The sequence below is a fragment of the Candidatus Neomicrothrix sp. genome (assembly GCF_035329545.1).
Lineage (GTDB): Bacteria > Actinomycetota > Acidimicrobiia > Acidimicrobiales > Microtrichaceae > Microthrix > Microthrix subdominans.
Genome location: NZ_DAOLGP010000021.1, coordinates 1 through 57671, shown reverse-complemented (window position 1 = coordinate 57671; position 57671 = coordinate 1). Strand labels below are relative to the sequence as shown.

The following is a 57671-nucleotide window of genomic DNA, read 5'->3' as shown; positions in this document are numbered from 1 at the left end:
GATCGAGCGCTTGAGGGGGTCCTTGACCTTCATGTGCATCCCGATGGCGCCGACCATCAGCGTCGCCAGCCCGGCGGAGGCCGGCCGAGCGAGCTTCGGCTTGACGAGCCCGATCAACATCATGGTTGCGAGGCTCACCTTGGTCGCTCCGACGGCGTACATGACGGGTTCAGGAAGCCCGTACTCTTCAAACTCCTCGCGCATGTTGGTGGCGTTGCCGCCCCGGTAACCGGTGTCCTTGTTGAACCGGTTGAACCAGACGTTGAGAATCCAGAGCGCTGAGCCCGCCTGGCCGATCTTGCCGATGATTTTCATAGGGGTCCTTCGTTGAGGTCACAGCGGATCTGTGAGCACAGCCGCTCCCGGGTCGTCCCGGAGTCAACCAGCGTACGACCCGCCCTCCGCAATCCCCACCGAAGATGCCTACAGGTCTCCTGCATCAAGCGCCGCCAGCACGTCGACGGCGCGCTCGCGGACCGCTGGAAGGTCGGAGAGCCGTCGCATGCCGGCCACCTGTCGGGCCATGCGGTGGTTGCCGGCGAAGACCTCCTCATGGCGGGCAAGAAAGTCCCAATACAAGGTGGTGAACGGGCAGGCATCGTCACCGACCCGCTTTTTGGGGTCGTACCGGCAGCCCTTGCAGGAGTCGCTCATCTTGTTGATGTAGGCCCCACCTGAGGCGTACGGCTTGGTCGCCATCCGTCCACCGTCGGCGTGAAGCGCCATGCCGACGACGTTGGGCACCATGACCCACTCTGCGCCGTCGACGAAGCTCGCCCACATCCAGTCGGTCATCGCTTGAGGGCTGACACCGGCGGTGAGTGCCAGGTTGCCCAGCACCATCAGCCGTTCGATGTGGTGCGCGTAGCCGTGACGTTCGACGTGGCTGATCGTGTTGGCGACACAGGCCATTCCGGTCGACGACTCACCGGTGAACGCAGGCGGCACCGGCCGGTTGGCCTCAAGTCCGTTGGCTTCGCGAAACGATGGCATCCACAGCCAGAACAGGCCCCACACGTACTCGCGCCAGCCGATGACCTGACGGAGAAACCCCTCAACGGAGTTGAGCGGCGCCGTGCCCGCCCGATAGGCGTCGACAACCGCGTCGACGATCTCCGCCGGGTGCAACAGCCCCAGGTTCATCGACGACGACAGGGCCGAGTGGGCCATTTTCCACTCGTCGGCGAGCATGGCGTCCTCGTGCGCACCGAACTGCTCCAAGCCGGTCCCGATGAACTCATCGAGCCGCACCAAGGCCTGTTCACGACTGATCGGCCACGTACCGTCGGGCGGCGCACCCCAGACGTTGGCTCCGAGGTCGGCGACGACGGCCCGGTCGATGTCGTCGAGCTCGAACCGGGTGATGGGAGGCCAGGCTCTCCCGTCGGTGGGTGGGGGTTCCCGGTTGTCGTGGTCGAAGTTCCAGCGCCCGCCAACCGGTTCACCATCGGGCTCGATCAGCACGTCGAGCCTGGCTCGCTGCCATCGGTAGAAGTCCTCCATCTTGAAGGACCTTCTGTTGCCAACCCAGCGGGCGAAATCGTCGTAATGGCAGAGGAACTGGTCGTTAGGGACGATCTCGACGCCGGCGTCGGTCAGCATGGCCCGCCCATCCCAGCTCATGGGCTCCATGGCGATGACCTGGCTGACGTCGTTCTCGGCCAGATGGGCTTGGAGCCCGGCACCGAGGGTCGGTGCCCGTCGATGGTCGACCTCGAATCCCTCGGCCCGCAGCTCTGCTGCAAAGTGCGCCATCGCCGACAGCACCAGATGTAGCCGCTGGCGATGCCACCGCTTCCCGCTGGTTTTAGCTTCGCTCGTCACCAGCAGAACCCGGCAGTCACCCGGCTTGCGATCGGCGAGCGCACCGACGGCTCGGTTCAGCTGGTCTCCGAGCACCCAGATGGTGTCGAGCTGCGTCACGGCTTGACCGGGCCGGACGAGGGGAGCGGCTGGCGAAACAGGCCGACCGGGATCGTGGCGTCGCAGCGCACCAACGCCAGATGCCAGGACGGCGACGCCCCAAGGGCCCATCGAAGGGCACCGGTCGCGTTCCTCCCGATTCCGCCCGCCCGCTTTCCCGGCTCGACCCCCAGCTGCTGTCGCATGTCGGAGGGCACCGTCGTCAGGGCGGCGTTGAACAACAGCCGGTAGGCGATTTTGATCGGTGGACTCAGCGGGGGACTCCGAAGAAAGGAGATGGCGTTCCGTTGAGCGTTCGTCACGACGCGGTCGGGGTGGTTGGCGATCCAATCGGTGAGCTCGTCTGATGTTTCGGGAAGCGGATCGGCTCCGAGAAGCCGGCCGATCCGGGTCTGCTCGGCCACGAAACGATCGGCATCGACAGCGCTCAGCCGGGCGGGGCCGAACGCCTGGTAGGCAGCGAGAAACGAGTCGGTCAGGACATTGTGGACCCATGCCGCCATCTCGGGACGGCCGGCGCTGTAGGGCAGGTTGCGCTCGGACGTTCCGTGCACGGGACGATGTGCTCGGCGCACGACCTGGACGGCCGCTTCAACCTCCGGCATCGCCCCATAGGTCGTCTCGGTGACATATACCGAGGTGCGTGACAGCCGTCCGAGGGGATCGGAACGATAGGTGGAGTGGTCCTCCACCCCTGCCACCACCTCGGCGTGGGCGGATTGGATGACGAGCGCCCGGATTCCCCCGACGAACACCGAGGCGTCGCCGAGCACCCGCCACGACACCGAATCGGGGCCCAGAATGCCGGGATCGCCGGGGAAGTCCAGCGTGTTGGCCAGTGGCGTGGGACCGTGTGCAAAGAGTCCCGTCATCGCCGACACGACGGGATCCCTCAGGCTGCGGAGGCTGAGGTTCAACGCTTCTCGACGATCTTTGCCAGCCGGCGCATACCGAATGCGAAACCGAGTGCGCTCAGCTTGCTGACGATAGGTGCGAGAAGTTTGGGCAGGTACGGAACGGTGACCTGCTCGAACCAGTCGACGTTGGAGCCGTCGCCGTGAGGCCAAACGTCGAAGCCGGCCCGACCTCGGAGAACCGGTCCGAGTTTCTCGACTTCACACGAGCCGAGCGCCGTCGCTTCGTCCCACTCGATTGCAGAGATCCGCATGCGGTCGACCAGCGCCAGCTTCCACAAGCCGGTGTATCCGGTGAACGTTGCCCCCTCCACCTGGTAGTCGCTCGAGTCGACTTCCATCCGGGTGGCGGGAATCCATTTGGCGTGGTTGGGCCAGTCGATCATCTCGTCCCAGACCGCTCGAGACGGTGCGTGGAACTGGTGGGAGACGGTGAAGTCGATCAGGGCCATGCGCCAAGGTACCCACATCGGCAGCGGGAGCCATCCGCCGCGCAATACTGGGCCCGAAGGAGGACCAATGGTTGACGAACGTGCGCTGGAAGCCGGGGATCCCATGGCGGGTCGATCGGTGCTCGTGGCCGGGGCAACCGGAGGGTTGGGATCGGCGATCGCCCAAAACCTGGCCCGGCGCAGGGCGGTACTGACGCTGGTGTCCCGTCATCGCGATGCCCTGGCGGCGCTGGACGTGCCCGGTCATCGGCTGGCACTGGATCTCCGAGACCCGCAGGCGTGTGAAGCTGCGGTCCGGGCGGCCGTCGAGCACGCAGGGAAGCTCGACGTCGTGGTGAACGCAGTCGGCGTTGTGGCCTTCGGCCCGATCGAGGACCTCTCGGTCGACAGCATGGAGGAGCTCTTCATGACCAACACCTTCCTCCCGATCCTGCTCGCCAAAGCTGCCCTCGGTGCGCTCAGCAAGGGAGGGGTCATCGTGAACATCCCGGGTGTGATCGCGGAACAGAACCTGCCCGGCATGGCCGCCTACGGGGCCTCCAAGGCCGCAGCGCGGTCCTTCGACGAAGCGCTCGCTCGCGAGGCACGTCGCCGCAAGATCCGCGTGATCGACGCCCGACCGCCACACACCGAGACCGGCTTGGCGAATCGTCCCCTCGAGGGTCAGACACCAAAGATGCCGAAGGGTCTGGACCCGGTCGCGGTGGCTGCAACGATCTGCAACGCCCTCGCCGGCGACACCACCGACCTTCCCAGTACAGCGTTCACCTGACAGGCGTCACAGCTAAGTCGTCGTCGATATTGGATGAAAGTATTGACATCGCCCCTGTCCGGTACATACTTAAGAAATCAGGTTCACCAGACGTGAACACGTGAGACTGGCGAGAACCGGCCGCACGGAACATCAAGGATATCGGAAGGTGATTTCAATGGCTGACCCAATCATCACAATTGGCTCCAACGGCGATGCCGTCAAGAAGGCGCAAAAAGCGCTCAATGATCGTGGATGGTGGTTGACAGTAGATAAGATTTTCGGATCATTGACACGAAACGCTGTCGTCGGTTATCAGACGCAACGATCCGTCGGCTCGGGGTGGGAATTCTCGTATCCCTTGAAGGTCGATGGAATCGTTGGCCCAGCAACCTGGTCTCGACTGACGCCGCCCGTGATCAAAAGGAAAGGGACGGGAAATGCCGTAAGGCTCCTGCAAGAACTCCTCAACGGCAATGGGTACAGCCCTGGCCCGATGGACGGAAAATTCGGTCCTCTTACCGAAACCGCTGTCAAGGACTTTCAGCTAGGGTGGCTGACTGTTGATGGAATTGTCGGTGGGAAAACGTGGGCAGCCCTCGGGAGTTGACCGAGTCTTTCGGTGAATCGTGATCCTGGGCGGGAATGCAGGCGGCAATCTGACCGGATGAAACAGCGTCACTGATGCCGGGGGTACAAACCGTTCCTCCCAGCATCAGTGACGACGTCCGCGTCAAACATCGGGACGTGAGCGTCCTTGGGCTCCTTGCTTGCATGTCCAAGGACGTACCGGTGTAGCCATTTGTTCAGCGGCTGCTCCTCGTCGTTGAGCTGCAGAACGACGTCGTCGGAGCGGGTTGACATCGCTATAGAGATGGTCATAATTGACAGACGAGGTTCACGCGATGTGAACACGTGGGCGGGCGAGAACCAGCCGCACGGAATGACGAGAAAACGATTAGGAGATTCTCATGGCTGACCCCATCATCAAGATTGGCTCAAACGGCGCTGCAGTGAAGAAGGCGCAACAAGCGCTCATCGATCGCTACTACCTCTGGGACGGAACCGCTGACGGTATCTTTGGGCCGGTCACGAGGAAGAACGTCATCAGGTATCAGCTAGACCGCTCTGCTGGCGAGTGGAATGCCTACTCGTACCCCTTGAAGATCGATGGAATCGTCGGCCCAGCAACTTGGTCCAGGCTGACTCCGCCGGTGATCAAGAAGAAGTCTACGGGAAACGCAGTACGGCTCCTTCAGGAGATTCTCAAAAGCTGGGGATACCCGCCGTATGATCCTGGCCCAGTGGATGCCAAATTCGGTTCGCTCACCGAAACCGCCGTTAAAGCCGTTCAGACCGACTATGGCCTCAAGGTCGATGGAATTGTTGGCGCCAAGACATGGGCTGCGGTGGGTAGTTGATCGAGCATCAGTGACGGCGTCCGCGTCGAGCATCTGGATGTGAGGCTGCCTGAGCTACCTTGAACTTCGTGTCTGAGGAGACGGTCCCAAGCCACTTAGTCCAGCGCCTGCTCCTCAACGCCGAGCGGCAGGGACTGGAGTTGGGGGCACTGCTGAGGTCGGCAAGGATCCCCGACGACGTCGCCTACAACCCTCGGGCCCGGGTGACGCTGAACCAGCTGTCCGGCCTGACCCGCAGCATCTGGGCTGAGACCGACGACGAACTGTTCGGGGTTGGACCAAACTTGGCACTTGGCACTTGGCACTTGGCAGCTTCCGATTGGTCGCACCGAGGATCTTCAGCGCTCCCGATCTGCGCACGATGCTGATCCGGACGGATCAGGCAACCCGGGTGCTCACTGCGGCCCCGCGAATCGAGGCACTACTCGACGACGTCACGCCCCGGCTGACGGTCGACGTCCACCGGCTGGACGATCCCGAGCACATCGTGATCGACACGTTGCTCGCCTTCATCCACCGCACGATCGGGTGGGCGATCGGCCGTCGCGTGCCCCTCGTCTTCCTGGAAATGCCCTACGAGACGCCACCGTTTCTGCGCTACTACGAGGCCGCCTTCGGCCTGCTGCCCACCTTCGGCGCCGAAGTGGCGGTCCTGGGCTTCGACGCCGACCTGCTCGACGCCCCACTGCTGCGCACCCCAGTAGACCTCGAGGCGTACATCGGGGAGTCACCGACCAACTTCTTCTCAATTCGGGATCACGGCTCGACGACCGCCGACCAGGTGCGTCGCATCCTCGACGAGGGCCTGACCGGCGACTGGCCCACACCCGATGAAATCGCTTCCCGACTCTCGGTGAGCGTGCACCACCTCCGTCGTCTCCTGCGCGAGGAGGGCACCACGGTGAGCGACCTGCGAGGAGACCTCATGAGAGACACAGCGATCAACAGCCTGGTGATCGGCAAGGAGAGCATCGACGAGCTGTCTGCTCGGCTCGGATTCTCGGAGCCCAGCGCATTCCGGCGCGCATTTCGGCGATGGACGGGGATGCCTCCCGGCGCCTACCGACCCCGGTAGCACGGCAGTGCAACCGCTTGGCGCTCGTCTCGGCTACTTCCTGCGATCGTCGGTGCCATAGAGCTCGTCGATCAGGTCGCTGTACTTCTCGGCGATCGGCTTCCGCTTGAGCTTCATCGTCGGTGTGAGCTCGTCGCCTCCGGCCTCCCACGTGTTCGGCACGATCTTGAACTTCTTGATCTGCTCGACGCGCGACAGCCCAGCGTTGGCCCGCTCGACGGCCGCCTCCACCTGCGCCAGCGCCGCTGCGTCGTCAATGCCGGCCGAAGCCTCGGGGTCGAGGCAGACGAGCGCCGTCACGTAGGGCCGCTGGTCGCCGATGGCGATGACGCTTCCGATCAGGCCGCACTCCACCTGGATGGCGGCCTCGATGTTGGTCGGCGACATGTTTTTGCCCGCCGCATTGATGATCAGTTCCTTCTTGCGGTCGACGATGGCGACGTAGCCGTCCTGGTCGATCGTCGCGACGTCGCCGGTGTGCAGCCAGCCCTCCGGGTCGATCGCTTCGGCGGTCTGTGCCGGCGAGTTGCGGTAGCCCCGCATCACCCCGGCGCTCTTCACGAGCAGTTCGCCGTCGTCGGCGATTCTGACCTCGACGCCTGGCAACGGCTTGCCCACCGTGCCCGGACGGGGGTGCTCCAGGGGCGTGAGCGTGCCGACGAGACACGATTCCGACATTCCCCAGCCCTCGGCCATCGGCAGGCCGAGGCTGATGAAGAACTTGAGCGCATCGGGCGAGACCGGAGCGGCCCCGGAGACGGCGAGGAGCATCTGATCCAGCCCCACCCGCTCCCGCAGCTTGCTGAGCACCAGCTTGTCGGCGATCGCATGCTGCGCTTTGAGAAGAGGGGGCATCGAGCGTCCTACGATCAGGGCATCCGCCTGCTGGGATCCGACATCCAGCGCCCAGTTGATCAGCTTCGCCTTGGGCCCCTCCTCGGCCGCCACCGCCGCTTCGAGACCCGCCTTGAACTTGTACCAGACCATCGGAACGCCCAGCAGCATCGTCGGTTTCAGCGCAGCGATGGTTGGGGCCAGTTGCTTGGTGTCGGCGAGGGTGGTCACGGTCATCCCCATGGCCACCGGGACATAGTGGGCCAGCCACCGGTTGGCCAGGTGTGCGTCGGGAAGGTACGACAGCGCCCGGGTTCCTTCAGCCGCCCGGCTGATCTCGGGGACCTTCAAGGCAGATTCGATGCTGAACGCCACGTTGGCGTGGGTGAGCTCGACGCCCTTCGGGGGGCCCGTGGTGCCGGACGTATAGATGATGGTCATCAGGTCGTCGGGTTCGACCGCACGCCAGGATGCCTCGAAGTCGAAGTCGTCCCCGTCGCTCTGTTCGAGGTCGGCCAGCTCCTCGACCTTCAAGATGTGCTCGATCTTCCCTCTGACCTTGCCCGCCGCCTCGGCGATGGTGCCGAGGAACTGCTCCTCACACATCACCACGCTGTTCCCGGCGTTCTCGAACAGGTAGGCGATCTGCTCGACCGAGCTGGTGTTGTACACCGAGAACGGCACCGCGCCGAGATGCAGCAACGCTGTGTCGACCAGGTGGAACTCGGGCCGGTTGGTCAGCATGAGCGCCACCGTGTCGCCGCGGCGCACGCCCAACTCATGGAACCCGGCGGCGATCTGGTGCACCCGCTTGGCGTACTCGGCATAGGTGATGACGACGGTGCCCTCCGAGTTGCGAAGCGCGATGCGCGTCGGATGCTTGGCGACCGTGTCTTGGAAGGTCTGGCAGAAGCTCATGTGGAGTCCCATCTGGTGAGGAGGTCGGCGGCGTCTCGGGGGCCGGTTGGTGTTTCGGTGGGCGTTCGCTCAAAGCGTGGGGCAGGGGAGGGCTGAACACAACCCTCGAGATCAAAAAGGAGCGGCGCTGAACGTTGTGTGGATGCTTCGGCGCCTCCCATGGTGTCAGCACCGGCGAGACGCAGGCGTCGCTCCCCTCGAAGAGGTCGGTCCACTCGGAGCGGGTGCGCAGCTTGAACGTGGTCGTGAGCAGTTCCCGAATCGCCCAGTCCGTGGATGAACGACATCAGCAGGCTGGACCCGTCGACCATCGCCGCATCGACCACCTGGCCACGCCCCGAGCTGTTGCGCTCGAACAGCGCAGCGAGGATGCACATCGTCATCGTCAGACCGCCCCCGCCGAAGTCACCGACCAGGTTGAGCGGTGGCACCGGGCGCCCGCCGGCGTGACCGATCGGCTCGAGCGCACTCGAAATGGCCAGATAGTTGATGTCGTGGCCGGCGCGGTCGGCCAGCGGGCCGTTTTGCCCCCACCCGGTCATGCGGGCATACACCAGACGGGGGTTGACAGCCTGCAGGTCGTCGGGGCCGATGCCCAGCCGTTCGGCAACGCCGGGCCGGAACCCCTCGACGAAGACGTCCGCCTGTGTCACCAGGTTCTGGAGCCGGGGCCGGGGCCAGGCTGGCGATCTCGAGCACCTTCAGCCCGACGAGCGGCCCGTTTGGGGCTGCTCTGCGCTCACAGGAACCGCGAGATCAGTTCCTTCATGATCTCGTTGGTGCCGCCGTAGATCTTCTGCACCCGGGCATCGGTCCACTGCCGGGAGATGGGGTACTCCGTCATGTAGCCGTAGCCCCCGAACAGCTGGAGGCAACGGTCGGCGACGACGTTCTGCTGCTCGGTGCTCCACCACTTGATCTTGGAGGCGTCCTTGTAGTCGAGGGCGCCGTCGAGATGCTTCATGATGCACTCGTCGAGGTAGCACTGGGTGACGCTGACCAACGTGTCGCACTCGGCGAGCTCGAAGCGCGTGTTCTGAAACCCGAAGAGCTCCTTGCCGAACGCCTGGCGCTCCTTGGTGTAGCGCAGGGTCTCCTCCATGATGACGTGCATGTTGGCGACGCCGCTGACCGACAGGATCAGCCGTTCCTGGGGGAGCTGCTCCATCAACGAGGCGAACCCCTGGCCCTCGACGCCACTGAGCAGGTTGCCGGCCGGCACCCGGACGTCGTCGAAGAAGAGCTCGCAGGTGTCCAGACCATGCTGGCCCACCTTCTCCAGGTTGCGGCCCCGCTCAAAGCCGTCGCGGTCGGTCTCGACCAGCAGCAGGGAGATGCCCTTGGCGCCCTCCGACGGGTCGGTCTTGGCCACCACCACGACCAGGTCGCACAGGAAGCCGTTGGTGATGAACGTTTTCGACCCGTTGATGACGTACTCGTCGCCGTCCTTGATGGCGGTGGTGCGGATGGCCTGGAGATCGGACCCGGTGCCCGGTTCGGTCATGGCGATCGCGGTGACCACCTCGCCCGTCGCCATCTTGGGCAGCCACTCCTGCTTCTGGGCTTCCGTGCCACAGCCGTTGAGGTAGTGGGCGATGATCGCCGAGTGAACCTGGCCGCCGAAGCTGGACGCCTGGGCACGCATCTGCCCGTAGACAAGCGCCGCCTCGTGGGCGAAGGTGCCGCCGCCCCCGCCGTATTCCTCGGGGATGCTGGCGCACAGCAGGCCCAGCTCGCCCGCCTTGGTCCACAGGTCGCGGTCGACGTGGTGCTGGGCGCGGTAGCGCTCCTCGTTGGGCGTCGCCTCCTTGGAAAAAAAGTCGAAGGCGAGCTTCTCGAGGGCTTCGGTCTCGTCGTCCATCCAGCGGTAGCGCTCGGTCATGGTCGATCTCCATTCGTAGATTGGGGGCAGTGGCCTCCAGCCAACGGTATGCCGCCGGTCACTGCTCTGACGGGAGCGGGCGCAGTCGGCGACCTTCGTGTACGGCGACCGCCCATGTGGACAATCTGGTCACGTAACTCGACCTGTTCGGTCATATCGGCTGCGAGCCCCCGCTCGTACCGTCGGGCCATGACCTCCGCCATCACCGATGCCTTCATTTTCGAGGCCATCCGCACCCCCCGTGGCACGGGCAAGCGCAGCGGCGCATTGCACGGCGTGAAGCCGATCGATCTGGTCGTCGGCCTGATCGACGAGCTTCGGGGCCGGTTCCCCGATCTGGACGAGCAGCGGATCTCCGACGTGATCCTCGGCTGCGTGACGCCGGTGGGGGACCAGGGCATGGACATCGCCCGCACCGCCGCCACCGCTGCCGGGATGCCCGACACGGTCGCCGGCGTGCAGCTGAACCGCTTCTGCGGCTCCGGCCTCGAGTCGGTCAACCTGGCCGCCAAGTCGATCCGTTCGGGGTTCGACGAGCTGGTGATCGCCGGCGGCGTCGAATCGATGTCGCGGGTGGCGATGGGCTCCGACGGCGGCGCCATGGCGATGGACCCGGCCACCGCCTACGACAACTACTTCATCCCGCAGGGCATCGCGTGTGACCTGCTCGCCACGATCAACGGGATTTCCCGCCGCGACGTCGACGAGTGCGCGATGCGTTCCCAACAGCTGGCCGCCGCCGCCTGGTCCGGCGGGTATTTCGCCAGGTCGGTCGTGCCCGTCAAGGACATCAACGGGCTCACCATCCTCGCTGAGGACGAGCACATGCGACCCGAGGTGACCGCCGACGGGCTCGGCAAGCTTGGCTCCGCCTTCGCAGGCCTCGCCGAGCTGGGCGGCTTCGACGACGTGGCCAAGCAGCGCTACCCGCACGTCGAGCGGATCGATCACGTGCACACCGCCGGCAACAGCTCGGGCATCGTCGACGGCGCAGCGCTGGTGCTGGTGGGCAGCGAGGAGGCCGGTCGGGCCAGCGGGCTGACGCCCCGGGCGCGCATCATCGCCGCCGCTACCAGTGGCGCCGACCCGGTGCTGATGTTTGAGGGGCCTATCCCTGTGGTCAACAAGGCACTGGCCATTGCCGACCTGTCGGTCGCCGACATCGACGTGTTTGAGATGAACGAGGCCTTCGCGCCGTCGCCCTGCACGTCCAAAAGACGTTCGACGTCTCGGACGACCGCTACAACGTCAACGGCGGCGCCATCGCCTTGGGCCACCCCTTGGGAGCGACGGGGTCGGGGTTCTGCCCGGGGCCGGGGGAGTGGTGCGCACCGTGCGCCTGCTCGGCATCCAGAACGCGCTGATGTCGGTGCTGCTCAACGGCGACCGCATGAGGCCGTCGAAGGCCCTCAAGGTGGGCGTGGTCGACGAGTTGGTCGGCTCCATCGACGAGCTCGTGCCCGCAGCCAAGGCCTGGATCACGGCCAACCCGGACGGCCACGTGCAGCCCTGGGATGCCCCCGGCTTTCAGATTCCCGGCGGGACCCCGTCCACGCCGGCGTTCATGGAGTTTCTGCCTGCCTTCCCGGCGAACCTGCGCCGCCAGCTCAACGGTCAGCCGATGCCCGCTCCCCGGGCGATCATGGCCGCGGCCGTCGAGGGCGCCCAGGTGGACTTCGACACGGCGTCGACCATCGAGACCCGGTACTTCATCAGCCTGGTCACCGGCCAGGTGGCCAAAAACATGATCCAGGCGTTCTTCTTCGACCTGCAGGCCGTGCAGCGCGGCGACTCCCGGCCGAAAGGTGTTGCGAAGAGCCGGCCGACCAAGGTGGGGATCGTCGGTGCCGGGATGATGGGCGCCGGCATCGCCTACGTGACGGCCAAGGCCGGCATCGATGTGGTGCTCAAGGACGTCACCCACGACGCGGCGCTGAAAGGAAGAGCCTATGGCGAGGGCCGCGAGGCGGGCACACTCTCCAGGGGGCTGACCACCGAGGAGCGGTCCACGGCGCTGCTCAACCGGATCACCCCCATCGCGGACGCCGCCGACTTCGAGGGCGTCGACATTGTGGTCGAAGCGGTGTTCGAAAACACCGAGCTGAAGCACCAGGTGTTTGCCGAGATCGAGGGTCACATCGATCCCGACGCAGTGCTGGGCTCCAATACCTCGTCCCTCCCGATCACCGGATTGGCCACGGGCGTGACACGGCCGGAGAACTTCGTCGGCATCCACTTCTTCTCACCGGTGATCAAAATGGACCCCGTCGAGGTCATCCGAGGCGAGCAGACCTCGGACGAGGCCCTGGCGAAGGCCATCGACTTCGTGCTGGCGATTGGGAAGTATCCGATCGTCGTCAACGACGGTCGGGGCTTCTTCACCACGCGCGTCTTCGCAACGTTCCTCACCGAGGCGATCAAAATGCTGCACGAGGGGATCGACCCGGCGGTGATCGAGCAGGCCGCCCTTCAGGCCGGGTATCCCGCCGGGCCCCTGCAGCTGGCCGACGAGCTGAGCTTTGGGACGATGCGCAAGATCATGGACGAGACGCTTGCGGCCGCCGATCGCGACGGCACTCCAGCCTCCGAAGCGGCGCGAGTGTCGGCCGGCGTGATCGAGTCGATGATCGGGACGCAGCAGTGTTTCGACGAGGGAGTGATCGCCTCGGATCCCGACGCCAACATCGGCTCGATCATGGGTATCGGGTTTCCTCCGTGGACCGGCGGCGTCCGCCAGTTCATCGCCAGCTACCCGGGCGGCCGGGCGAAGTTCGTTGCCCGAGCGCAGGCGCTCGCCACGGCGTTTGGTCCCCGCTTCGAGCCGACGGGCGCCGTCTGACGCGCCGTGCACCGAACGTCCGGGGACGCCATGGCACCAGCCTGAGGGTCAGGACCGCTGATACACCCGCACGTAGTCAACCGACATCTTGGCGGGGAACCGGGTGGAGCCATCCGGGTAACCCGGCCAGGTACCCCCGATCTGCAAGTTGATGAGGAGGTTCATCGGGTTGTCTGCGGTGAACGGCTGCGGAAAGCGCGGCTGGGTTCCGCCGTCGGCAGGCCAGGCGTCCGCCTTCGGACCCTGGTCGCCCCACTTGTAGGAGCCACCTTCGCCCAGCTTGTGGACCTGCTTGCCGTCGATGAACCACGCGATGGAGCGGGGCTCCCATTCGACGGCGTAGGTGTGCCAGGCGGAGATATCTCCGCCGGTGAGCTTGGTGCTCTTGCCCATCTTGGAGCACCCCCACCCGCATCGATTGTGGCTCCAATGTGCCGTCGTCGTCGCCTCGTCGGCCCGGTCGCCGAACGTCTCCACGATGTCGATCTCTCCGGACTGCCCGTTATCGCCGTACGGGTAGTTCTCAGACAGCATCCACAGTCCGGTCCAGAGTCCCTTTCCCTTCGGCATTTTCGCCCGGACTTCGAAGCGACCATACGCCTGGGAGAACTTGCCCTTCGTGCGGACCAGGCCGGTCGAGTAATCCCGATCGATTCCGCCGTTGTTCGGGCAACGGACTTGCTCCTTGCGTCCCTCGATCACCAGCGCACCATCGGCCACGCTCACGTTGTCGGGTGTGTTGCAGTGGATGGAGCCACCGCCGTCGCCATAGGTGGAGTGCTCCGGGGTCCACTTCGACGTGTCCAGGCTGGAGCCTTGGAATTCGTCCGAGAAGGTGAGCTTCCAGCTTTGAGGGGGTGGGTTCGTCGGGGGCGGTGGGGACGGCTCGCAGGCGGCCAGCACGCTGGCGCCCGCGATCACAGCTACCAGACAGTTCCGTACTCGCATGGTGAAGGCTCGCTTCGTTGGGAGACGTGCGGAACCTTCATTTCTACCCGATCGCTCGGAGTCTCACGTAATTGCCGTGAGAATTCACATGGGACGGAGCGGGCCCGAAGAGGGCTTGTGGTCGCCAGCAGTACACGGACGTGCGATGCGCCCATGCCCTCTGCCCGACCGTTCACGACGGCAACCTTGTTCCCAAGCAACACCATGGCAAGTCCCCCTTCAATTGCTCCCGTCCGCTCGTGCTGGCGAAGCGTTGGTGTCCTGCGGGTCACCGGTTGGATCGATGAAGGGGTGACGTTGCACGGCGATGCGTCGGTTCATAAACAACCGCGCCACCACGAGCAGGGCGAGTCCGTAGAGCACGGTCTGAACGACCGGCCCGAGGATCGCCGCTTGTTGTTGACTGGCGCCCTCGATCAGGCGGCGGGGGCCGTAGAACGGCAGAAACTTGGCGATGGCGGCGTCGGGCCCCACCGCGAGCTGCATGCCCACCACGCCGATCAGCACCAGGGTGCCTTCGAGTTCACGAGACAAGGCCGATCCCACCGCCAACCCGAACGGCACCGACTGCAACGCAACGAGGGCCACGCCAAGCACGAGGACCCACGGACGCGCCGGGTGGGAGATCACGCTCATCAAAACGCTGAAACCGGCGGCGATGACGAGGCCAAGCGGCCCGAGAAACAGGAGCCGGCCGATCAGCAGATCGACCGGGCGGTAGCCGCCGAGGATGAGGCGCTGGTCGACGTTTTGTGAGGAGAGAACCGAGAACAGCGTTGCCCCCGAGACGGCGAAGGCCATGCCGATGCCACCGGCGGACAGGGCCTGGGTGTTGTCGCGGCTTGACGCAAGGTAGAAGGACAACGGCAGGGCGACGAGGAGGCCCAGGGCGACGTGGCGACGGGTCAGGTCGCGGCCGTGCATCTCCGCCATAATCAACACCCGCTGCAGTGCCTTCATGAGCCGTCTCCTTTCACCATCCAGGGTGATGTGCCCTCGACGGGTGAGCGGGCAGCTCGACCACCCGGTCGACGCGGTCCAGTTCGGCGAGCATGTGGGTGACGACCACGACCGATTTGCCGGCGCGACGCCACGTCTCGCAGTGGTCCCAGAAGTTGACGTAAGTGCCCCGGTCGAACCCTTGGTAGGGCTCGTCGAGCAGCAGCACGGACGGGTCGGTCAGCAGGGCCAGCGCCAGGTTCAGCTTCTGGCGGGTACCGCCCGATAGGTCGGCCACGACCGTCCGTTCGTGCATCGGATAGCCAAATTCCTCGAGAGCGGCATAGCCACGACGCAGCGATTCGGCCCGACCCAGCCCGCTGCCACGACCAAACATCACCAGGTGATCCTCCGCCGTGAGCAGGTCGAACAGCCCCGGAGTCTGCGGGCAGTACCCGATGGCCCCGCCAAGTTGAACGGTGCCGCTGTCGGCTCGGATCAGCCCGGCGCAGATCCCCATCAGCGTGGACTTGCCAGCCCCGTTTTCGCCGGTGAGCGCCACCACCTCCCCGCGTGCCACCGCCAGGTCGACGTCTTCCAGGATCGTGGTACGCCCGAAGCGTTTACACACCCCGGAGACAACGAGTTGATGCATCGTCATGAACGTACCCCCGGCATCGGCCTCGACGGTTGCAGCCCTGCCCTCGCCGGGCAACACGACGGCGGCGCGGTAGCTGGTGAAGATGTCGCCTGGCAGTGGGTGGTGCAGCTTCCAGGTGATCTGGATAGGCCGCTCGGACCGGTGCTCGACGTAGCTGGCGGTGCCGGCGCAGAAGTAGGGCAGTGTGCGGCCGGATTCGTCCTGCTTGGCGGTGCGGACGAACAGTGCGACCGTGCGATCTCGGGCCTGGTGGTGGATGTAGTTCTGGCGCCGGTGTCGAGCATCCAAAACCGCAAAAGAAGAGCGGCAGGTCAAGAAGGACAAGAAGGCCGGCAAGGGGACCGTCCCGAACTAGGCCGACGACAGCTCACCCAGGTCGGGGGATGCCGACGCGACGGAACGCGTGGTCCACTGAAGCTGAGGGTCTGGCCCGAGCACCAGCGGACCAGACCGAGAGAGGAGCCGACGTGACGGACGCGCCCCGGAAATGTGATGTCTTTGTGGTCTTCGGGATCACCGGCGACCTGGCGAAGGTGATGACGTTTCGGTCGTTGTACCGACTGGAACGCCGGGGGTTGATCGACTGCCCCATCGTCGGCGTTGCATTCGAGGACTGGACCAAGGACCAACTTGTTGAGCGGGCCAGGGACTCGATTGTGGGAACGGGCGAAGAACTCGATGACGAGGTGTTCGGCCGGCTGGCCAACCGGATGTCCTATGTGCAGGGCGACTTCGCGGACGACTCCACGTACGGACGGGTGGGCGCAGCGATCACAGGTGCTGAACAGCCTGTGTTCTACCTCGAGATCCCACCGTTCCTGTTCGCCACCGTCATCAAAGGACTGTCCGACGCCGGACTCACCGGCACAGCGCGGGTCGTGGTGGAGAAACCGTTCGGCAACGACCTCGCATCGGCGCGGGCGCTGGCCGATGAGCTCCACCAGTACCTCGATGAGTCGCAGCTGCTGCGGATCGACCACTACCTCGGCAAGATGGGTCTCGAGGAGATCCTCTACCTGCGATTCGCCAACACGCTGCTCGAGCCGGTGTGGAACCGCAACTACCTGGAGTCGGTGCAGATCACCCTGGCCGAGAACTTCGGAGTGGCCGATCGCGGCCACTTCTACGATCCGGTTGGAGCCCTCCGCGACGTCGTGGTCAACCACCTCATGCAGGTGGTTGCGGCCGCCGCCATGGAGCCACCGGCCGGTGGGCATCCGGACTACCTCAAAGATGCGGTGGTCGCGGCGTTCCGGGCGGTCGATGACGCCGACCCCGCTCACTACGTGCGGGGACAATACGACGGCTACCTCGATGTCGACGGCGTTGCCGCCGACTCGACGACCGAGACGTTCGCCGCGCTTCGCCTGGAGATCGACAACTGGCGCTGGTCGGGTGTCCCGTTCTTCATCCGCACCGGCAAGTGCCTGGCCACCACCCAGACCGAGCTCCGGCTCGTGTTGAAAAACCCACCGAGGCTCGGTTTTGGAGAGCTGCGCGGCCACCGGGCCGAAACGGACCAGATCGTGGTGAAGCTCGACCCCTCCACCGGCGTGCAGATCACGCTGGACGCCCTCCGTTCGGGCACGCCCCACCCCGAACCGATCACGCTCGACATGTTGTTCGCAGACGAGGGCGGCGAAGGCCCCACCCCCTACGAGGTGCTTCTGCACGCCGCCATGATCGGTGCCAAGACGCGCTTCACCCGCCAGGACGGGGTGGAAGAGGCATGGCGGGTCATGCAACCGCTCCTTGATTCCCCTCCGCCGGTGCACACCTATGCGCCCGGGACCATGGGCCCCGAAGCCGCTGATGCGCTTGTCAACGGCATCGGCAAGTGGCACGAGCCATGGACCTGATCGAGCTGCAGGGCCCGACGTACCCACCCCGAACAACCTGACCTACCCCCCCCCGAGAGACGAGCGCCGTCGTGACCAACACCGCTGGGTACCCACCGATCGCTGATCATGGCCTGATCGGCGACATGCAGTCGGCGGCACTTGTTTCCACCGACGGCGCCATCGACTTCTTCTGCTGCCCGCGCTTCGACTCTGCGAGCGTGTTCGCCGCGCTGCTCGATGCCGACAAGGGCGGGGCGTTCCGCGTGGACGCAAACGACCCGTCGACCGTGACCAAGCAGATGTACCTGCCGGACAGCGCCATCCTGGTCACCCGGTACCTGGCGAACACCGGCGTCGCAGAACTCATCGACTTCATGCCGATCGACGATCCGCACGTGGCCCACGGACGACGCCGCATCGTGCGGATGCTTCGGTGCGTGCGGGGTCACTTCGAGTTCCGGGTCCGGGTGGCACCGCGTTTCGACTTCGCCCGCCGCGCCCACACCACGAGCGTCGATGGCCACCGCGCTCGCTTCGACGCTGGGGAGGTCGTGCTGGGACTGTCGTCGTCAGAGGTGCTCGAACGGGATGGGGACGACGCCACCGCACACGTGGCGCTCTCGGAAGGTGACCAGGCCGGATTCGTGCTGGATGCGACGGCCGGTGCCACTCCACAGCGCGTGAAACGCGACGAGCTCCAGGCGCTTTTCGAGGCCACGAACGGTTATTGGCACGACTGGGTCGAGCGAGGACGCTACCGGGGTCGATGGCGCGAGACGGTCTACCGGTCCGCCATCACCTTGAAGCTCATGACGTATGCGCCCTCGGGCGCCATCGTGGCCGCACCCACGGGCGGGCTCCCCGAACAGATCGGAGGCGAACGCAACTGGGACTACCGCTACACCTGGGTACGCGACGGATCCTTCTCGGTGCGGGCGCTGCTCAAGCTGGGCTTCGAGGACGAGGCGGTGGGCTTCTCGCTCTGGATGCGCCGGCGTGCGGAGGAGCGGCGGTCCGACGGCTCGACACCGCTCAACATCATGTACCGAGTCGACGGCAGCTCCGACCTGACCGAGGAGATCGTGGAGGGTTTCGACGGCTACCGCGGTTCGAGCCCCGTGCGGATAGGGAACGGTGCGGCGGATCAGCTGCAGCTCGACATTTACGGCGAGTTCCTCGACGCGTTACTCCTCATCGACGAGGCGGGCTACTTCCTGGGAAACGCCGGCTGGGCCGACATCATCGAGATCATCGACTGGCTGTGCGATAACTGGGACCGACCGGAGGAAGGGATCTGGGAGACACGGGGCGGGCAACGTCGCTTCGTGTACGGGCGACTGATGACCTGGGTCGCATTCGACCGGGCCATCCGCATCGCAATCAACCGATCGCTGCCGGCGCCGCTTCAGCGATGGACCGAAGTGCGCAACGAGCTGCACCGAACCATCCACGACAAGGGGTGGAACGCGGAGATGGCTGCGTTCGTTCAGTACGAAGGTAGCGATGTCCTGGATGCATCGCTGCTGTTGATGCCGCTCGTGGGCTTCATCTCATCGACCGACCCCAAGTGGATCTCCACCCTGGCGGCCATGGACCGAACGTTGGTGTCCGACAGCCTGGTGTACCGCTACGACCCAAGTGCGTCCCCCGACGGGCTGGCGGGCTCGGAGGGCACGTTCTCACTGTGTACCTTCTGGTATGTCTCCGCTCTGGCGAAGTCCGGCCGGGTCGCCGAGGCCCGGCTCACGTTCGACAAAATGTTGACCTACGCCAACCACATCGGCCTGTTCTCAGAGGAAATCGGGGCCACCGGCGACCAGCTCGGCAACTTCCCCCAGGCGTTCACCCACCTCTCGCTCATCGTGGCAGCGATGGACTTGGATCAGGCTCTCGGCAATGGCTGAGCAACGGTCCACGGTGGTGGTGGTCGGGGGCGGATTCGCAGGTGTCGGATGCGCGACCCGGTTGGCCCGCCACGATGTTGCGGTCACGCTGTTGGACCGTAACAACTACCACCAGTTCCAACCGCTGCTCTACCAGGTGGCCACCGCCGAACTGGCGGTGGTTGATGTGGCCCGGCCGCTGCGGGGGATCTTCGCCAGGCATCCCAGCGTCAGGGTCAAACGGGTCGACGTCGTCTCGGTCGACGTCGACGGTCGAAGCGTCACCACCGCCGACGGTGACACGTTCGGCGGCGACTACCTCGTGCTCGCAGCGGGTTCGAAACCGAACTTTTTCAACACTCCCGGAGCGCAGCAACATGCGTTTCCGCTCTACTCGGTCGCAGATGCCAACCGGCTGCGCAACCGGCTGTTCGAGGTGTTCGAGGACGCCGACAACGACGCGACGCTGATCGATCGGGGTGCGCTCAACATCGTTGTGGTCGGCGCTGGACCCACCGGCGTCGAGACGGCCGGGGCGATGGCCGACCTGGTCAATGACGTGATGCCCAAACGCTACCGGGACCTCGACCTGGACAGGGTGGCCATCACCATCGTCGATCTGGGCCCGGCGGTGCTCGGACCCTTTTCCGACACGGCGAGCGCCTATGCGACGAAGCGACTCGGGACCCTCGGGGTGAACCTCCGCCTGAAAACAGGGGTTGAGGAGGTCACGGCCGAGGGCGTCCTACTCAGCGACGGCACCGAGATCGCCAGCCGGACCGTCGTGTGGGCAGGGGGAATCACCGCACCTGATCTGGCTGCCGCATCGGGCCTCGATGCCGGCAGGGGTGGCCGCCTCACGGCCCAACCCGATCTGACAGTGGACGGGCATCCGAGCGTCTATGCGATCGGCGACATGGCCAACATGACCGACGACACCGGCCAGGCACTCCCGCAGTTGGGGTCGGTCGCCTTGCAAGCAGGCCGCTGGGCCGCACGGAACATCCTCGCCGACGTCGATGGCCGTCAGCGGGAGCCGTTCCGCTACCGCGACAAGGGGATCATGGCCATGGTCGGCCGGGGCTCGGCAGTTGCCGAGGTCGGCAAACGGCACCACGAGCTTCACGGAACGGTCGCCTTTGCGGCCTGGTTGGGAGTGCACGCCTGGCTCATGAGCGGCGTACGTCAACGCGTCGACGCCTTCGTGTCATGGGCGTGGGACTTCCTCGGTGCCAGCCGAGGGGACGCAGTGATCGAGACGGACTCGGCCCGGATCGACTGGGGAGACCAGGACCCGACCGATGAATCGCCGTGATCGGTGCGTGGTCAGGGTGATCCGCTCCCTGCCGGACCCGATGCTGCTGGCCGATGGTGGATCGTCAGGACCGCTGACGTCGGCGCCCCAATCGCAGCGACCGTGGAGCAGCTCAGCTCCGCCGGTAGCATTCGTTCGGGTCTTCAGCGCCCCGACTCGATCATGGGTATCGGGTTTCCTCCGTGGACCGACGGCGTCCGCCGGGTCATCGCCCGGCCACCCGGGCGGCCGGGCGACGGTCGTTGCCCGAGCGCAGGCGCTCGCCACGGCGTTTGGTCCCCGCTTGGAGCCGACGGGGCCCGTCTGACGCGCCGTGCACCGAACGTCCGGGGACGCCATGGCACCAACCTGAAGTCCAGCTATTTGTCGATTCTGCACGATACTCTGACTCTGCTTCAACCTCGAGAGGTTCTTTGCTGAAAGGTCAGTGACCGGAGTCGCTCAACAGCTCAGCCCGGCACGCCTTGTGCTCGGGGAGGTCTGAGGGCTGATCGACCGGCTTGGCCCCTCGCCTCGTGACGCCGGACGATCGATACGCGCTCTCCGACAGGGCTCGGGCCGGATGGCGCATCGCTCGGGAGCGGCGGGTATCGCTTGCGACTCCAATCGAGATCGGTTGTACTTGATAGGCCCCCACTTCGACGATCTCGGGGGTGCACGCAATGACCGGACGGACGCCACCATCCGAGGGGCGACGGCGCCCGCGGATCGCCGGGTGGATCGTCCTCGTCACCGTCGCTGCCGGCTACGGGGTCATCGCCGGTCTCTGGACGCCGCGAGGGCCAAACGACGCCGTCCAGGCCTTGGCGGCGATGGCGCTGGGGGCGGTCGTCGGGTTGGTGGCTGGATGTGCCGCCAGGTCGCGCTGGGCGATCGTGTTCTCACCGCTGGTCTTTGTCGCCGTGTTCGAGTTGGTGCGCCTCGGCGCCGTCGGCGCCACGGTCGACCGGATCACGTGGTCGAGCGAGTACGGGATCCTGGCGTTCGTTGTCGGCCGTCTCGTCCACGGCGTGCTCGCTGTGGCCCCGATGATGGGAGGAGCGGCGTTCGGGGCTCAGCGCACGCGGAATCACCGGCCAAGGAATGGTTTCGCAAGCTTCGGCCGGGCGGTGTTTGGCGTGGCCGTCGCGGGTCTGCTGGTGCTGGCGGTCGGCCTCGTCCGGCCTGCGAGCACGGCAGCGATCGTCGGTGCCGACGGACAACCGCTGGCAGGAAGCATCAGCGAGTTCACCACCGTCAACATCGGCGGTGACGACCAGACGATGCTGATACGCGGCAACGACCTCGAGAGCCCGGTGATCCTCTTCCTCGCCGGCGGGCCCGGTGGCTCCGAGCTGGGGTCGATGAGCAGGTACGCCCGTCCGCTCGAGGAGCACTTCGTCGTGGTCACCTGGGACCAGCTGGGTACCGGACGATCCACCGGTCAGTTCGATCCGGCGTCGAAGCTGAGCTTCACGAGGGCGGTGTCGGACACCATCGAGGTGAGCGACTACCTGCGCCAGCGTTTCGGCAAGCAACGCATCTACGTTGTCGGCAACTCGTGGGGCACGTTTCTGGGGGTTCGGGCCGTCGAACAGCGACCGGACCTGTACGCGGCATTCGTCGGCGCAGGGCAAATGGTTGATGCGTTCGCCACCGACCGGATGTTCTACTCCGATGCGTTGGCATATGCCGACGAAACCGGCGACGACGCCATGGCTTCGACGTTGCGGGCCAACGGCCCTCCTCCGTACGACGACCTGGTCGACATGGCTCCGGTCGTCGCCTCGGAGCAGCGCTGGAACGACTACTCGGGAATCGAGGGTTTCCCAGGCCGACGCGAACCCACCGACAACCTGTTCGTCAGCGAGTACTCGCTGATGGATCAGGTGAGGTCGATGGCGAACCTTCTCGATACCTATGTGACGTTGTATCCGGAGCTTGAGGATGTAGATCTGCGCGACACGACCCACCTCGAGGTACCCGTCTTCCTGGTGCAGGGCAAGTACGAGGCGCGGGGACGCTCGGCATTGGCCGAGCGCTGGTTTGACCGCCTCGAGGCGCCCGACAAGGAGCTGTTCGTTTTCGATCGATCGGGGCACCGACCGTGGGTACAGGAACCGGAGCGTTTTGCACAGGTGATGGTGAACACCGTGCTCGTCCGCACCGACCCGGAGGCAAGCACCAGGGCCACCCCGGCCGCCGTTGCGGATCAGGCCGACGGGCTGCGCCGGCTGTTTTCGGGATACAACCCGACGGTATGGCCGGGCCATCTGTTGGCCTACGCCGCGATCGGGGTCGCGCTCGTGGGCATCCTGGGTCGCCCGGGCCGGTGGTCCGACCGGTTGACCAGCGGAGTCCTGGCCGCTGCTTGGCTGTGGCTGGGTGTGGTGTTCTTCGGTCGCCACGCAGCACAGACCGATCCGCTGCTCGGAGCGATCTACGGAGCGATGTTCGTGTACCAGGCATTCCTGTTCGTTGGCGACGGCGTCCTCGGCGATCGGCTCGCGTTCGAAGCCTGCACGAGGGCGACGAGCCAGGTTGGTTGGGCGGCGCTGGGCTATGCGCTCGTCGCCTACCCGCTGATCGGCCTCGCTCTCGGCCTCGGCTACCCCGAGTCGCCGCTGTTCGCCATGGCGCCCTGCCCGACGGCGATCGCCACGTTCGGACTGTTGTTGTTGGCGCGACCGCCCCTGCCCAAGCATCTCCTCGTCATCCCTTCGATCTGGGCGGTTCTGGCTCCGCTCGCTGCAGTCGGCCACGGCTACCTGCAGGACCTCGGCTTGTTCGTCGTCGGCGCACTCGCCGTTGCGCTCATCCTCAGGCGTGATCGAGTCCGTGGCGATGACCGCGCGCCACGCCAACCGAAGCAGGAGGCGCTGCGCTGAGCGACAACGACCAAGGACGAACCGAGACCCACGCCGATCATCAGGCCGACGGCAACCCAGCCACCGAACGGATCCGGTTACGCCCGTGAACGGTTGCCGGACGACCGCCCCTGTGGGCAGCGAGGTTCGTACCGCTCGACCCAATGTCGACAGCGCTCGTCAGTGTTCCATCACGTGCTCGCCGATGGCATCGGCGGTTTGGCCGTGCTGGCGGGGCTGGTCGACGGTGCGGAGGAGACTCCGGAACGCGAGTTTCCCCGGCCGGCACCCGCAACGTCCCGCCTGGCCCTCGACGCGCTGCGCAGTCGGGTCCGAGGCCTCTCGCGCCTTCCCCGGGCACCCGCCCGAGTGGGTGCGGCGGTCAAGGAACTGCGGGCCACGGGCGGAACGCAGGCGGCACGTTGTTCGCTCAACCGTCCGACCGGCCCAGATCGGCGATTGGCGGTGGCAACCGTCGAACTCGCCGCGGTCGTCGACGTGGCACATGACTACGGGGGATCGGTCAACGACGTGGTGCTGTCCGCCATCGACGGTGCGCTTCTCACCCTGCTCGCCGGGCGCGGGGAGCAGGTGCAACGCCTGGTCGTGTCCATCCCGGTGTCCCGCCGGCAGGCGACGACCGCCGCCGAACTGGGAAATCAGGTGGGGGTCGCCCCGATGGAACTGCCGGCGCTCACCAATCGTGTCGAACGGCTTCGGGTCATCGTCGCCAGGGGAGCCCTGATCCGCAGCGCACCGCGCGGGGCATCGGCGGATCTGCTGTTGCCGCTCTTCGACGGGCTCGCGCGGCTCGGCGCATTCCGATGGTTTGTCAACCGGCAACGGCTGGTGAACAGCTTCGTGACCAACCTCCGTGGCCCCGAGGATCTGCTCTGCTTCGTCGGATTACCCGTAACGGCGATCTTCCCCATCGGTGCCATCTCCGGCAACGTGAGCGTCGCCTTTGCCGTTCTGTCCTACGCCGGCACCCTGACGGTCACCGTCGTCGCCGATCCCGACGCGGTTCCCGAGGTGGGCGTGCTGTGCACTGCGCTGCAACAGGAACTCGACGCCTACGCCCGAACCTGAGACGGTTTCGTCGGTGGCCCACCGTGGGTATCAACCAAACATGACAACCCCTCCACCACACGCCGCCCGAGTCAGCCGATGGGTTCTCCGGCCCATCGACGAGGTGTTCGACGCCCTCTCCGATCCCGAGACCTACCCAACTTGGCTGGTCGGTTGCCGGGCGATCCGCTCGGTTGACGATGACTGGCCGAGTGAGGGCGCCCGCTTTCATCACCGGGTGGGCCTGGTCGGCCCTCTGACGGTCAACGACAGCTCCGAAATCCTCGAGATCGACCGACCCGGGCATCTGGCGCTGGAAGTGCGGTTCCGTCCGGCCGGCCGAGGTCGGGTGGACTTCTGGCTGGCGAGCGACCCCGCACCCGACGGCAGCGTCCGCACCCGCATCGACATGGACGAGGCCCCGATCGGTCTGATCGCTCCGACGGCGCCGTTGCTCGGCCCGCTGACCGTGGGCCGAAACCGAGCATCGCTGAACAGCTTTGTGGCCTATCTCAACGAGCACCCCAGCAGGCACGGGCCAACGTAGGTCAGCGCAACGAAACGATCCGGCCGATGTTCGGCGGCACTGCGCCTGCGTGAACCTCGGCCCACGTTGTCGCTGTGGCCTCGGGGCCGGACGAGCGATCGACGTCGAGCCAGTCCCGTGAGCCCTCGACGAAAGTCCGAAGCGCCGGCGCCGATCGTTCCTGAAGCTCAGCCTGGTCGGTGCCACCTTCGGCGAGCTGGCTCATCGCCGTCGGCGCAAAGAACACCTCCGGCTTCGGGCCCTTGTCGGGCCGGGCCGGGGGAGCGTCGTGGTGGCTGCGCCCGACCAGCATCGAATGGGCCAAGGCATCACCCAGGTTCCCATGAAGGGCTCGCGTGGCCGGGCCGTTGCCGGCCATGTCGATCGCAACCGCCGGACCGGGGGCGATCGAGGCGATCTCGTCGTAGGTGACCACATCGCTGTATCGATCCAGCCCACGCACGAAGTCGACGTTGCCCGGCGACGTGACCCCGATCAAGGCATCGAGCCCACGCTGCGACGCACAGTCCGCGAAGGCGATGGCGGTCTTGGACGAGGCCGACAACACGACCGCGCGGCGGGCACCGAACCAGTCGTTGTGCTCGAAGAACGCATCGGCGAGAAAGCCGGTGAGAAAGAGGCCTCGTAGGAGTGCCTGCCGGTCCTCCAGGTCGCCCAGTTCCTCCGCATCAACAAACCCGGTCGGAGCGAGGGGATCGCTGCGACTGTCCTCGAAGGTGCGATACACCGGGGCATGGGCGTGGCGGTGCTCACCGTCGTCGCGGAGCCCGTGCCGGGTGGGAGTAACGGAGAGGTCGACCGTCCCAACCACCGGGAACCAGCCGTAATAACGCCCGCCCGCCTCGACATCGGGGTGCGCCGAAGCGGTGACGTCGGCCCACCCCATCGCCGGTACCCGGCCCCAGGTGTCGTCACCGGTGGGGTAGAAGTCCCAGTAGCCCAACATGTCGCCCATCTCGGCGTACGTGACCGTGTTGGCTGTGATCGCCAGCCGGTCCACCCGCATGCGCACCTGTCCGTCGGGCAGGTCGTCGGCATCGGGCAGGGTGTCGGTGACCAGCCTGGTGACCGAGGTGTCGCGCCGATCGACCTCGAGTGCGTCGGTGGTCGTGGTCATCGCGTGCTCCTGATCATCGTGTGCCTTGTTCCTCGCTTCGAGGGGCCGCCCACTTCCCGAGAACCCACCCTGCCCCAAGGCCTACCAGCCGGAGGTGCCTGGCTCACCCTTGAACGGGCCGACTACGTCGTCGGTGATCCACCCGCCGTAGAAGCCGCCCGCCTGGGCGCGCACCGTTTCGCCATCGACGCTGCAGGCAACACGGCCGGGATAGAACGAGACCCACCCGGCCTGGTCGGCGAACTCCGGATAGGGGTTGGGGTAGCGCCAGGCGACGGGCTCGGTGGTGCCGGCCACCGCCAGGTACTCGGCGGCGCCTTTCCACTCGCAGTGTGACGAGCCGCTCGTCGGAACCAGGCGCCCGGGTAGCACCGACTCGGGCGGCAGATAGAAGGCCGGCGGGTGGGACGTTTCAAGCACCCGCACCGACGTGGCCGATCGGGCAACCAGGTCACCAAGGTGGGCGACCTCGATCGAGCGTCCGTCGGGCACGACCGCCGGCGGCCGCGGGTAGTCCCACACCGACTCCTGATCGGTGCCGGGTTCCTCGGCAAACGGCGGGCGGTCTCGGCCTCGGTGCTTCCACTGGTCGCGAGCTTGTTGAAGCCAGGTGGGCGGGTCGGAGGACATGGCGAAAGGCTAACGACGAGCGGGCGGATGAGCCGGGCGGGTCGGTCAACGATGCGGCGACACGACCGGGGTTCGCCCAACGACATCGTTCACTCGGGAACGGCCACCAGGCGACCGTTGACGTCGCCTCGGGCGAGGCGCTCGTACGCCGCCGGAACCTCGGCGATCGAGACGCGCTCGACCTCGGCGCGGATCAGGCCCCGTTCGGCCAGCTCGAGCACTTCGATCAGCTCGGAGATGCTGCCCCAATAGGTCGACGCCAGCGAGGCCTCGTAGGGGACGGTGAAGAAGCTGAACGGGTAGGAGCCACCGCCGATGCCGACGATGGTGATGTGGCCGAGCGATCGACCGCTGGCGACGGCCAGCTGCATGGTTGCCTCGTTGCCGACAAAGTCGAGCACCACGTCGGCACCCTTGCCCCCGGTGAGCTCGGCGATCTCGGCGGCGGCGGACTCGCCTGCGGTGACCGTGTGTTCGGCACCGGCCGAGGCGGCCATGTCGAGCGCCGATCGGCGTGTGTCCACCGCAATCACCGTGGCCCCGGTGAGCACCTCGAGCAGTTGGACGCCCATGTAGCCGAGGCCACCGACACCGATCACGACGACGGAGGACCCCGGCACCAACAGACCGAGCGACCGCTTGATCGCGTGGTAGGGCGTCAGAGCGGCGTCGGTGAGGGGCGCCGCCTGCACCGGGTCCAAGTCACCGAGGGGCAGGAGGTGGCGGGGGTCGTCGACCAGCATGTACCGCGCCATGCCGCCATCGGTGCCCAGGCCTGCCGCCATCGAGGTGAGCTCGCCCTGGCGCTCGCAATAGTTCTCCAGCCCCTGGATGCAGCGGCGGCACTGGCCGCAACCGGTAGGGCCATAGACGGCGACCGGCTGGCCGACTTCCAGCCTGGAGACGCCGGCGCCCAACGCCTCCACCCAACCCGCGTTCTCGTGACCGAGGGTGAAGGGTGGCTCGAAGGGCACCATGCCCGACTCAAAGTCGTGGATGAGGTGCAGGTCGGAGTGGCACAGGCCGGCGCCACCCACCCGCACCAGCACCTGGCCTGGACCGGGTTCGGGCTCGGGGACGTCACGCACCTCGGGGTCGTGCTTCCATTGGGTGAGCTGAACGGCATCCATGCGATCGGACTCCTCTGGCTGGTCGTGGAGTACCAGGCAACCACATCGATCTCGCCGCTGCTGGCGAGACGGCCAGACCCGTGCGGTTTCCTACAACTCTCCCTATCGGCTTGGGGCGGCCCGCCAATGGGTAAGGTGTCACAAAGAGGTACGTCTATGACCTTCATCGGGCTTGTGTGGCACAACGTGAGCGCCCGTCGAATGCGGGCCGCCCTCACCGCTGGGGCGGTGGCGATCGGCGTCATGGCCGTGGTCGCGCTCGGGACGCTGACGTCCAGCCTGGAGCAGTCGGCCACGGGATTCCTGAAAGCGGGCAACGCCGACTTCACCATCGCCCAGAAGCACACCGACAGCCTGCTGAACTCGCTGATCTCCAGCGACGACATCGCCTCCATCGCCAAGGTTGACGGCGTCGAGGATTCCATCGGTGCCCTCATCGAGCTCGATAAGTACGACGCCGGCCACCCCACCGTTGTCCAGGTCGGCCTCGCACCCGATGCCCAAAAGCGATTCGGGGTCGTCGTTCTCGAAGGACGCTCCTACGCCGCCCAAAGCGAAACCGAGGTCATGTTGGGCTACACACTGGCCGAATCGATCGACAAAAAGACCGGCGACACCCTGACGATGGACGGCCATCAGTACCGCGTGACCGGCCTGTACCGGACCAACGGCGTCTCGTACGGCAACTCCACGATGATGTTCCCGCTGGCGGCGCTGCAGGGCCGCTACCAGGCAGCCGGCCAGGTGACACTGGGGTTCGTCAAGCTGGCCCCGGGGGCCAGCTCTGCGCAGGTCCGCAAGTCGATCGACACGAAGTTCCCCCAGTTGGCCACGGTGAACAGCGAAACCGACTTCGGGCGGGTGGACAACACCTTGGTGTTGATTTCGGCGGGAAACACCGGCGGATCCATCCTCGCAGCGGTGATCGCCATCACCGGCGTGTTGAACACCTCCCTCCTGTCATTCTTCGAACGCATCAGAGAGTTCGGCGTGCTCCGATCCATCGGGTGGACCCGACGACGGATCGTGTCGCTCGTCCTCGGCGAGTCGCTGATCGTCAGCCTCGTCGGCGCCACCATCGGCGTTTTCCTTGGCTGGGTGGCGATCAACCTGCTGCAAAATCTCCCGGAGCTGAGGGGTGTTTTCCACCCGATCTACACGGCTTCGATCTTCACCAGGTCGCTGGTGTTCGCCATCGGCGTGGCTTTCCTCGGAGCGATCTACCCTGCGCTTCGAGCTGCGTTCCTCTCTCCGGTGGAGGCGATGCGTCGTGAATAAGGACTGGCACTCCGAGGTCGACGGCGATCACGGCGGAGAGCCGCTGGTAACCGTTCGCGATCTGGTCCGCACCTTCGGCAATGACCGCGTGATCGACGGCGTGTCCTTCGACATCAAGGCGGGGGAGTTCGTGGCGATCTCTGGACCGTCGGGCTCGGGTAAGACCACCCTGTTGCACCTGCTCGCTGCGTTGGATCGCCCGGACACCGGCACGATCCGGGTCGCCGGTCACGACCTGGTCCACCTGCACCGGCTCACCGAGTACCGCCGCAACCAGATCGGCCTCGTGTTCCAGCTGCACAACCTCATCCCCCGGCTGACCTCGCGCCAGAACGTTGCCATCGCTATGTTCGGAACCGGTCTCGGCCACCGCGAACGCGCCCGCAGGGCCGAGGAGCTGTTGGCGACCGTCGGTCTCGCACACCGCGCTGGTTCGAAACCTCCGACGATGTCCGGGGGCGAACGGCAGCGGGTTGCGGTGGCCCGAGCCTTGGCCAACGAGCCCGCTCTGCTGCTCGCCGACGAACCGACCGGCAGCCTCGATGACGATTCGGCGGCGTTGGTGCTCGACCTGTTCGACGACCTCCGCGCCCGGACGGGGCTGACCTTGCTGGCCGCCAGCCACGATCCACGGCTCAACGAGCGCTCCGACCGGCTGCTCCGGCTGGCCGACGGCCACATCGCCTCTGTCGAGACGCCGTGAGCGGCCCGGCTATGGCACCGGCACCGATTTTGCAAACTCGACAGGCTCAACCAAGGGCTGAGTCAATCGGCGCACCGGTCGAGTCATCACCACGAGTACAAACGGGATAATTGCGAGACTCACCGAGACCGACACCGCTGCGTTGGAATCGGTTCGCGGGATCAACCAGTAGATGATGAACTCGGTGACCGGCAGATGAAGCAAGTAGGCGTACAACGTGAACCGACCAAGGCCTGACAAAGACCCGACCCGCCGGGTAGGTACGAGCGAAACGACTGCCAAAGCAACCACGATTCCGGCTGCTGCGACGAGTAGACGAAGACCGGCGCCACTGACGAAGTCCCGACCAAGCTCGTCGTAACTTCGCGACTGATGCAGCCAGAGATAGTTGTACTGCTGGGCTCGCGGCCACACGACCACCACGGTGGCGACGAGGAGCACAGCGGAAGCGACGCGAACCCAAGGACGACGCAGGTGAGGTTCCAAGCGGGGCAGAACCAGCATGCCGAACAGGAACGCTGGGAAAAAGGCAAACGTGCGAACAAGCGACCACCAGTTGGGCAGCAGTCCGCTGAGGACCAGACCCAACAGCGCCAGTGGCCACACGAGTCGATCAAACGATCGCCAGCGACCAACGGGCACCACCATGAGACGCCAGAAGAAAAGGGAGACCAAGAACCACAGGCCGTATGGCAGGTGTCCGAATGCTACGAACGGAGGCCCGCTCACCTTGCTCAAAACAAACAGATCAACGAGAAAGAAGAACGCGAAGGGCACGAGGAGTTGACCCCAACCCTTTCGGAATGTAGCGTCAAAAGACGCTCGAGGTCGAACAAACCGCCCGGCCAGCATAATGAACAGTGGCATGTGAAAGATATAAATCACAAACGAAATGTTGGACGAAGTTCCCGGGAACGCTCCACGTCCGATTCCCCAGTGCCCGGCGACCACAATAAACATGGCGACCAGACGCATGTTATCGTGCCAAGCCGAACGTTCGGCCGTAGCTTTGGCAGGTTCGGGCATAGCGCACTGTAACAACGGCTGAAGTCGCCGGATCCTTCTGGCGGGTCGGCGCACGGCAGCAGCGGCACGCAGGCGACTGCCAAACCGGGCTCGCCGTGTACCTACGATGCTCGACATGGCGATGGATAGGAACCAGGCAGAGTGGCCTCGACGGCTTTGCGTCGCCCTCGGCGCTCCGATGGCGCTGATGTTGGTGTTGTTGTTGCCTGCCGCAGCCTCGGTCCAACACGGCCGCCCCGTGGAATCGCTCCAGACCGACGAGACTTCAACAACCCGGGGCCAGCCCATCAACGACGAGGGGCAGCCAGACGGCGCTGCCACGACGGTGGAATCCCGGCCGACGACAACAGACGTGCAGCCCGGGGCAAGCGCCCCACCGATGAGCACACCATCTGACGGGGCACCCTCAAGCGTCCCGGCGACCGATGCCCCGACGACCGCTGCACCATCGACCTCTCCTCCGTCGAGCATCGCACGCACCACCGAAGCACCCGCCACCGAGGAAGCTCCGACAACCGACGCTCCGACGACACAACCCGGCGAAGATCAAACCGACCGAGAGCTTCCGGCCCCCGACGACGGCCGCACACGACGGAGCCGGCCGGCCCAGGTTAAGAGGTCGACGATACCGATCAGCTCGATACTGTTGGCGGTGCTCGTCCTGGTCGTCATCGGCGTCGTGGCCCGGGTACTCAACCAGCGCCGGCCGGCTGATGGCAGAGCCGCCGGCGATGGAGCGGCCGATGATCTTCTGGTCGTCGCCGAGCCCCAGGACGACGATGAGGCAGCACCGCCGCCCGACGTTCAGACCCTCGCCCTCCTGCTCGAGCTGGGGCGGGTCCTCATCAGCACGGGGGTCGCCGTCTCGATGGTCGAGTCCACCTTGAGAAGGGTGGCCGTACTTCACGGCATCGACGACCTTGGCACCATCATCTTCCCAACCTCGCTCGTCCTCTCGATTCCCGGCGGGGGTGAGGTGCATACCGAGGCTGGGGCCGTCGACCCAGCGCCGCTGCGGCTCGACCAGATGGCCGACGTCACCAACCTGGTCCGGTGCCTGACACACACCTCGATCTCAGTCGAGCAGGCTCAGGCGGAACTGCGACGAATCCAGCGGTCCAACCCCCCGTTCTCGCCGTCGCTGAGGGTGGCTGGCTACTTCCTGACGACGGTCGGCCTCGTGCTCATCTTGAACGGCACCTGGAAGGAACTCCTCGTCGGCGGGGCGGTGGGCGCCGCCGTCGGGCTGGCCCTCGTGGCAACCCGCCACATCACCGCCTCGTGGTACGTCCCGTTCCAACCGCTGGTCGCGGCGCTGGCGTCTTCGATCGCTGCGTTCACCGCAGCTCACCTCATCGGCGATTTCCGGGTGGTACCCGCATTGGTGGCCCCGCTGGTGACGATGCTCCCCGGGTCAAAGCTGACGATGGGTGTAATCGAGCTCGTCACCGGCCACCTGGTCGCCGGTACGGCTCGCGTCGCCTCAGGACTGATGCAACTCGTGCTGCTCGCCCTGGGCATCGTCGCGGGCGCGCAATTGGTCGGCGTCCCCGGTGAAGGCCTGCGAACCGGCGAGGCTTCCAGCATGCTTGGCATGATCGCCCCATGGGTGGGCATTGCCGTGATGAGTGTCGGTGTCGTCTGGTTTAACGGCGTGCGGCGCTCGTCGCGCTGGTGGATGATGGCCGTGCTCTACGTCGCCTACGCGGGCCAGGTGCTCGGTGCCCTCTTCTTCGGCGGGGCGCTCTCGGCGTTCTTCGGAGCGGTAGCGATGACCCCCGTCGCTGTTCTCGCGTCCCGACAGGCATCGGGAGCAAGCCCGCTGGTGACCTTCTTCCCAGCGTTCTGGATGCTCGTCCCCGGTGCGCTCGGCCTGCAGGGGGTATCGATGCTGCTCGGTCCGCTCGGCTCGAACGCCGCAAGCACCCTCGTCACCACGCTGATATCGATGATCGGGGTCTCCCTCGGCATCCTGGTGGGGCTGGCGTTCATCGGCCGAGACCCGGATCAGGCGTGGTTTGGAGACATGCGCTCGGCCGATGACAGCCCCGCCGAGAGCTGGGCGCGTTCGCCTTGAGGGGCTGCAGCCGGGGTGTTCGCATCCTCATCGTTGCATCGCTGGCGCTGGCGTTCGTCCAAGTGCTCACCGCTGCCGGCTCCGGCCATCACGGCAGCCCGGTGGGGTCCAACGGTTCGACCGGGGAGTGGAGCTACCGGCAGCCCGACGAACAGGTGGACCAGCCCGACGGCAGCACCCCGACGACCTCGGAGCGCCAGGAGCCGACCAACGACGGCGCTTCCAGGGGAGAGGACACTCCGGCGGGCGCACCACAGGTGGACGGGACACCGGACACCGACCCACCGACACGCGAGACGTCGACGGGTGAAGTACCGACGACCATGCCGGGGGCGAGCCAACCGTCGACGACCGGACAACCGCCGAGCACGGCGCCCACCAGCGCACCCCCGACGATGACGGAGCCCGGCCCCGAGGAATCGAACCCAGAGGAGGAGCCAGGGCGGGACGGCGCAGGCGCAGACGGCGAACCGGACCGAGACGAGGTACCGGGCCGGGACGACGCGGGCGCAGACGCAGACAAGGAAGACGGCGAGGACGATGGGAGCAGCAGAACCAGCCGGCCGGCCCAGGTTCGGAGCTCCAACGTCCCCATCGGCTCGATCCTGTTGGCCGTGTTCGTCCTGCTCGTCATCGGCGTCGCCACTCGGGTGATCCTGCGGCGTCAGCCTGACGGACCCATCGTCGCCGAGGAAGCGCCGGATCATCTCCGACCCGCGACCACACCCCCAGACGCGGATGAGACCGTGGCGCAACTCAACGTCAGAACCCTCGACCTTTTGCTGGAGTTGGGCCGGGTTCTCATCAGGTCGGGAGTCGCGGTTTCGATGGTTGCATCCACCTTGGAGCGGGTGGCCAACCGTTACGGCATCGACAACCTCGGAACCATCGTGTTCCCTACCTCGTTGGTGCTGTCGATTCCCAACGAAAACAGTGTCCACACCGAGGCTGCCGCCGCCGAGACCACACCGTTGCGGCTTGACCAGATGGACGACGTCACCAACCTGATCCAACGCGTCACGCGCACTTCGATGACCGTCGATGAGGCTCGGGCGGAGTTGGAACGGATTCAGCAGTCCGACCCGCAGTTCACGCCCAAGGTGAGGGTGGGCGGCTACATCCTGGCGACGATCGGCCTCGTGCTTCTCTTGCATGGCACCTGGAAGGAACTCCTCGTCGGTGGCGCCCTGGGTGCCCTCATCGGCTCGGTGTTCGTGTTGACCCGGGGCATCACCGCTTCGTGGTACGTCTCGCTCCAGCCTCTGGTCGCGGCGCTGACCGCCTCGATAGGGGTGTTTACCGCAGTCCATTTCATCAGCGATTTTCGGGTCGTCCCTGCGTTGATAGCTCCGCTGGTGATGCTGATGCAGGGAACCAAGCTCACGATGGGAGTGATCGAACTCCTCACCGGCCACTTGGTTGCCGGCTCGTCGCGGGTGGCCTCCGGGATCATGCAACTCGTGCTACTTGGGTTCGGCATCGTCGCCGGCGCTCAGTTGGTCGGCGTCGAAGGAAGCGGTCTTTCAACCGGCGAGGCGTCGAGCATCATCGGCACGATCGCACCGTGGGTGGGCGTCGCCGTATTCGGCATCGGCATCATTTGGTACAACGGTGGGCTCCGCTCGTCGCGCTGGTGGTTGCTCGGCATGCTCTACCTGGCTTATGCGGCTCAGGTGCTCGGAGCCCTTTTCTTCGGCGGTGCCCTCTCGTCGTTCTTCGGAGCGGTCGCGTTGACCCCCTTCGCGGCGCTCGCCACCCGGCACTCGTCCGCACCAAGCCCGCTGGTGATCTTCCTGCCCGCGTTCAGGATTCTGGTCCCCGGGTCGCTCGGCCTGCAGGGGGTCACGATGCTGCTCGGCCCGCTCGGCTCGAACGGCCTGACCACCCTGGCCACCACGTTGACGTCGATGATCGGGATCTCCCTCGGCGTTCTGCTCGGGCTGAGCTTTGTCGACCGAGACCCGGATCGGGCGTGGTTTGGCGACACAGCATGGGCAGCTGGTTAGCATAACCTCTTATCTAGCTTTATTGACAGATAGAAAGAAACGCAGTTATGACGCCCATCGGGACCGAGCAGCAAGCCGGAGCGCCGGTATTCGAGGTGAAGGCGCAACTTTTCAAGGCCCTGGCACATCCGGTTCGCGTCCGAGTGCTCGAGGTGCTGGCGGCCGGCGCGGAGTACCCGGTGGGAGTACTGGCGGACGAGGTCGAGGTCGAGGCCCCGCACCTGTCCCAGCAGCTGGCGATTCTCCGCCGGGCCGGCCTGGTCAACGCCCGTCGGGAGGCGACGACGGTCTTCTACTCGCTGAAGGACCCGCTCATGGTGGAGCTGTTGGCGGTCGCCCGCCGGCTGTTGATCTCCAACCTGGAGGAGACCCGGGACCTTCTTCAAGGACTCACCCAGGATCAGGACGGCCGATGAGTCAGCCCGAGGAGCCCACGAGCCGGCCGATGGTGCGACCCAGCGACGGGATCCGCACCGGTCGATCGTTCTGGTCGTGGCTGGGGGAGCTGTTGCCCCAGCGGTCGGACTACGACGGCCTCTCAACGTCGTGGCGTGGCGACATCGTCGCCGGGTTCACCGTTGGCGTTGTGGCTCTGCCGCTGGCGTTGGCGTTCGGTATCGCCTCCGGGCTGAGCGCTCAGGCTGGGTTGGTGACGGCGATCATCGCGGGGCTGGTCGCCGCGGTGTTTGGTGGATCGAGCGTGCAGGTGTCGGGCCCGACCGGCGCCATGACGGTGGTGTTGGTGCCGATCGTGGCCCGCCACGGCGTCGAAGCGGTGTTCGTGGTGGGCTTGCTGGCGGGGACCGTGATCGTGGCGGCCGGCGCCGCCAAGTTCGGCCGCTACCTGGCGTTCATCCCCTGGCCGGTGATCGAAGGGTTCACCCTGGGGATCGCCGTCATCATCTTCCTGCAGCAAGTGCCCGCCGCCCTGGGGGTGCCCAAACCGGAGGGGGAGAACACGGCGGCGGTCGCGGTTCGGGCGCTGGGCGAGGCCATCGGCGGGGGAGGGATGTGGTGGGCCTTCGGCCTGGTCGCACTGGTGGTCGCCATCATGGTGGGGGTACCCCGCATCCATCGGGGGATACCCGCCTCGCTCCTCGCCGTCGTGGCGGCCACCATCGTCGCCCGGCTCGGCGGCGCCGATGTCGGCGTAATCGGGGCCTTGCCGTCGTCGCTGCCCACCCCCTCGTTGCCGGCATTCGACCCCGGAGTCGTCTCCGACCTGTTCGGTGCGGTGCTGGCGGTGGCGGCTCTGGCTGCGCTGGAGAGCCTGCTGTCGGCCAAGGTCGCCGACGGGATGGCCGGGGTGGGGCGACACGATCCCAACCGAGAGCTGATCGGCCAGGGCCTGGCCAACATGATCGTGCCGCTGTTCGGCGGGGTGCCGGCCACCGGGGCGATCGCCCGCACCGCGGTGAACGTCAAGGCGGGTGCCCACACCCGGGTGGCTTCGATCGTCCACTCGCTGGTGCTGATCGCGGTCGTGTTCGTCGGGTCTGGACTGGTGGCCGAGATCCCGCTGGCCGCCCTTGCGGGGGTGCTCATCGTGACGGCCGTGCGCATGGTCGACGTCGGAAACGTCGCCACGGTCGTACGTGCGACCAGGTCTGATGGGGTCATCCTGGCGGTGACGGCGGTGGTGACCGTCGGGTTCGATCTGATCCTGGCAGTGCAGGTGGGAATGGCGGCGGCCGCGGTGTTGGCGCTGCGTCAGCTGGCGCGCACGTCGGTGCCCGTCGCCGAGCCGTTGCCGCTGCTCGACGCCGACACCGCCTCTGCGCTCCGGGCCGAACACATCGTGTCGTATCGCCTGGATGGGGCGCTGTTCTTCGGTGCGGTGCAACGCTTCCTCGGCGAGCTGGCCTCGATCGACGAGGTGCGGGTGGTGATCCTGCGCCTCCCGGAGCTGCAGATGCTCGACGCCACCGGGGCGCAGGCCTTGGGCGAGATCATCGACGAGCTGGAGCGACGCAACGTCACGGTGCTGTTGAAGGGCCCTCGTCCGGAGCATCTTCGGATCCTGCAAGAGGTAGGGGCGATCGACCGCCTTGCCCACGAGAAGCACCTTTTCGACGACTTGGACGAGGCCATCGCCCACGCGCGGATCCATGCCGAACGCGGAGCCGGCGTCACTTCGCATGAGCGAACCTGACCCGGTCCATCCACGGTGGGCGGTGGAGTCGTACGGTGGCATCGTGACCAGCCCGATTGTCACTGCTCAGGATTACGATATCATCGAACGCATGTTCGTGAGAGGCGGATCCAATGCTGCAACCGCGACAACTTTCACTTCTTGGCGAGACCATGCCCGGCGCTGAGCTCACCCCAGATCCCGGCGTCGACCACGGCGAGGTATTCACCCGTCGATGGGTGGTTGAGTTCATCCTGGACCTTGTCGGCTTCACCGCCGACAAGGACCTCGGCGCACAGACGCTGGTCGAACCGTCATGTGGCACCGGCGCATTCCTCCTTCCGATCGTGGAGCGACTGGTCGCATCTAGCGCAGCGCATAGTCGAGATCTTCGAACGCTTGGATCTGCCATCAGTGCCTTCGATCTCCTCGATGCAAACGCCAGGCTGGCCCGCAAAGCCGTCGCCCAACTGCTGATCGAACACGGTCTCGACGACGAGGAAGCGGGCACGCTGGTCCGGGGATGGGTGACCACCGGCGACTTTTTGTTGTATCCCCACGATCGAGCCAGCGTCGACTACGTGATCGGCAACCCGCCCTATGTTCGATTGGAGAACGTCGAGCAACAAACGATGGACGATTATCGAAAGGTCTGCCCGACAATGCGAGGTCGGGCAGACATTTACGTGGGTTTCATCGAACGAGGTCTCGACCTACTCAAGCCCGGTGGCACCTTGTCGTTCATCTGTGCTGACCGGTGGATGCGTAACCAGTACGGCGCTGACCTTCGTTCGCTCATCACGTCCGACTATGCGGTCGACACCGTGGTTTCCATGCACGACGTCGACGCGTTTGAGCATGACGTTTCTGCCTATCCGGCCATCATCGTCCTCCGAAACGAACAGCAGCGCCAGACCGCTGTCGTTGAGGCCAACGCCAAGTTCAGTGAACCCCACGCACCCCGCCTCGCTTCGTGGGTGCGCGGCAACAATCGCACCACCTTGGCGGCCCCCTCCTACGAGGCGACCTGCGTCAACGGCTGGTTTGGGGGACGGGATCTCTGGCCGACAGGTTCTCCGAGCCAGCTCGCCCTCATTGCCGATTTGGAGTCTCGATTTCCTCCCCTACAGGACGAGGCAACCGGAACACGCGTCGGGATTGGCGTTGCAACCGGATGTGACGACGTATTCATCACCACGAACCCAGATTTGGTCGAACCGGACCGGCAACTACCGCTGCTTCGGTCCGCCGACACGACCAGCGGTTCGGTCACCTGGTCTGGTCGCTACCTGGTCGATCCGTGGGAAAGTTCGGGCTTGGTCGACCTCGGGCGCTACCCCCGCCTTGCGGCCTACCTGCACGAGAATGAGGACCGTCTCCGAGCGCGTCACATCGCCAAACTGCGCCCGGCCACGTGGTACCGGACGATCGATCGAATCGATCATCGACTCACCGGGCGACCAAAGCTTCTGATGCCTGACTTGAAGGCTGCAGCACACCCGGTCCTCGACGACGGCTCTTACTACCCGCACCACAACCTGTACTACGTGATCTCCGACCTCTGGGACCCTGAAGTTCTCGGAGGGCTGTTGCTGTCCGACATCACCAACCTTTTCGTTGGTGCCTACTGCGTTCGGATGCGGGGGGGAACGTACCGATTCCAGGCTCAGTACCTTCGCCGCATCCGTGTGCCGGATCCGGCATCGATCGACCCGTTGATCAAGCACGATCTTGCAGCAGCATTCGTCACACGGGATCGCACGAAAGCGACAGCTGCGGCCACCAAAGCCTACGGGCTTCGCGACGCTCCCGACCTGGGACGCTCGACCGTGATGTCATAGCGCCGTGACGACCATGAGTCAGCTGTTCCAGTTGTTCGAAGGTGTTCTCGCGGGTCGACCGGACACAAACCCATGGTCTGTCGACGGGATCTGCCGTTTCCAGCCGGATTACGACGCTCTCGCTCACCTCATCGCCATTCCGATTGCAGCTGGGAGTGCCTCTCAGTCCGGTCGATTGGCGAAAGCAATCGATGTTTGGGCGGCCGGCGAGTTGCGCCGTGCCGGTTTTGATGCCGACGAGGTCTGGCCGCGTTCCACTCCACCCCATGTGTTGCCGCGTGAACTTGCGCTCTACCTTCGAGAACTCCCGGCCTCCCAGCGATCGGAGGCGGAAGCAAGAATTCTTCGTGCGAAACAGATCGCACCCTCCGATGCGCGGGTGCTCGGGCGCGCCTACGTGAAGCAGGTCGATGTGCTTGTGGCCCAATGGTCGCGAGGGCCCGAGTTGCTCGTCTCGACCAAGAGCATGGTTTCGTCGTTCCGTAACAACCTTCCGAATCGCTTCGAGGAGTCATACGGGGATGCGAAGAACCTGCGCGGACGATACCCCCTCGTCAGCATGGGCTTTCTCTTTCTCCTGAGGTCCACCGTCAACGATGACGCAGGCACGCTTGATCGGGTCATCGACATGCTTCGCAAGCTTCAGCAGGAGGCTGACATCTATGACACCACCTGCCTGGTGCTCGCCGAGTGGGCTGACGGGGAGGCGTTTGATGAGGTGAACATCCGAAACGACCTGGTACCGGCCGATCTCCAGGCAGAGGCCTTCCTCAAGGTCCTGGTTGAGGGCGTCCTCGACCGCACGCCGATCGACATGCACGTCGCCGTGCGGGAGCGGCGAGAGCACAGACATCTTGGCCTTCCCGAGGTGGATGAGGCCTCGCAGTCCGAGGGTTGATCCGAAGCTCACTGCGTTGCCAAGTCACGCCGTTTGGGGGCTGATGGCCTCGACCAGGCAGCACCGCCGCACCGCGGCACCCTGGGACGATCGCCGAGCACGCCACCCCCGAGCCCGTCATTGCCGATCCTCCCCCCTGGACCGGCCGAACGATCATGCGTCAGCAGTGGGCCGAGCTGGCCTACTTCCATTGGGCCTACGAGCCCGAGGTGGTCCAACGGCTGCTCCCGGCCGGCATCACTGTCGATGCATTTGGCGGACGGGCCTGGGTGGGGCTGATCCCCTTCGAGATGCGCCGGGTGCGGCTGGGCCCCACGCCCCCCATCCCGTGGTTGGGGGACTTCACCGAGATCAACGTCCGCACCTACGTGACCGATGCCCTCGGCCGCCGAGGCGTGTGGTTCTTCTCGCTCGACGTGCCCCGTTCGCCGATCGTCGCAGTGGCGCGCGCAGCCTTTGCGTTGCCGTACTGCTGGGCGAAGACGCGCCACGAGCGCAACGCCGACCGCCAGCGCTACACGATGGTGAGGCGCTGGCCCCGAGGCTCCGAAGCCCAGGCCGACCTGGCCTTTCGTGTCGGCAGCCGCCTCGGTGACGACGAGGTCGGCGACCTGGAACACTTTCTGTCCGCTCGTTGGGCTCTGCTCACCCGTCGGCGACGCCAACTGCTCTACGGCCGGGTGGACCACCAGCGCTGGCCCCTCCACCGTGTCGACGAAGTCGACATCGACCAAACGGTCGTCGAGGCCGCCGGGTTGCCCAGGCCCGAGGGCAGCCCCCATGCCATGTACTCGCCCGCCGTTGACGTTCAGGTGGCCTGGTTCTCCAAGGTGCCCGGCCCCACAGGTTGACCCCGCTCAGGAGCCCGATGCGTCGACGGTCGCCAGCTCGTCGATGCGGCGCAGCGCCAGCGCGCAGATCGCCAGGTACGGCGCCACTGCGAGCGGGACCCCGAACCCCGCCTGGCACCGGTCGGCGCCGAGCGACTCCACCGAGTGTGCTGTCGCCGGCAGGCCGGCGACCTTCCAAGCCCAGGCGGTGTTGGCCTCGAACTCGGTGATCGTGAAGCTCAGGGCGACCCCGACTGCGGTGGTCACCGTGCCGGTCGCACCCAATGAGAGGGTGTGGCCGTCGAGGGAGGCGCTGCGCACCGATGGCCCCCAGTCCGGCCACCGCTCCAAGTCGCACAACAGCTGCCACACGACCGGCGCCGGGGCGTCGATGTCGCGATGGGTCCAGAGCCGCCTCATCGACCCAACGTACCGCTCGATCCGGTCGAACGAGGCGGCGATGCGCCGTCCACCGCTACCCGCCCAGCGCTCCCATGCCCTGCCCAAGCAGCTTGACGCCCAGCACGAGCAACAGGATCATCATGATCGCCGAGTTGTGCACCGACATGAAGTCCTTGATCGAGCCGAGCGGGCCGACGGCGCGTTTGCTCGCCACCAGGTAGAACACCACCGGTCCAGCGACCGTCAGCGAACCGATGACAACGAACACCGCCATCGTGACGACGGTGTCGGCACCGCTCAGCCCGGCCTGAGCGACGCTGGCGGCCGCTGCGGCGGTGAGGGCCAGGTTCTTCGGGTTCACCCCGGAGAGCAGCGCGCCGAGCCCGAGCGACTTGCCAGGCGTGAAGGTGTCGATCGTCGCCATCCATTTGGGCAGCTCCGCCTCCTCGCCGGGCTGAGGACGCGAGCGCCACTGCTTCAGTGCGAGGAGCAGGAAGAGCACCCCCATCACCACCTGGAACCAGTTCACGCCGGTTGATGTGGCGCTGTCCGGATCCGATGCTCCGGACGTCAGGACCAGGACGATGGCGGAGGCGATCACCAGGCCAGCGATCCAACCGATGGCGAACATCGAGCCGGTGGTGCGGGCCTTGGGTGTGCCCAGCATAAGGATGACGGCGATGATCGGGACTGGGCTGAGCGCTACGCCCAACGCCGATGGGAGCAGGTCACCAATAGCTTGGATCATGGTTGCAGTCGCCTCGGTTTCGGTCCCGGTCTGGCGTGGGATGCGAGGCTTGTCCCCGCCTGCCCGACCTTCGTGAAAAGTACTCGAAGCAGCCAGCGGCGCCTTGGCATTCTGCGCCCAGGAACGATTCGTTGCCACCGACGGACCTCGTTCGGGCAGCGACGGTGCGTCCGTGGCAGTCTGCACCCGGCGCAGGATCGGCCGGCGCGGAAGGAGCCCACGTGTCTGACCTCGCTCATGGCGCCGCTCATCAGCTGCCCGAACGGACCGAGGTCGCCATCGTCGGCGCAGGTCTCGCCGGGCTGGCAGCGGCGCGCCAGCTCACCCAGGCGGGCCGGAACGTGGTCGTGCTCGAGGCATCCGATGGCGTCGGGGGACGGGTGCGCACCGACCTGGTCGACGGGTTTCGGCTCGACCGCGGCTTCCAGGTGCTGCTGACCGCCTATCCGGAGCTGGAGAGGCAGTTCGATGTCGACACCCTCGAGTTGCGCCGCTTCGAGCCGGGCGCACTGGTGTGGAACGGCACCGCGATGCACCTGGTCGGTGATCCGATTCGTCGGCCCCGCACTCTGGTGAAAACCGGCCTCGCCCCGATCGGCACGATCGCCGACAAGGCCAGGCTGCTGCGCCAGCGGGTCCGCCTGGGACGAACCTCGGGGTCGGACCTGTTGCGCCAGAACGATGTGTCCACACTCGAAGCGCTGCATGGCGAGGGCTTCAGTCAACGAATGATCGACGGGTTCTTTCGGCCGTTCGTCGGCGGCATCCAGCTCGATCCGGCGCTTCAGACCAGCCGACGCATGTTCGACGTGGTGTTGAAGAGCCTGTTCGCCGGAGCGGCTGCAGTGCCCGCCGGTGGGATGCAGGCAATCCCGAACCAGCTGGCGAGCGGTCTCCCCGCTGGGACGGTCCACCTCGACGCCAAAGTGGGGGCGGTGCGAGCCGGCGAGGTGGTGCTCGTCGATGGCCGTGCACTGGCAGCCGACCGGGTGATCGTCGCCGCCGAGGGTCCCGGCGCGGCGGCGCTGCTCAGCCTGCCCATGGTCGGGTCGAAGTCGGCATCGTGCGTGTGGTTCGGCGCCGCAGCGCCGCCGATCCCGGACCGCTACATCGTCGTGGACGGAACCGGACGCGGCCCCGCCCTCAACATCGCCGTGATGACCAACGTCGCCCCCGAGTACGGCCCGGCCGGATCGGCACTGATCTCCGCCGCCTGCCCCGGCGTCGATGACGCCCACCTCGAGCCCGCCGTCCGGGCCCAGCTGCGCAGCATCTGGGGTCCGACAGTCGACTCGTGGACCCACCTGCGCACCGACGCCATCGCTCACGGTCAACCCGAACAGCGGCCCCCATTCGCCCCGAAGCAGCGGGTCGCTCTGGGTGACGGACTGTTCGTCTGCGGCGACCACCGCGACACCGCGTCCATCCAGGGGGCGCTGTACTCCGGTCGGCGCTGCGCCGAGGCGGTGCTCTCCAGCCTGGCGTAGTTCTCCCGAGAATCGGTCGACGTCGGCACGTACACTCGCCGCGATGAACGAGACGAACCGCCAGGTTGTGTTGCGCAGCCGCCCCTCAGGGCTGGTCGCCGATGAGAACGTCGAGCTCGTCGAGACCGACGTACCAGCGTTGGGCGACGGCGAGGCGCTGGTGCGGACCAGCCTGGTGGGGATCGATGCGGCGGTGCGCACCTGGCTGGACGATCAGCCGGGCTACCTGCCGCCGGTGCAGCTGGGCGAAGTGGTCCGTGCCGCCACGGTGGGCGAGGTGGTCGCCACCAACTGCGAGGCCTACCAGGTCGGCGACGTCGTCACCACCCTCGGCGGCTTCAGCGACTACTCGATCGCCCGCGACGATCTGTACACGACCGTGATGGGCCGCATGAGCGAAGGTACCGCCGGCATCGATCGTGCCGGGTTGCTCGCCGTGTTCGGCTCGACCGGGGCGACCGCCTACTTCGGCATGCACGACATCGGCAAGCCTCAAGCGGGGGAGACCGTGCTGGTCAGCGCAGCGGCCGGCGCCACCGGGTCGATCGCCGGTCAGCTGGCCAAGGCGGCCGGCGCGCGGGTGGTCGGGCTGGCCGGCTCCGACGAGAAGTGCACCGCCGTCGTCGACGACTTCGGATTCGACGCCTGCATCAACTACCGCAGCGCCGACCTGCGGGCGGCGCTGAAGGAACAGTGCCCCGATCGCATCGACGTGTACTTCGACAACGTCGGCGGGCCCATCCTCGACGCGGCACTCGGCCGGCTGGCCATGAACGCACGGGTGGTGCTGTGCGGCGTGATCTCCAGCTACGTCTCAGGCGAGCACCCCGGCCCGGCCAACTACGTGAAACTGCTGGCGATGCGGGCCCGGATGGAGGGGTTCAACACTCTCGACCACTGGGGCCGCTTCGACGAGGCCAACGCCGAGCTGCGACGGCTCTTCGACGCGGGGGAGCTGAAGTACCGCAGCCACGTGTTCGAGGGCTTGGACCAGGCGGTGCCGGCGCTGAACGCCCTGTTCGAGGGCACCAACATCGGCAAAACGTTTCTGCGACCCTGAACCTTCTCGCAACCGGCCGATGAGTTTGGGCGGCCCAGACCGTCGTCATGGGTAACCAGCCAGAACCCCAACGCTCAGGAGCACACGATGTCCTTCACTCCCTACCTCAACTTCGGCGGCAACTGCCGTGAAGCGTTCACCCGCTATCAGGAGATCTTTGGTGGCGAGCTGTCGATCATGGCCATGTCGGACATGCCCGGCGACGAACCGCTTCCCGAGGGCGCTGACAACCTGGTCATGAACGCCGCCCTCAAGTTTGGCGATCACCTGTTGATGGCCTCGGACGTGTTCGACATCGACAACTTCGGCGCCATGCAGTACATGTACGTCAACTTCACCACCACCGATCTCGATCAGGCCGAGCGGGTCTTCGAGGCGTTGGCCGACGGGGGCAAGGTCGAGATGCCGATGGGGGAGACCTTCTGGGCGCCCCGCTTCGGGGTGACGGTCGACCGCTTCGGTACCCCATGGATGGTGAACGGCGAGGCCGCCGAGGAGTAACTCCCGGCCACGAGCGAACCGAACGGCCGTAGGATCGCCCCGGCAACACAGCCACGAACACGCACGGGGGCACACGCACATGGCTTGGGATTTCTCGACCGAACCCGAGTTTCAGGAAAAGCTCGACTGGGTGGAGCGGTTCTGCCGCGAACAGGTGGAACCGCTCGAGTTGGTCTTCCCCTATGCGGTGCGGGCGAGGGACCCCAAGCTGAAGGCGTTGGTCAAGGAGCTTCAGGACCAGGTGAAGGAGCAGGGCCTGTGGGCGCTGTTCCTCGATGAGGACCTGGGCGGGCCGGGGTTCGGCCAGCTCAAGCTGGGCCTGCTGAACGAGATCCTCGGCCGCTACGGCTCGGCCCCGCAGATCTTCGGCGCGGGCGCCCCCGACACCGGCAACATCGAGATGCTCGCCGCCTACGGCACCGACGCGCAGAAGGAGCGCTGGCTGACCCCGATGCTCAACCAGGAGCTGTGGTCGGCGTACTCGATGACCGAGCCCCAGAGCGGGTCAGACCCCAACCTGTTCACCACCCATGCGGTGAAGGACGGCGACGAATGGGTCATCAACGGCGAGAAGTGGTTCACCAGCGCCGGCCGGGTGGCCGACCTGCTGTTCGTCATGTGCACCAACGGCATGTTCGTCGTACCCCGGAAGACCCCGGGCGTCGAGATCATGCCCGAGCCCCGCAACCACAACCACATCATCTACAACGACGTGCGCATCCCCGCCGACCACCTGCTCGGACCCGAGGACGGCGCCAAGGTGCTGGCCCAGCGCCGCTTGGGCGGCGGACGGATCCACCACGCCATGCGCACGATCAGCCAGTGCAAGCTGGCCTTCGACATGATGTGCGAGCGTGCGCTCAGTCGCGAATCACACGGCAAGATCATCGGCGACCACCAGATGGTGCAGGAGAAGATCGCCGACAGCTACGCCTCGATTCGAATGCTGCGGCTGCTCGTGTTGGAGACCGCCTGGAAGATCGACAACACGAGCACCCAGGAGGCGCGCACCGACATCGCCGCCGTGAAGTTCACGATGGCCAAGGTGCTGCGCGAGGTGTCGTTCAACGCGCTGCACATCCTCGGTTCGCTCGGCACGACCAACCTCACCCCGCTGCAGGCGATGTACGCCACCGCACCGACGATGGGCATCGCCGATGGGGTGGACGAGGTGCACAAGGCCACGGTCGCCCGCAACGTGTTGAAGGGCTACCGACCCCACGAAGGCAATTGGCCCACCGAATACCTCCCGGCCAAGCGCCAGGCGGCCTGGGAAGCCTTCGAGCCGCGCTTCGTCGAGGATCCGCAGCTACGCGAGATGGCGGAGGGATACGCCGCCTACATTGCCAAAAAGGGTTGAGGTTCGACCTCCGGTGACGCGGACGAACTCCAGAATTGCGGCCCTGATCGCTCTCACGCTGGTTGCGATCGCCTTCGTGGCGCTCGGCGGGCTGAGCTGGATCGTCGAGGACGGCAACGTGCAGGGCCTGCTCACCGACACCGGAGCGGTCGGGCCAATCATCTTCGTGGTGGTGATGTGGGTGACCCAGCCCTTCGGTGTGCCGGGTTTCGTCTACATGGCGCCGGCGGGCATGGTGTGGCCGTTTCCACTGGCGATCGCGCTGTCGTGGATCGGCAACATGGGGTCGAGCTACCTGGGCTTCGCGTTCGCCCGATGGGTCGCCCGGGATTGGGTGAAGGCCCGCATCCCGCCCAGGATGCACGGCTTCGACGCGCGGCTGGCCGAGGGCGGGCTGACGCCGATCGTCGGGCTGCGGCTCGTGTTCGGCCAGCTGCCGCCCGCCGACTGGCTGCTTGGGGTGACCAGGGTGGGCACGCCCACCTTTCTCCTCGGCACCGGCATCGGCATCATCCCCGGGGCGGTGGTTGCGGTGGTGGCCGGCGGCGGCCTGATCCGCTTTCTCCTCAACCTGCCCGCAGCGACTGCCGTCGCCGCGGTCGCTGCGCTGGCGATCGGCGCCGCCGGCCTGGTGCTGTGGCGGCGGCATCGACGGGGAAGCCGACCGGTTGGGAGGCCCCACAGCGACCAAAGCCCAGCCTGATCGCAACCACGGACGGCGAACGTTGCGGGTCTGGGTGTGCTTGGCTAAGGCCTGATGGAAGTGCTCAGCGTGTTCGACATGTTAAAGGTGGGCATCGGGCCGTCCAGCTCCCACACGCTCGGCCCGTGGCGGGCAATCCAGCGCTGGTTGGCCGAGCTGGACGAGTCGCTCGACGAGGACGGTGGGCTCGCCGCAGTCGAACGGATCCAGGTGCACCTCTATGGCTCCTTGGCCCTCACCGGCCGAGGCCACGCCACCGATCAGGCGATTGCCTTGGCGCTGCTCGGCCACGACCCCGAGACGGTCGACGTCGACGACATTGCCAACCTGGTGGCGGCGCTCCGCGATCGACGGTCGCTCAGCTTGGACGGACGCTCTGCCCCAATCGCCTTGGACCTGGACTCCGACATCGTGTTCCACCCCGACGAGTGCCTCCCGGGGCACGCCAACGCCATGACGTGCGTGGCAAGCGCCGGGGGACGCTCGCTGAAATCGACCTACTTCTCGGTGGGGGGAGGTTTCGTGCTGCGACATGACGAGCTGGGTGACGACGAACTCGGCGAGGAGGGAACCGACAGGACACGCGGCGGCCAGCCGACCTTGCGGTACCCAACCCAGAAACCCGACGACCTGCGCTCCCACTGCGTCGCGACGGAGGGGCGCATCGCCGACGTGGTGTGGACGAACGAGCTGGCGTGGCGCACCCCCGACGAAATCCGGGCCGGTCTGGACGCGCTGTGGCGGGTAATGGTCGAGGGTGTGTACCGCGGCTGCCACACCGTAGGCACCCTGCCCGGCGGGCTCGGGGTCCAGCGCCGAGCGGCGCCGCTGGTGCGGCTGCTGCTCAGCGACGACCGGATCGACGACGACTCCCTCGTCGACGAGAACCCGGTCGACGCCTGGCTGGCGCGGATCCGGGGCGGCGATCACGACTTCGGCCAGGTGCTGCAGTGGATCAGCGCGTTTGCGATGGCGACCAACGAGGAGAACGCCAACCTGGGCCGAGTCGTCACCGCCCCGACCAACGGCGCCGCCGGCGTCATCCCGGCCGTGCTGCTGTATTACCTCTGCCTCGCCGACGACATCGACGACCGTTCGGCCCCCGACGCCCGGACCGTGGTTCACGACTTTCTGCTGGTCGCCGGCGAGGTCGGTACGTTGTTCAAAAAGGGCGCCACGATTTCGGCGGCGATGGGCGGCTGCATGGCCGAAGTGGGGGTGTCGAGCGCCATGGCGGCCGCAGCGCTCACCGAGGCGATGGGCGGCAACCCCGACCAGGCGCTCATGGCGGCCGAGATTGCCATGGAGCACCACCTGGGCATGACGTGCGACCCGGTGAGCGGCCTGGTGCAGGTGCCCTGCATCGAACGCAACACGATGGGGGCGGTCAAAGCGATCAACGCCGCCGGCCTGGCGATCGCCGGCGATCCGGCGGCGGCTCGGGGGACCCTCGCCGGGGTGAGCGACACGATGCGCGAGACCGCCCAGTCGCTGTCGGACCGCTTCAAGGAGACGTCGCTCGGCGGGCTGGCGGTCAACGTGTCGGTGCGGGTTCCGGAGTGCTGAACCGCCCACGTCGACGTCTCGAAACGATTGGCCCGGGTGGTTGCGTCCCTGCCCGGTCTCGTTGTTAGGCTCCCCTTGCAACAGGCCGGACGCCTCCTTCATGGCCGCCCGACCCCACGACAACGCACGTTGGAGGCCTCAGGTGTTACAGACATTCCTCACCGGACTGCGAGAGGGCCTCGAGGCAGCGTTGGTCGTCAGCATCCTGTTGACCTTCCTGGTCCGTGCCGAGCGGCGCGACCGCATCGTTGCGTTGTGGGCCGGAGTTGCGGTGGCGGTCGTCGTGTCGTTCGGGTTTGGGGCCGTGCTTCACTTCACCTCGGCCTCGATGAGCTTCGAGGCCCAGGAGGCCTTCGGCGGATTCCTGTCGATCGTCGCCGTCGGGTTCGTCACGTGGATGGTGTTCTGGATGAAGCGGGCCTCGCGCACGATCAAGGGCGACCTCCATCAGAAGATGCAGTCCGCCCTCGAGCTTGGCGCCGCCGGCGTGTTTCTGGCTGCGCTGCTGGCCGTTGGCCGGGAGGGCCTCGAAACCGCCCTGTTCCTGTACCCGACGTTCCAGGCGCAAGGGTCGGGGGCAGCACCCGCGATCGGCGCCGTCCTCGGTATCGGCACGGCGGTTGTCGCCGGCGTCTTCATCTATCGCGGCACCGTGCGCATGAATCTGGCAGCGTTCTTCAAGTTCACCGGTGCAGCGCTGATCGTCATCGCTGCCGGCGTGCTCGCCTACGGGGTGCACGACCTGCAGGAGGCGGGCATCGTGCCCGGCCTCAACACGCTGGCCTGGGACCTGCAGGGCTACGACGTCACCAGTTGGTACGGCACCCTGGTCAAGGGCATCTTCAACCTCGGCCCGCAGATGACCGTGCTCGAGGTGATCACCTACGTCGGCTACCTCGTCCCGACGATGTTCCTGTTCCTGCGCAGCCCGCAGCCTCAGCCGTCGACCGGGGAGCCCACGCCGGTCCAGGCCAACACCGCCTCGCCGTCGCCCCAATCGGCGGCAGTCGCACACTGACCCCTGTCCACATCCCCCTCCGGAGTTGCCCATGTTGAAGTCCACCCGCGCCGCCGGGTCCCTTGCCGTCGCCCTGATCACCGCCAGCGCGCTGATGTCCGCCTGTTCGGGTGAAGCGGCAGACACCACGGCCACGGTCATCGGCACCGACGACGCCTGCACGCTCGAGAACGACATCATCGAGGCCGGCAAGGTGGGCTTCGAGTTCACCAACGACGGTAAGAAGGTGTCGGAGTTATACGTCCTCAACGGCGACGGTGACGTGATGGGCGAGGTGGAGAACGTCACCACCGGCACGTCCCGCACCCTCACCGTGGACCTGGTCGCCGGCGACTACCAGGTGAAGTGCAAGCCGGGCATGACCGGCGACGGGATCACGTCGGACTTCACGGTCACCGGCGAGGGCGGCGCCGCTCAAGCCGAACCCGACCGGACGATCACGTTCGACGCGGTCGACTTCACCTACGAGGACCTCGATCTCACCGACATCACCGCCGGCACGACAATCCGATTTGAAATGACCAACACCGGCGACCAGCCCCACGAATTTGAGGTGCTCGACCCAGGCGGCGAGGCGATCGGCGAGGTTGGTGCCACCGACCCGGGAGAGACCGGCGGGGCAACCATGACCTTCGCCGCCCCGGGCAAGTACACCTACCAGTGCATCCTGATCGACCCGGCGACCGGCAAGAAGCACTCGATGCTGGGTATGGCCGGCACCTTCAGCGTGGCGCCGGCCTAGCCCGCCAGAGGGCGGGCACCGCCTTTTCCGCTCTGCCAAGATCGAACCATGATCTCGATCGACCCCAGATTCAACGGTCCGACCGATTGTGGGCACGGCGGCGTGTCCGCCGGGCGATTTGCCGAGCTGGTCAACCCGCTGGCCGCCTCGGTGCGCTTCGCCGCGCCGATCCCGCTGGCCACCGAGCTCATGCCCACTGCGGCCGGCGGCGGAACGGTACGGGTCTCCAACGGGGACCGGCCGATCGCCGCGGTCAGCCCGTTGAGCGAACCCCTCGATATTACGCCATTCTCGCCGGCGGACGATGAGGCGATAGCGGCGGCCGAGGGACGCTCGACGTTCCGCGTCGGCCACGATCACCCCTACCCGCTGTGTTTCGGCTGCGGAAACGCCAGGGAACACCACGACGGCCTTGGTTTGTATGCCGGGCCGCTGGCAGCGAGCGCCGAGTTCGCGGTGCGTTGGACGCCCGAGGGTGACGAGGACGTGCCGCCCTGGCTGGTCTGGGGCGCACTCGACTGCCCCACCGCAGCCCCCGCCTTCGCTGCGGTCCCGGAGGGCAGCGCTGCGCTGACCGGAACGCTGGCGGTCGAGATCCGCGATCGCGTCCCCGGCGGCGTCGAGCATCAGATCCACAGCCGGCTCGTCGACGTCGACGGGCGCAAGCTGCGCACCGAGGGCGCCCTGGTGGCACCGGACGGGACCAACTTGGCCGTCGTCGCCGCAACCTGGGTGTCGGTCCCCGCCGACATGGTGGTGACCGCCTGAGCGATGGGCCCCACACCCCTCGCAACTAGCGGGTGCCGGGGTATCGGGCGGACAGTTTGGCGGTGTATTTTCATCGGGCTGCCCGAGACGTGGTGACGAAGCGGACCCCCTTGTCCGGGACGTTGGGCCGGGGTCGACCGACCGGTGGTTTGTTTGGGTTGTCCGGGCGGGTACCGAACAATCATGCCCCGCTACGTCGTCCACGTCCGCACCCCGATGCCACCCGCCGAAGCGTTCGCCTTCATGGCAGACCTCAACAACTTCGCCCGGTGGGATCCCGGCGTTGACGACGTCGATCAAGTGGAGGGGTCTGGCCCCGGCCCGGAGGCCGTCTTCGACGTGTCGGTCAAGGCGGTGCTGGGCACGATGACGCTCCGCTACGAAACCACCACCTACGAAGCTCCCAAGCTGTTTGTCGCTCGGGCCCAGAGCACGACGCTGACCTCGCTCGACTCGATCACGGTGCGCTCCGACGGGACCGGCTCGGTGGTCACCTACGAGGCCGAACTCACCCTCAACGGGCTGCTGCGCTTCGTCGACCCGGTCCTGGGCTTGGCGTTCGGGCGGATCGGTGACCGCGCTGCCGGCGGCCTGATCGAGGCCCTCGACGGCGAGCGGGTGGACTCACCGACGTAGACCCACCACCCGACCGAGTGTGACGCGCTGCGGTTCGGCTTCCGCCACTCTCCGTGAGAGACTGTCCGTTCTGGAACCGCCAGGTTCCCTCGGCGCCACAGATTGGAGGACGCAGCGATGGTGATGGGTGATCGACCCGATGTTGAGACGTCCTCGCCGCCGGAGGCGGCGCTCGACCTGTTCGGCCTGGCCGGTCAACTAGGCGTGGCGCTCGGCCGGGTTCCGCTGAAGACACCGTGGAGGGGCCCCTTCAAAACGTTGTCGGCCAACGTGACCGCAAACCTCACGCGAGAGATGATTCGCTCGTTCATGGGATATTCAACCTCGCTGCGAATCGAGGACTTCCGCTCGATCGAGATGGTGCTGGACCGTCTCTCCTCGGTGGTGATGCCGCCGGTCATCGCGTCGTACAACGTGAGCTACGAGGTCGCCAGTGTTGGCGGTGTCCCCGGCATTTGGTATCGCCCCGACGGCGTCGACGAGCCGAGGCGCACCATCGCCTACTTTCACGGCGGAGGTTACGTCGGAACCTCCCCGTGGATGTACGCGGCGTTCACCTCTGCGATCGCCCGTCGCACCCGTTGCGACGTCTTCGTCGCCGACTACCGACTCGCCCCCGAGTTTCCCTACCCGCACGGTGCCGAGGACGGGATGACCGTGCTGGGCGCACTGGTCGACAGCGGCATACCGGCCAGCGACATCTTCTTGGCGGGCGACTCCGGCGGCGGAGGCCTGATCTGTTCGCTGATGCACCTGATGGACTACTTCGAGGCCCAGGACCTGGCCGGCGTCATCCTGTTCTCGCCCGAGGTCGACCTCGTCCTCGACCAGCCGTCGGTGGCCGACAATGCCAGCCACGACATCCTGCCGTGGAACATCCCCACGTCGGCCTACCTGCGCGGCGACGGGCACCACGCCTTCGTTTCGCCGCTCATCCAGGACGTGTCGGACTGGCCGCCCACCTACATTGTGTACGGGGCGGATGAGATGTTCCGTGATCCAATCCGGCAGTTCGTCGACCATCTCGAGGCGTCCGATGTGGAGGTTGAGGCGGTGGAGGTTCCGGGTATGTTCCATGTCTTTCCGATCTTGATGCCGTGGGCACCTCCGAGCCACAAGACGTTCAGGGACCTGCAGCGGTTCATCAAAGCGGCCTGAGCCCAACCGTCACCGGCAGGTTGGCCATGATGTGACGGGTTCTACACTGCGCCCCATGACGACGGCCGAGTTGCGTCACCAGTGACCACTGCCGGAGCGCTCGCAGCACAACTCCGGGCGTTCGTCGTCGACACGCTGGAGGACGCCGAGCAAGCCCATCTGCACGGGTGGCGCATTCCTCGCATGTTCGCCGGACACCAGGTGGGCGCCGACGTGCGGGCGGACCTGTGCTTCACGCTGCACCACCTGGCGCGGGCCGGCGTCACCGAGGTGGCCGGTCGACCGATCGACGAGATCATCTCCGGCCTGCTCGCCGACATCGACGGCGCCGGGACGCACACGTTCTTCTCCTACCGGATCGCCGAGACGCTGCTCGAGCGGGGGCCCTTCGAGGGCAACGCGCTGCTCTCCGGCCTGAGCAGCTCCCAGGCGGAACAGGTTGCCCTGGCGGTCGACAGCTCCGATTGGCTCGAGCTCCTCGATGCGGAGGTGCTGCCCCGCAACTACGCCGGGGTGCTCGCTCGCTGCGAGCTCGGTCGGGTGCGCCTCGGCCTGGTCGACGACACCGGCGGGCTGGATGATCTCGTCGAGCGGGTATGCGGTGTGCTGGGCGCCAACCCGTTGGGAGCGCTGGACGACTCCAACGATGCCAGCGGTCGCTACGACATCTACACCGCGGACGTCTGGCTGTTCACCGAACCGTTGGCCGACCGGATCGGCGAGGTGTGGCGACGCGGTATGAGCCAGGCTCTCGATCTGGTCCTCACCGTCGGAGGTCCGGATGGCTCGTCGGTGCCCTGGGGCCGGTCCACCGGCCACCTGTCAGACGCGCTCACCCTCGAACTGGCTGCGTTTGCGCTCACGGCCGGGCAGGAGGTGCCGGGAACACCGGAGGTGTGGCTGCGGCGGGCGGTCGACGCCGCGATCACGCTGAGCGATGGGTTCGACGCTGGCGGACTCACCACGGCCCACGCCCACCGGGCACAGGACGCCTATCGAGGGCCGGAGCGTCGGCTGCAGCTGACCTTCGACCTGCTGGGCAAGATCGCCTGGGCCGCGGCCGAACTGCGTGACGTCGACCCCGCCCTCACCCCCGCTTCGAAGCGGCAGGCCTACCCGCCGATCGACCGGTTCGTCCCCTTCGAAACCGACCGTCCGGCCGGGGTGTGGGCGCACCGCTCCAGCGGTGCCGAGTTCGTGGTGCCCTTCGTCGGGGCGACCCGCAGCCACTACCTGCCGGCGCTGCACCGCCCAGGACGTTGGGAAGTGCCCGTCGATCGCGATCTGCCCACGTGGACGCCGCTGGTCGTCGACCGGCTGAAGCGGTTCGCTGCGGGCGGGTTGCCCGCTTCGGTCGAGCATCGCGATGGGGGAGTGACGGCCCATTGGGGCTGCTTTGTCGAGTCGGGCAAGGGCGTCGAAGGCGAGGAGCTGGCGCCGCCCCTCGCCGGGTCCCGAACGATGGATCTGTCGATCGACGGACGCACGATCGTGCTGCACGACCAACTGAACTTCGAGGGACCACCGGTGGCGCTTGGGATGGCGATCCCGGAGGTGGACGGTGCGCCGCTGCGCGTCGAGTGGACGGTTGACGACGGCGAGGGGCAGGCAACCGTCGTGCCGGTCGACGGGGTGGCCGAGTGGGCCAGCCCGTGGTCTCAGCTCTCCCGGGTGCATCAGCTCGATGTCGATCCGGCGCTCACCGTCGCCTACACCGCCCGGGTCACCCCACTCATCCGGGTTGGGTCGACCGCACCTGGAGCCCACTACCACCGCGGCATGTATCCCCACGTGGCCGACCGGCTGGTGGAACGGGGGGTGCCGTTCGGCTGGGACGGCTTCGACGACCCCGGGTTTCGCAGCATCGACTTGGTGCACCTGCACTGGCCCGAGTGGGTGGCCTTCGACGACCTGGAGGCCCATCGGGCGATCATCGCTGCGCTGGACGACGCCGATGTGCCGGTGGTGTGGACCGCCCACAACCTGACGCCGCACGAGAAGAAGCCCGAGATCTACGACGCCGTCTACGGGGCGTGGGCCGCCACGGCGGCCGGCGTCATCCACCACAGCGTCTGGGGTGAGGCCCGCCTGAGGGAGCGCTACGACTTCTCAGACCGCTGCCTGCACCGGGTGATCCCGCACGGGCACTTCGGCGCGGTCTGGGCCGCCACCGACCCGCCCGACCGCGCCGAGGCCGAGCGACGTCTCGGGCTGTCGCCGGTCGGGCTCCGCATCGGCATCGTCGGGTCACCCCGGGCCGAAAAGCTGGTGCAGGAGGTGCTCGACGGCGTCGCCGCCAGCCAACGGAACGACGTCGAGGTGGTGTGCTGGTCGCTACGCGGCGACGAGGTGGTGCCCGACGACCCACGTATCGCCCTGGCCGAGCCATACCGCAACGTCGATGCCGGCCTGTACGCCACCCGCCTGGCCGCCTGCGATGTGCTGGCACTGGTGTTCGACGAGCAGGGAAAGATGCTCACCACCGGCGCAGCCGGCGATTCACTGGGCTTTGGGTTGCCCACGCTGCGCTCCGAGTGGGGCTACCTCGTCGAACACCTGGGTGACGCCGGTATCCCGGTGGGCCAGAGCGCCGAGTCGATCGCCGCCGCACTCGATGCGCTCACCGACGCCGACCTCGACAGGGCCCGGTCGGCGGCGCTGCAACGACGCGACGAGCTCGACTGGTCGGTGCTGGCCGGGCCCACCGCCGACCTGTTCGACGAGGTACTGCTGGGGCGTTGACCGCGTTTGCAGCGCAACGACGCACTCCATCGAGCGGCAACGGTTGATCGACCTGGCCGGCCGCGGTCAGCGCTTGGCCCGCTTGCCGAACATCACCCCGGCCACCCGCCGGATCTGGATCTCCTCGGATCCCTCGGTGATCCGGTAACGGCGGTGGTGCCGGTAGATGTGTTCGAAGGGCATGTGCCGCGTGTAGCCCATGCCCCCACAGGTCTGCATCGCCTGGTCGGCGGCGTTGCACACCAGCCGGTTGGCCCGGTAGTTGCACATCGACACCGCGTCGGTGACGTCCATCGCCCCGTGGCGGTCCATGCGCCAGGCGGTCTGGCGGATCAGCGCCCGCAGCATGGCCGCCTCGGTCTGCAGCTCGGCGAGCGGAAACTGGATCGCCTGGTTCTTCCACAGCGGGCGGCCGAACGGAGCCCTGGCCGAGGCGTACTTCGCCGCCTCGTCGATGCAGTACTGGGCCGCGCCCAGGCTGGAGGCGGCCTGCCGGATGCGGTTCTCGTGCACGAAAATGTTGGCCAGTTCCAACCCCCGACCGACATCGCCGAACACGGCATCGTCGCCGACCCGCACGTCGGTGAAGTGCACATCGGGATGATCGGTGGGCATGTTGAACGTCCACCAGTAGGTGCCGATCTCGACGCCGGGGGTCTCGGTGGGCACGAGGAAGCAGGTGATGCCGTCGGCGTCGCCGGCCTCGCCGCCGGTGCGGGCAAAAACCATGTCGTGGGTGGCCCGGTGCATGCCGGTGTTGAAGCGCTTGGTGCCGCTGATCACCCACTCATCGCTGTCGCGCACCGCCGTGGTGTCGAGAAAGGTGGCGTCGCTGCCGTGCTCCGGCTCGGTCAGCCCGAAGGCCACCAGGTGGGTGCCGTCAAATGCGCCGTCGATGAACTCGGCCCGTTGGGCGTCGGTGCCCTTGGCCAGCATCATGAGGATGAACGGGAAGTTGCCGACGACCGAAGTCTCGTTCTGCAGGTCGTTGTGCAGGCCCAGGCCTCTGGTGGCCAGGTGCTCGCGGATGACGGCCATGTCCAGGTTGGATCCGCCCCGGCCGCCGACCGCCTCTGGAAGGCCGTAACGCAGGTGTCCTGCCGCATCGGCCCGGCGCATCATCTCCCCGAGCAGCGCCTCCCACTCCGGTCGGGGCAGCCCGCCGTTGTCCCAGTCGGTGCGGGCGTGCTCGCGCCGGTGGTCGAAGTACTCGATGTTCTCGGCCTCCAGCGGGGCGATCTCTGCCTCGATGAAGCGGTCAAGTGCGCCCAGGTAGTCGGTGAGTTCGGTGGGCAGATCGAAGTCCATCAGGTGCCTTCCGGGCCGGTCTCGGTCTCGATGAGGTTCAGCAGGTCGTACTCCAGCTCGGGAACGCGGCGGCCGCTGGCGGCGAGCACGATCGAGTCGGTCAGGCCGGCCGTGAAGGCTGCGGCCTGAGCGGCCAGGCCACATGCCCACCACGCGGTGCGCGCGGCCATCCACCAACGAAAGGCGTCCTCCCGCCAGCTTCCGCCCCCCGCCTCGTAGGCCCAGCGAAGCGCGTCGAGCGGACCGAACCCGCCGACCGGCAGTTCGTCGTTGCCGAAGCGCCAGGTGCGCAGGCACAGGTAGGCAAGGTCCTCCATCGGGTCGCCGACGTGGGCCAATTCCCAGTCCAACACGGCGCTCAGCCGGCCGTTGTCGACCAGCAGGTTGCCCGTGCGGAAATCGGCATGGACGATCGTTTGACGCTGTGGTCTCGACGGTGGGTTGCGGCGCAGCCACTCGACGCCCAGGCGGATCGCTGGGTGGGGGAGCGGCAGGTCATCGAGCGTCGCTGCCAACCCGTCGCAGTAGTCGCCGAAGAGATCACCAGCATCGAGGCGATCCAGACCAGCCGGGGCGGCAGCGGCGTCGACGGCGTGCAGGTGGGCCAACGCCGCGCCGCACTCACCGGCCAACTCGGCACCGGTGCCCAACTCGGCGACCGCACGCAGCACGTGGCGGGGAATCGACAGCCCAGGCTCCCGGCTGACCACCTGCGCCGGTTGGCCCGTACCCGCTAGGGCATCGGTCG

49 protein-coding genes and 3 pseudogenes (1 of these 52 running past the window's edge) are annotated in these 57671 nt (G+C 66.5%); 34 read left to right on the top strand and 18 right to left on the bottom strand.

Going from position 1 to position 57671, the window contains the following annotated elements:
• The 4 genes from PKD89_RS12425 to PKD89_RS12410 form a co-directional block, all read right to left on the bottom strand.
• Positions 1 to 315: the 5' portion of a DoxX family protein gene (locus PKD89_RS12425; RefSeq protein ID WP_287379140.1), read on the bottom strand. 108 nt of this gene lie to the left of the window's left edge; the window shows 315 of its 423 coding nt (coding positions 1–315); it begins with the start codon at positions 313 to 315; the stop codon falls past the left edge of the window.
• A gap of 108 nt (positions 316 to 423) precedes the next feature.
• Positions 424 to 1923 (bottom strand): cryptochrome/photolyase family protein, encoded by a 1500-nt coding sequence (locus PKD89_RS12420; protein ID WP_289010107.1) that lies wholly within the window; start codon positions 1921 to 1923, stop codon positions 424 to 426.
• Positions 1920 to 2795, bottom strand: a complete 876-nt coding sequence (locus PKD89_RS12415) for an oxygenase MpaB family protein (protein WP_324332471.1) — start codon at positions 2793 to 2795, stop codon at positions 1920 to 1922. The genes PKD89_RS12420 and PKD89_RS12415 overlap by 4 nt, the downstream gene beginning before the upstream one ends.
• Before the next feature lie 41 nt (positions 2796 to 2836).
• Complete coding sequence (locus PKD89_RS12410) at positions 2837 to 3289, bottom strand: SRPBCC family protein (RefSeq protein ID WP_289010108.1); 453 nt, start codon at positions 3287 to 3289, stop codon at positions 2837 to 2839.
• A 67-nt stretch (positions 3290 to 3356) separates the two neighbouring features.
• Here PKD89_RS12410 and PKD89_RS12405 point away from each other — a divergent pair, with 67 nt between their 5' ends.
• The 5 genes from PKD89_RS12405 (at position 3357) to PKD89_RS12390 (ending at position 6536) form a co-directional block, all read left to right on the top strand.
• Complete coding sequence (locus tag PKD89_RS12405) at positions 3357 to 4061, top strand: SDR family NAD(P)-dependent oxidoreductase (protein WP_287379136.1); 705 nt, start codon at positions 3357 to 3359, stop codon at positions 4059 to 4061.
• 157 nt (positions 4062 to 4218) lie between these two features.
• Complete coding sequence (locus PKD89_RS12400) at positions 4219 to 4650, top strand: peptidoglycan-binding domain-containing protein (protein ID WP_289010109.1); 432 nt, start codon at positions 4219 to 4221, stop codon at positions 4648 to 4650.
• Between the two features lie 361 nt (positions 4651 to 5011).
• Positions 5012 to 5461 carry a peptidoglycan-binding protein gene (locus PKD89_RS12395; RefSeq protein ID WP_287393046.1) on the top strand — a complete coding sequence of 150 codons (450 nt, stop codon included), beginning with the start codon at positions 5012 to 5014 and terminating at the stop codon, positions 5459 to 5461.
• Positions 5462 to 5529: 68 nt separating this feature from the next.
• Positions 5530 to 5829 (top strand): AraC family transcriptional regulator ligand-binding domain-containing protein, encoded by a 300-nt coding sequence (locus PKD89_RS19970; protein WP_425591253.1) that lies wholly within the window; start codon positions 5530 to 5532, stop codon positions 5827 to 5829.
• Positions 5760 to 6536: a helix-turn-helix domain-containing protein gene (locus PKD89_RS12390; protein ID WP_289010110.1), complete on the top strand. Its 777-nt coding sequence runs from the start codon at positions 5760 to 5762 to the stop codon at positions 6534 to 6536. Before PKD89_RS19970 ends, PKD89_RS12390 begins: the two co-directional genes overlap by 70 nt.
• Before the next feature lie 33 nt (positions 6537 to 6569).
• Here PKD89_RS12390 and PKD89_RS12385 read toward each other — a convergent pair whose 3' ends face one another.
• The 3 genes and pseudogenes from PKD89_RS12385 to PKD89_RS12375 form a co-directional block, all read right to left on the bottom strand.
• Entirely contained in the window at positions 6570 to 8288 is a 1719-nt protein-coding gene (locus PKD89_RS12385) for an AMP-dependent synthetase/ligase (RefSeq protein WP_289010111.1), read from the bottom strand.
• Positions 8285 to 8944 (bottom strand): annotated as a pseudogene (locus PKD89_RS12380) (CoA transferase); the annotation flags it as partial. The pseudogene PKD89_RS12380 and the gene PKD89_RS12385, both read right to left, overlap by 4 nt.
• An 83-nt stretch (positions 8945 to 9027) precedes the next feature.
• A complete protein-coding gene (locus PKD89_RS12375) occupies positions 9028 to 10170 on the bottom strand; it encodes an acyl-CoA dehydrogenase family protein (protein ID WP_287379131.1) in 1143 nt (380 codons plus the stop codon).
• A gap of 189 nt (positions 10171 to 10359) precedes the next feature.
• On the opposite strand from PKD89_RS12375, the pseudogene PKD89_RS19830 reads away from it, so the two are divergent.
• A pseudogene (locus tag PKD89_RS19830) lies at positions 10360 to 11468 on the top strand (acetyl-CoA C-acetyltransferase); the annotation flags it as partial.
• Positions 11465 to 13009: pseudogene (locus PKD89_RS12360) on the top strand (3-hydroxyacyl-CoA dehydrogenase NAD-binding domain-containing protein); the annotation flags it as partial. The pseudogenes PKD89_RS19830 and PKD89_RS12360, both read left to right, overlap by 4 nt.
• A gap of 48 nt (positions 13010 to 13057) precedes the next feature.
• Here the strand turns inward: PKD89_RS12360 and PKD89_RS12355 are convergent.
• The 3 genes from PKD89_RS12355 to PKD89_RS12345 all read right to left on the bottom strand — a co-directional run bounded on the left by PKD89_RS12355 (position 13058) and on the right by PKD89_RS12345 (position 15881).
• Positions 13058 to 13957 (bottom strand): glycoside hydrolase family 16 protein, encoded by a 900-nt coding sequence (locus tag PKD89_RS12355; protein ID WP_287393033.1) that lies wholly within the window; start codon positions 13955 to 13957, stop codon positions 13058 to 13060.
• 219 nt (positions 13958 to 14176) lie between these two features.
• Positions 14177 to 14917 (bottom strand): hypothetical protein, encoded by a 741-nt coding sequence (locus tag PKD89_RS12350; protein WP_287379126.1) that lies wholly within the window; start codon positions 14915 to 14917, stop codon positions 14177 to 14179.
• 13 nt (positions 14918 to 14930) lie between these two features.
• Positions 14931 to 15881, bottom strand: a complete 951-nt coding sequence (locus PKD89_RS12345) for an ATP-binding cassette domain-containing protein (RefSeq protein WP_289010115.1) — start codon at positions 15879 to 15881, stop codon at positions 14931 to 14933.
• Positions 15882 to 16024: 143 nt separating this feature from the next.
• Here PKD89_RS12345 and zwf point away from each other — a divergent pair, with 143 nt between their 5' ends.
• From zwf to PKD89_RS12315, 6 genes are all read left to right on the top strand, one after another.
• A complete protein-coding gene (gene zwf / locus PKD89_RS12340) occupies positions 16025 to 17416 on the top strand; it encodes a glucose-6-phosphate dehydrogenase (RefSeq protein WP_289010116.1) in 1392 nt (463 codons plus the stop codon).
• A 71-nt stretch (positions 17417 to 17487) separates the two neighbouring features.
• The gene (locus PKD89_RS12335; RefSeq protein ID WP_289010117.1) at positions 17488 to 19302 is read left to right on the top strand and encodes a glycoside hydrolase family 15 protein; all 1815 of its coding nucleotides are present in this window, start codon (positions 17488 to 17490) and stop codon (positions 19300 to 19302) included.
• Positions 19295 to 20596, top strand: coding sequence for an NAD(P)/FAD-dependent oxidoreductase (locus PKD89_RS12330; protein ID WP_289010118.1), 1302 nt, complete (start codon positions 19295 to 19297; stop codon positions 20594 to 20596). The genes PKD89_RS12335 and PKD89_RS12330 overlap by 8 nt, the downstream gene beginning before the upstream one ends.
• Positions 20597 to 21258: 662 nt before the next feature.
• Entirely contained in the window at positions 21259 to 23463 is a 2205-nt protein-coding gene (locus tag PKD89_RS12325; RefSeq protein ID WP_289010119.1) for a DUF6064 family protein, read from the top strand.
• A 162-nt stretch (positions 23464 to 23625) separates the two neighbouring features.
• On the top strand, positions 23626 to 24531 hold the full coding sequence (locus PKD89_RS12320; protein ID WP_289010120.1) for a WS/DGAT domain-containing protein: 906 nt from the start codon (positions 23626 to 23628) through the stop codon (positions 24529 to 24531).
• Between the two features lie 40 nt (positions 24532 to 24571).
• Entirely contained in the window at positions 24572 to 25057 is a 486-nt protein-coding gene (locus tag PKD89_RS12315) for an SRPBCC family protein (RefSeq protein WP_289010121.1), read from the top strand.
• Between the two features lies 1 nt (position 25058).
• On the opposite strand, the gene PKD89_RS12310 is transcribed toward PKD89_RS12315, so the two are convergent.
• From PKD89_RS12310 to PKD89_RS12300, 3 genes are all read right to left on the bottom strand, one after another.
• Positions 25059 to 26174: a DUF2855 family protein gene (locus PKD89_RS12310; protein ID WP_289010122.1), complete on the bottom strand. Its 1116-nt coding sequence runs from the start codon at positions 26172 to 26174 to the stop codon at positions 25059 to 25061.
• 81 nt (positions 26175 to 26255) lie between these two features.
• On the bottom strand, positions 26256 to 26804 hold the full coding sequence (locus PKD89_RS12305) for a DUF427 domain-containing protein (protein WP_287391750.1): 549 nt from the start codon (positions 26802 to 26804) through the stop codon (positions 26256 to 26258).
• 89 nt (positions 26805 to 26893) lie between these two features.
• The gene (locus tag PKD89_RS12300; RefSeq protein WP_289010123.1) at positions 26894 to 27934 is read right to left on the bottom strand and encodes an NAD(P)-dependent alcohol dehydrogenase; all 1041 of its coding nucleotides are present in this window, start codon (positions 27932 to 27934) and stop codon (positions 26894 to 26896) included.
• 156 nt (positions 27935 to 28090) lie between these two features.
• Here PKD89_RS12300 and PKD89_RS12295 point away from each other — a divergent pair, with 156 nt between their 5' ends.
• A complete protein-coding gene (locus PKD89_RS12295; protein ID WP_289010124.1) occupies positions 28091 to 29212 on the top strand; it encodes an ABC transporter permease in 1122 nt (373 codons plus the stop codon).
• Positions 29205 to 29915: an ABC transporter ATP-binding protein gene (locus PKD89_RS12290; RefSeq protein ID WP_287393016.1), complete on the top strand. Its 711-nt coding sequence runs from the start codon at positions 29205 to 29207 to the stop codon at positions 29913 to 29915. The genes PKD89_RS12295 and PKD89_RS12290 overlap by 8 nt, the downstream gene beginning before the upstream one ends.
• A gap of 9 nt (positions 29916 to 29924) precedes the next feature.
• Here the strand turns inward: PKD89_RS12290 and PKD89_RS12285 are convergent, their stop codons facing one another.
• A complete protein-coding gene (locus tag PKD89_RS12285; protein ID WP_289010125.1) occupies positions 29925 to 30941 on the bottom strand; it encodes an acyltransferase family protein in 1017 nt (338 codons plus the stop codon).
• A gap of 652 nt (positions 30942 to 31593) precedes the next feature.
• Here PKD89_RS12285 and PKD89_RS12280 point away from each other — a divergent pair.
• The 7 genes from PKD89_RS12280 (at position 31594) to PKD89_RS12250 (ending at position 40745) form a co-directional block, all read left to right on the top strand.
• Positions 31594 to 33018, top strand: a complete 1425-nt coding sequence (locus tag PKD89_RS12280; protein ID WP_289010126.1) for a threonine/serine ThrE exporter family protein — start codon at positions 31594 to 31596, stop codon at positions 33016 to 33018.
• Positions 33015 to 35024, top strand: a complete 2010-nt coding sequence (locus PKD89_RS12275; protein WP_289010127.1) for a threonine/serine exporter family protein — start codon at positions 33015 to 33017, stop codon at positions 35022 to 35024. Before PKD89_RS12280 ends, PKD89_RS12275 begins: the two co-directional genes overlap by 4 nt.
• Before the next feature lie 47 nt (positions 35025 to 35071).
• Positions 35072 to 35440: a metalloregulator ArsR/SmtB family transcription factor gene (locus tag PKD89_RS12270; RefSeq protein ID WP_287379196.1), complete on the top strand. Its 369-nt coding sequence runs from the start codon at positions 35072 to 35074 to the stop codon at positions 35438 to 35440.
• The gene (locus PKD89_RS12265) at positions 35437 to 37176 is read left to right on the top strand and encodes a SulP family inorganic anion transporter (RefSeq protein WP_289010128.1); all 1740 of its coding nucleotides are present in this window, start codon (positions 35437 to 35439) and stop codon (positions 37174 to 37176) included. The genes PKD89_RS12270 and PKD89_RS12265 overlap by 4 nt, the downstream gene beginning before the upstream one ends.
• Before the next feature lie 113 nt (positions 37177 to 37289).
• Positions 37290 to 38996: an Eco57I restriction-modification methylase domain-containing protein gene (locus PKD89_RS12260; protein ID WP_289010129.1), complete on the top strand. Its 1707-nt coding sequence runs from the start codon at positions 37290 to 37292 to the stop codon at positions 38994 to 38996.
• 13 nt (positions 38997 to 39009) lie between these two features.
• A complete protein-coding gene (locus PKD89_RS12255; RefSeq protein WP_289010130.1) occupies positions 39010 to 39894 on the top strand; it encodes a hypothetical protein in 885 nt (294 codons plus the stop codon).
• Positions 39895 to 40049: 155 nt separating this feature from the next.
• On the top strand, positions 40050 to 40745 hold the full coding sequence (locus PKD89_RS12250) for a YqjF family protein (RefSeq protein ID WP_289010131.1): 696 nt from the start codon (positions 40050 to 40052) through the stop codon (positions 40743 to 40745).
• A gap of 6 nt (positions 40746 to 40751) precedes the next feature.
• Here the strand turns inward: PKD89_RS12250 and PKD89_RS12245 are convergent, their stop codons facing one another.
• Positions 40752 to 41144: an SRPBCC family protein gene (locus PKD89_RS12245; protein WP_289010132.1), complete on the bottom strand. Its 393-nt coding sequence runs from the start codon at positions 41142 to 41144 to the stop codon at positions 40752 to 40754.
• A 55-nt stretch (positions 41145 to 41199) separates the two neighbouring features.
• Positions 41200 to 41874, bottom strand: a complete 675-nt coding sequence (locus tag PKD89_RS12240) for a GAP family protein (protein ID WP_289010133.1) — start codon at positions 41872 to 41874, stop codon at positions 41200 to 41202.
• Between the two features lie 221 nt (positions 41875 to 42095).
• On the opposite strand from PKD89_RS12240, the gene PKD89_RS12235 reads away from it, so the two are divergent.
• The 12 genes from PKD89_RS12235 to PKD89_RS12180 all read left to right on the top strand — a co-directional run bounded on the left by PKD89_RS12235 (position 42096) and on the right by PKD89_RS12180 (position 55615).
• Positions 42096 to 43361, top strand: a complete 1266-nt coding sequence (locus PKD89_RS12235; RefSeq protein WP_289010134.1) for an NAD(P)/FAD-dependent oxidoreductase — start codon at positions 42096 to 42098, stop codon at positions 43359 to 43361.
• Positions 43362 to 43404: 43 nt separating this feature from the next.
• Positions 43405 to 44421 carry an NADP-dependent oxidoreductase gene (locus PKD89_RS12230; RefSeq protein ID WP_289010135.1) on the top strand — a complete coding sequence of 339 codons (1017 nt, stop codon included), beginning with the start codon at positions 43405 to 43407 and terminating at the stop codon, positions 44419 to 44421.
• Between the two features lie 87 nt (positions 44422 to 44508).
• A complete protein-coding gene (locus PKD89_RS12225) occupies positions 44509 to 44922 on the top strand; it encodes a VOC family protein (RefSeq protein ID WP_289010136.1) in 414 nt (137 codons plus the stop codon).
• A gap of 79 nt (positions 44923 to 45001) precedes the next feature.
• The gene (locus tag PKD89_RS12220; protein ID WP_289010137.1) at positions 45002 to 46282 is read left to right on the top strand and encodes an acyl-CoA dehydrogenase family protein; all 1281 of its coding nucleotides are present in this window, start codon (positions 45002 to 45004) and stop codon (positions 46280 to 46282) included.
• A gap of 13 nt (positions 46283 to 46295) precedes the next feature.
• A complete protein-coding gene (locus PKD89_RS12215; protein WP_289010138.1) occupies positions 46296 to 46985 on the top strand; it encodes a TVP38/TMEM64 family protein in 690 nt (229 codons plus the stop codon).
• Positions 46986 to 47063: 78 nt separating this feature from the next.
• The gene (locus PKD89_RS12210) at positions 47064 to 48551 is read left to right on the top strand and encodes an L-serine ammonia-lyase (protein WP_324332475.1); all 1488 of its coding nucleotides are present in this window, start codon (positions 47064 to 47066) and stop codon (positions 48549 to 48551) included.
• Positions 48552 to 48693: 142 nt separating this feature from the next.
• Complete coding sequence (efeU, locus tag PKD89_RS12205) at positions 48694 to 49569, top strand: iron uptake transporter permease EfeU (protein ID WP_289010139.1); 876 nt, start codon at positions 48694 to 48696, stop codon at positions 49567 to 49569.
• 31 nt (positions 49570 to 49600) lie between these two features.
• Complete coding sequence (locus tag PKD89_RS12200; protein ID WP_289010140.1) at positions 49601 to 50311, top strand: cupredoxin domain-containing protein; 711 nt, start codon at positions 49601 to 49603, stop codon at positions 50309 to 50311.
• Positions 50312 to 50359: 48 nt separating this feature from the next.
• Positions 50360 to 51079, top strand: a complete 720-nt coding sequence (locus tag PKD89_RS12195) for a hypothetical protein (RefSeq protein WP_289010141.1) — start codon at positions 50360 to 50362, stop codon at positions 51077 to 51079.
• Positions 51080 to 51262: 183 nt separating this feature from the next.
• Complete coding sequence (locus PKD89_RS12190; protein ID WP_289010142.1) at positions 51263 to 51715, top strand: SRPBCC family protein; 453 nt, start codon at positions 51263 to 51265, stop codon at positions 51713 to 51715.
• A gap of 123 nt (positions 51716 to 51838) precedes the next feature.
• A complete protein-coding gene (locus PKD89_RS12185) occupies positions 51839 to 52873 on the top strand; it encodes an alpha/beta hydrolase (RefSeq protein WP_289010143.1) in 1035 nt (344 codons plus the stop codon).
• Positions 52874 to 52954: 81 nt separating this feature from the next.
• Complete coding sequence (locus tag PKD89_RS12180) at positions 52955 to 55615, top strand: hypothetical protein (protein WP_289010144.1); 2661 nt, start codon at positions 52955 to 52957, stop codon at positions 55613 to 55615.
• Positions 55616 to 55681: 66 nt separating this feature from the next.
• Here the strand turns inward: PKD89_RS12180 and PKD89_RS12175 are convergent, their stop codons facing one another.
• Both PKD89_RS12175 and PKD89_RS12170 read right to left on the bottom strand, forming a co-directional pair.
• Complete coding sequence (locus PKD89_RS12175; RefSeq protein WP_289010145.1) at positions 55682 to 56923, bottom strand: acyl-CoA dehydrogenase family protein; 1242 nt, start codon at positions 56921 to 56923, stop codon at positions 55682 to 55684.
• On the bottom strand, positions 56923 to 57671 hold a 749-nt coding region (locus tag PKD89_RS12170; RefSeq protein ID WP_289010146.1), incomplete at its 5' end, for a phosphotransferase family protein. The genes PKD89_RS12175 and PKD89_RS12170, both read right to left, overlap by 1 nt.

Bases quoted from the DNA above. Each gene is read 5' to 3' on its own strand.
- PKD89_RS12410 (WP_289010108.1), bottom strand. From the start codon at position 3,289: ATGGCCCTGATCGACTTCACCGTCTCCCACCAGTTCCACGCACCGTCT.
- PKD89_RS12190 (WP_289010142.1), top strand. From the start codon at position 51,263: ATGCCCCGCTACGTCGTCCACGTCCGCACCCCGATGCCACCCGCCGAA.
- PKD89_RS12285 (WP_289010125.1), bottom strand. From the start codon at position 30,941: ATGCCCGAACCTGCCAAAGCTACGGCCGAACGTTCGGCTTGGCACGAT.
- PKD89_RS12270 (WP_287379196.1), top strand. From the start codon at position 35,072: ATGACGCCCATCGGGACCGAGCAGCAAGCCGGAGCGCCGGTATTCGAG.
- PKD89_RS12305 (WP_287391750.1), bottom strand. From the start codon at position 26,804: ATGTCCTCCGACCCGCCCACCTGGCTTCAACAAGCTCGCGACCAGTGG.
- PKD89_RS12250 (WP_289010131.1), top strand. From the start codon at position 40,050: ATGCGTCAGCAGTGGGCCGAGCTGGCCTACTTCCATTGGGCCTACGAG.
- PKD89_RS12405 (WP_287379136.1), top strand. From the start codon at position 3,357: ATGGTTGACGAACGTGCGCTGGAAGCCGGGGATCCCATGGCGGGTCGA.
- PKD89_RS12195 (WP_289010141.1), top strand. From the start codon at position 50,360: ATGATCTCGATCGACCCCAGATTCAACGGTCCGACCGATTGTGGGCAC.
- PKD89_RS12260 (WP_289010129.1), top strand. From the start codon at position 37,290: ATGCTGCAACCGCGACAACTTTCACTTCTTGGCGAGACCATGCCCGGC.
- PKD89_RS12295 (WP_289010124.1), top strand. From the start codon at position 28,091: ATGACCTTCATCGGGCTTGTGTGGCACAACGTGAGCGCCCGTCGAATG.
- PKD89_RS12350 (WP_287379126.1), bottom strand. From the start codon at position 14,917: ATGAAGGCACTGCAGCGGGTGTTGATTATGGCGGAGATGCACGGCCGC.
- PKD89_RS12355 (WP_287393033.1), bottom strand. From the start codon at position 13,957: ATGCGAGTACGGAACTGTCTGGTAGCTGTGATCGCGGGCGCCAGCGTG.
- PKD89_RS12375 (WP_287379131.1), bottom strand. From the start codon at position 10,170: ATGACCGAGCGCTACCGCTGGATGGACGACGAGACCGAAGCCCTCGAG.
- PKD89_RS12400 (WP_289010109.1), top strand. From the start codon at position 4,219: ATGGCTGACCCAATCATCACAATTGGCTCCAACGGCGATGCCGTCAAG.
- PKD89_RS12315 (WP_289010121.1), top strand. From the start codon at position 24,572: ATGACAACCCCTCCACCACACGCCGCCCGAGTCAGCCGATGGGTTCTC.
- PKD89_RS12265 (WP_289010128.1), top strand. From the start codon at position 35,437: ATGAGTCAGCCCGAGGAGCCCACGAGCCGGCCGATGGTGCGACCCAGC.
- PKD89_RS12185 (WP_289010143.1), top strand. From the start codon at position 51,839: ATGGGTGATCGACCCGATGTTGAGACGTCCTCGCCGCCGGAGGCGGCG.
- PKD89_RS12210 (WP_324332475.1), top strand. From the start codon at position 47,064: ATGTTAAAGGTGGGCATCGGGCCGTCCAGCTCCCACACGCTCGGCCCG.
- PKD89_RS12230 (WP_289010135.1), top strand. From the start codon at position 43,405: ATGAACGAGACGAACCGCCAGGTTGTGTTGCGCAGCCGCCCCTCAGGG.
- PKD89_RS12415 (WP_324332471.1), bottom strand. From the start codon at position 2,795: ATGACGGGACTCTTTGCACACGGTCCCACGCCACTGGCCAACACGCTG.
- PKD89_RS12330 (WP_289010118.1), top strand. From the start codon at position 19,295: ATGGCTGAGCAACGGTCCACGGTGGTGGTGGTCGGGGGCGGATTCGCA.
- PKD89_RS12300 (WP_289010123.1), bottom strand. From the start codon at position 27,934: ATGGATGCCGTTCAGCTCACCCAATGGAAGCACGACCCCGAGGTGCGT.
- PKD89_RS12245 (WP_289010132.1), bottom strand. From the start codon at position 41,144: ATGAGGCGGCTCTGGACCCATCGCGACATCGACGCCCCGGCGCCGGTC.
- PKD89_RS12220 (WP_289010137.1), top strand. From the start codon at position 45,002: ATGGCTTGGGATTTCTCGACCGAACCCGAGTTTCAGGAAAAGCTCGAC.
- PKD89_RS12175 (WP_289010145.1), bottom strand. From the start codon at position 56,923: ATGGACTTCGATCTGCCCACCGAACTCACCGACTACCTGGGCGCACTT.
- PKD89_RS12225 (WP_289010136.1), top strand. From the start codon at position 44,509: ATGTCCTTCACTCCCTACCTCAACTTCGGCGGCAACTGCCGTGAAGCG.
- PKD89_RS12310 (WP_289010122.1), bottom strand. From the start codon at position 26,174: ATGACCACGACCACCGACGCACTCGAGGTCGATCGGCGCGACACCTCG.
- PKD89_RS12385 (WP_289010111.1), bottom strand. From the start codon at position 8,288: ATGAGCTTCTGCCAGACCTTCCAAGACACGGTCGCCAAGCATCCGACG.
- PKD89_RS12395 (WP_287393046.1), top strand. From the start codon at position 5,012: ATGGCTGACCCCATCATCAAGATTGGCTCAAACGGCGCTGCAGTGAAG.
- PKD89_RS12255 (WP_289010130.1), top strand. From the start codon at position 39,010: ATGAGTCAGCTGTTCCAGTTGTTCGAAGGTGTTCTCGCGGGTCGACCG.
- PKD89_RS12240 (WP_289010133.1), bottom strand. From the start codon at position 41,874: ATGATCCAAGCTATTGGTGACCTGCTCCCATCGGCGTTGGGCGTAGCG.
- PKD89_RS12325 (WP_289010119.1), top strand. From the start codon at position 21,259: ATGACCGGACGGACGCCACCATCCGAGGGGCGACGGCGCCCGCGGATC.
- PKD89_RS12200 (WP_289010140.1), top strand. From the start codon at position 49,601: ATGTTGAAGTCCACCCGCGCCGCCGGGTCCCTTGCCGTCGCCCTGATC.